This window comes from Campylobacter sp. US50a (genome assembly GCF_004379015.1).
GTDB classification, from domain to species: Bacteria; Campylobacterota; Campylobacteria; order Campylobacterales; family Campylobacteraceae; genus Campylobacter_D; species Campylobacter_D jejuni.
The window spans coordinates 115,344-172,347 of record NZ_RYYJ01000002.1; the positions used below are offsets into that span (position 1 = coordinate 115,344).

The 57,004-nt window shown below is 29.8% G+C and carries 59 protein-coding genes, 1 tRNA gene and 2 pseudogenes (1 of these 62 running past the window's edge); 43 read left to right on the forward strand and 19 right to left on the reverse strand.

What is annotated here, in order from left to right:
- The 12 genes in view from ELQ11_RS01900 to ELQ11_RS01955 are tightly spaced (at most 51 nt apart) and all read left to right on the forward strand, a layout consistent with a single transcriptional unit that may run on beyond the window.
- Nucleotides 1-176, forward strand: the end of a protein-coding gene (locus ELQ11_RS01900; RefSeq protein WP_134225124.1) for an aspartate-semialdehyde dehydrogenase. The gene continues 856 nt to the left of window position 1, outside the view; only the last 176 of its 1,032 coding nucleotides appear in the window; its start codon lies beyond the left edge, outside the window; its stop codon occupies nt 174-176.
- An 8-nt stretch (nt 177-184) separates the two neighbouring features.
- Complete coding sequence (locus tag ELQ11_RS01905) at nt 185-691, forward strand: YqhA family protein (protein ID WP_002852919.1); 507 nt, start codon at nt 185-187, stop codon at nt 689-691.
- A 51-nt stretch (nt 692-742) separates the two neighbouring features.
- A complete protein-coding gene (locus ELQ11_RS01910) occupies nt 743-934 on the forward strand; it encodes a mini-MOMP protein (RefSeq protein WP_002861753.1) in 192 nt (63 codons plus the stop codon).
- Between the two features lie 8 nt (nt 935-942).
- Entirely contained in the window at nt 943-1,377 is a 435-nt protein-coding gene (locus ELQ11_RS01915; protein ID WP_002853959.1) for a c-type cytochrome, read from the forward strand.
- 30 nt (nt 1,378-1,407) lie between these two features.
- Nucleotides 1,408-2,523, forward strand: coding sequence for an ABC transporter substrate-binding protein (locus ELQ11_RS01920; RefSeq protein WP_052949350.1), 1,116 nt, complete (start codon nt 1,408-1,410; stop codon nt 2,521-2,523).
- Nucleotides 2,524-2,544: 21 nt separating this feature from the next.
- On the forward strand, nt 2,545-3,654 hold the full coding sequence (locus ELQ11_RS01925; protein WP_126214214.1) for an ABC transporter substrate-binding protein: 1,110 nt from the start codon (nt 2,545-2,547) through the stop codon (nt 3,652-3,654).
- Between the two features lie 18 nt (nt 3,655-3,672).
- A complete protein-coding gene (locus tag ELQ11_RS01930) occupies nt 3,673-4,569 on the forward strand; it encodes a branched-chain amino acid ABC transporter permease (RefSeq protein ID WP_126214212.1) in 897 nt (298 codons plus the stop codon).
- Nucleotides 4,569-5,621 (forward strand): branched-chain amino acid ABC transporter permease, encoded by a 1,053-nt coding sequence (locus tag ELQ11_RS01935; protein WP_126214209.1) that lies wholly within the window; start codon nt 4,569-4,571, stop codon nt 5,619-5,621. The genes ELQ11_RS01930 and ELQ11_RS01935 overlap by 1 nt, the downstream gene beginning before the upstream one ends.
- Nucleotides 5,618-6,388, forward strand: coding sequence for an ABC transporter ATP-binding protein (locus ELQ11_RS01940; RefSeq protein WP_126214207.1), 771 nt, complete (start codon nt 5,618-5,620; stop codon nt 6,386-6,388). Before ELQ11_RS01935 ends, ELQ11_RS01940 begins: the two co-directional genes overlap by 4 nt.
- Complete coding sequence (locus tag ELQ11_RS01945) at nt 6,375-7,070, forward strand: ABC transporter ATP-binding protein (protein ID WP_126219426.1); 696 nt, start codon at nt 6,375-6,377, stop codon at nt 7,068-7,070. The genes ELQ11_RS01940 and ELQ11_RS01945 overlap by 14 nt, the downstream gene beginning before the upstream one ends.
- Before the next feature lie 17 nt (nt 7,071-7,087).
- Nucleotides 7,088-10,333: a cytochrome c biogenesis protein CcsA gene (ccsA, locus tag ELQ11_RS01950; RefSeq protein ID WP_070252683.1), complete on the forward strand. Its 3,246-nt coding sequence runs from the start codon at nt 7,088-7,090 to the stop codon at nt 10,331-10,333.
- A 15-nt stretch (nt 10,334-10,348) separates the two neighbouring features.
- Entirely contained in the window at nt 10,349-10,798 is a 450-nt protein-coding gene (locus ELQ11_RS01955; RefSeq protein WP_072223893.1) for a hypothetical protein, read from the forward strand.
- Nucleotides 10,799-10,800: 2 nt separating this feature from the next.
- On the opposite strand, the gene ELQ11_RS01960 is transcribed toward ELQ11_RS01955, so the two are convergent.
- From ELQ11_RS01960 to tgt, 3 genes are all read right to left on the reverse strand, one after another.
- Nucleotides 10,801-10,877 (reverse strand) — tRNA-Arg (locus ELQ11_RS01960).
- Nucleotides 10,878-10,929: 52 nt separating this feature from the next.
- Entirely contained in the window at nt 10,930-11,697 is a 768-nt protein-coding gene (locus ELQ11_RS01965; RefSeq protein WP_052949354.1) for a magnesium transporter CorA family protein, read from the reverse strand.
- A 1-nt stretch (nt 11,698) separates the two neighbouring features.
- Nucleotides 11,699-12,820, reverse strand: a complete 1,122-nt coding sequence (gene tgt, locus ELQ11_RS01970; protein ID WP_002861746.1) for a tRNA guanosine(34) transglycosylase Tgt — start codon at nt 12,818-12,820, stop codon at nt 11,699-11,701.
- A 29-nt stretch (nt 12,821-12,849) separates the two neighbouring features.
- On the opposite strand from tgt, the gene ELQ11_RS01975 reads away from it, so the two are divergent.
- The 5 genes from ELQ11_RS01975 to ELQ11_RS01995 are packed head-to-tail and all read left to right on the forward strand — an operon-like array spanning nt 12,850 to nt 19,780.
- A complete protein-coding gene (locus ELQ11_RS01975) occupies nt 12,850-14,250 on the forward strand; it encodes a COG3400 family protein (protein WP_052949356.1) in 1,401 nt (466 codons plus the stop codon).
- Nucleotides 14,251-14,295: 45 nt separating this feature from the next.
- Nucleotides 14,296-15,351: a 3-dehydroquinate synthase gene (gene aroB / locus ELQ11_RS01980; RefSeq protein WP_052857660.1), complete on the forward strand. Its 1,056-nt coding sequence runs from the start codon at nt 14,296-14,298 to the stop codon at nt 15,349-15,351.
- Complete coding sequence (locus ELQ11_RS01985; protein ID WP_052949357.1) at nt 15,348-16,919, forward strand: mechanosensitive ion channel domain-containing protein; 1,572 nt, start codon at nt 15,348-15,350, stop codon at nt 16,917-16,919. Before aroB ends, ELQ11_RS01985 begins: the two co-directional genes overlap by 4 nt.
- Nucleotides 16,916-18,166, forward strand: coding sequence for a tRNA (N(6)-L-threonylcarbamoyladenosine(37)-C(2))-methylthiotransferase MtaB (gene mtaB, locus ELQ11_RS01990; RefSeq protein WP_002861742.1), 1,251 nt, complete (start codon nt 16,916-16,918; stop codon nt 18,164-18,166). The genes ELQ11_RS01985 and mtaB overlap by 4 nt, the downstream gene beginning before the upstream one ends.
- Before the next feature lie 3 nt (nt 18,167-18,169).
- A complete protein-coding gene (locus ELQ11_RS01995) occupies nt 18,170-19,780 on the forward strand; it encodes an ATP-dependent metallopeptidase FtsH/Yme1/Tma family protein (RefSeq protein ID WP_126222971.1) in 1,611 nt (536 codons plus the stop codon).
- Between the two features lie 7 nt (nt 19,781-19,787).
- On the opposite strand, the gene ELQ11_RS02000 is transcribed toward ELQ11_RS01995, so the two are convergent.
- Complete coding sequence (locus ELQ11_RS02000) at nt 19,788-20,204, reverse strand: PepSY-like domain-containing protein (RefSeq protein ID WP_004305692.1); 417 nt, start codon at nt 20,202-20,204, stop codon at nt 19,788-19,790.
- Between the two features lie 98 nt (nt 20,205-20,302).
- Here ELQ11_RS02000 and ELQ11_RS02005 point away from each other — a divergent pair, with 98 nt between their 5' ends.
- Entirely contained in the window at nt 20,303-20,821 is a 519-nt protein-coding gene (locus ELQ11_RS02005) for a rhomboid family intramembrane serine protease (RefSeq protein ID WP_052949359.1), read from the forward strand.
- Entirely contained in the window at nt 20,818-21,330 is a 513-nt protein-coding gene (locus ELQ11_RS02010; RefSeq protein ID WP_002861738.1) for a histidine phosphatase family protein, read from the forward strand. The genes ELQ11_RS02005 and ELQ11_RS02010 overlap by 4 nt, the downstream gene beginning before the upstream one ends.
- Before the next feature lie 14 nt (nt 21,331-21,344).
- Here the strand turns inward: ELQ11_RS02010 and rpoD are convergent, their stop codons facing one another.
- Together rpoD and ELQ11_RS02020 are read right to left on the reverse strand one after the other, a co-directional pair.
- The gene (gene rpoD / locus ELQ11_RS02015; RefSeq protein ID WP_070252677.1) at nt 21,345-23,213 is read right to left on the reverse strand and encodes an RNA polymerase sigma factor RpoD; all 1,869 of its coding nucleotides are present in this window, start codon (nt 23,211-23,213) and stop codon (nt 21,345-21,347) included.
- Nucleotides 23,214-23,292: 79 nt separating this feature from the next.
- Complete coding sequence (locus tag ELQ11_RS02020; protein WP_126219422.1) at nt 23,293-24,174, reverse strand: LysR family transcriptional regulator; 882 nt, start codon at nt 24,172-24,174, stop codon at nt 23,293-23,295.
- 112 nt (nt 24,175-24,286) lie between these two features.
- On the opposite strand from ELQ11_RS02020, the gene ELQ11_RS02025 reads away from it, so the two are divergent.
- Complete coding sequence (locus ELQ11_RS02025; RefSeq protein WP_126211336.1) at nt 24,287-25,384, forward strand: YeiH family protein; 1,098 nt, start codon at nt 24,287-24,289, stop codon at nt 25,382-25,384.
- Nucleotides 25,385-25,475: 91 nt separating this feature from the next.
- Nucleotides 25,476-26,048: a hypothetical protein gene (locus ELQ11_RS02030; RefSeq protein WP_126211335.1), complete on the forward strand. Its 573-nt coding sequence runs from the start codon at nt 25,476-25,478 to the stop codon at nt 26,046-26,048.
- Between the two features lie 15 nt (nt 26,049-26,063).
- Here the strand turns inward: ELQ11_RS02030 and rsmG are convergent, their stop codons facing one another.
- Both rsmG and ribA read right to left on the reverse strand, forming a co-directional pair.
- A complete protein-coding gene (gene rsmG / locus ELQ11_RS02035) occupies nt 26,064-26,630 on the reverse strand; it encodes a 16S rRNA (guanine(527)-N(7))-methyltransferase RsmG (RefSeq protein WP_052949364.1) in 567 nt (188 codons plus the stop codon).
- On the reverse strand, nt 26,631-27,191 hold the full coding sequence (gene ribA, locus ELQ11_RS02040; RefSeq protein WP_052949365.1) for a GTP cyclohydrolase II: 561 nt from the start codon (nt 27,189-27,191) through the stop codon (nt 26,631-26,633).
- A gap of 57 nt (nt 27,192-27,248) precedes the next feature.
- Between ribA and hemB the strand changes: the two genes are divergently transcribed.
- The 6 genes from hemB to ELQ11_RS02070 are packed head-to-tail and all read left to right on the forward strand — an operon-like array spanning nt 27,249 to nt 33,004.
- The gene (hemB, locus tag ELQ11_RS02045; RefSeq protein ID WP_126231553.1) at nt 27,249-28,232 is read left to right on the forward strand and encodes a porphobilinogen synthase; all 984 of its coding nucleotides are present in this window, start codon (nt 27,249-27,251) and stop codon (nt 28,230-28,232) included.
- Nucleotides 28,229-29,149, forward strand: a complete 921-nt coding sequence (gene argF / locus ELQ11_RS02050) for an ornithine carbamoyltransferase (RefSeq protein ID WP_126262334.1) — start codon at nt 28,229-28,231, stop codon at nt 29,147-29,149. Before hemB ends, argF begins: the two co-directional genes overlap by 4 nt.
- On the forward strand, nt 29,146-29,637 hold the full coding sequence (locus ELQ11_RS02055) for a DUF2603 domain-containing protein (protein ID WP_038401374.1): 492 nt from the start codon (nt 29,146-29,148) through the stop codon (nt 29,635-29,637). Before argF ends, ELQ11_RS02055 begins: the two co-directional genes overlap by 4 nt.
- The gene (gene hemN, locus ELQ11_RS02060) at nt 29,624-30,979 is read left to right on the forward strand and encodes an oxygen-independent coproporphyrinogen III oxidase (RefSeq protein ID WP_126231551.1); all 1,356 of its coding nucleotides are present in this window, start codon (nt 29,624-29,626) and stop codon (nt 30,977-30,979) included. The genes ELQ11_RS02055 and hemN overlap by 14 nt, the downstream gene beginning before the upstream one ends.
- Before the next feature lies 1 nt (nt 30,980).
- Nucleotides 30,981-32,246, forward strand: coding sequence for a (Fe-S)-binding protein (locus ELQ11_RS02065; protein ID WP_053872888.1), 1,266 nt, complete (start codon nt 30,981-30,983; stop codon nt 32,244-32,246).
- The gene (locus tag ELQ11_RS02070) at nt 32,243-33,004 is read left to right on the forward strand and encodes a DUF5416 family protein (protein ID WP_072223883.1); all 762 of its coding nucleotides are present in this window, start codon (nt 32,243-32,245) and stop codon (nt 33,002-33,004) included. Before ELQ11_RS02065 ends, ELQ11_RS02070 begins: the two co-directional genes overlap by 4 nt.
- A 2-nt stretch (nt 33,005-33,006) precedes the next feature.
- Here the strand turns inward: ELQ11_RS02070 and ELQ11_RS02075 are convergent, their stop codons facing one another.
- Nucleotides 33,007-33,213, reverse strand: coding sequence for a membrane protein (locus tag ELQ11_RS02075; protein WP_002853356.1), 207 nt, complete (start codon nt 33,211-33,213; stop codon nt 33,007-33,009).
- 231 nt (nt 33,214-33,444) lie between these two features.
- On the opposite strand from ELQ11_RS02075, the gene ELQ11_RS02085 reads away from it, so the two are divergent.
- Together ELQ11_RS02085 and ELQ11_RS02090 are read left to right on the forward strand one after the other, a co-directional pair.
- Nucleotides 33,445-34,665: an MFS transporter gene (locus ELQ11_RS02085; RefSeq protein ID WP_002861726.1), complete on the forward strand. Its 1,221-nt coding sequence runs from the start codon at nt 33,445-33,447 to the stop codon at nt 34,663-34,665.
- 1 nt (nt 34,666) lies between these two features.
- On the forward strand, nt 34,667-35,818 hold the full coding sequence (locus ELQ11_RS02090; RefSeq protein WP_052949369.1) for a M20 aminoacylase family protein: 1,152 nt from the start codon (nt 34,667-34,669) through the stop codon (nt 35,816-35,818).
- A 3-nt stretch (nt 35,819-35,821) separates the two neighbouring features.
- On the opposite strand, the gene ELQ11_RS02095 is transcribed toward ELQ11_RS02090, so the two are convergent.
- Together ELQ11_RS02095 and jlpA are read right to left on the reverse strand one after the other, a co-directional pair.
- On the reverse strand, nt 35,822-36,562 hold the full coding sequence (locus ELQ11_RS02095; RefSeq protein ID WP_052857692.1) for a YaaA family protein: 741 nt from the start codon (nt 36,560-36,562) through the stop codon (nt 35,822-35,824).
- Between the two features lie 91 nt (nt 36,563-36,653).
- Nucleotides 36,654-37,772, reverse strand: a complete 1,119-nt coding sequence (gene jlpA, locus ELQ11_RS02100; RefSeq protein WP_126263960.1) for a lipoprotein adhesin JlpA — start codon at nt 37,770-37,772, stop codon at nt 36,654-36,656.
- A 218-nt stretch (nt 37,773-37,990) separates the two neighbouring features.
- On the opposite strand from jlpA, the gene ELQ11_RS02105 reads away from it, so the two are divergent.
- Nucleotides 37,991-38,830, forward strand: coding sequence for a cysteine ABC transporter substrate-binding protein (locus ELQ11_RS02105; protein WP_002861720.1), 840 nt, complete (start codon nt 37,991-37,993; stop codon nt 38,828-38,830).
- Between the two features lie 40 nt (nt 38,831-38,870).
- Nucleotides 38,871-40,118, forward strand: a complete 1,248-nt coding sequence (locus ELQ11_RS02110) for an MFS transporter (RefSeq protein WP_002861719.1) — start codon at nt 38,871-38,873, stop codon at nt 40,116-40,118.
- Here the strand turns inward: ELQ11_RS02110 and ELQ11_RS02115 are convergent.
- Complete coding sequence (locus tag ELQ11_RS02115; protein ID WP_002861718.1) at nt 40,101-41,369, reverse strand: M20/M25/M40 family metallo-hydrolase; 1,269 nt, start codon at nt 41,367-41,369, stop codon at nt 40,101-40,103. The two genes, ELQ11_RS02110 and ELQ11_RS02115, sit on opposite strands and share 18 nt — an antisense overlap.
- Nucleotides 41,370-41,436: 67 nt before the next feature.
- On the opposite strand from ELQ11_RS02115, the gene ELQ11_RS02120 reads away from it, so the two are divergent.
- Both ELQ11_RS02120 and ELQ11_RS02125 read left to right on the forward strand, forming a co-directional pair.
- Nucleotides 41,437-41,964 carry a thermonuclease family protein gene (locus ELQ11_RS02120; protein ID WP_052949371.1) on the forward strand — a complete coding sequence of 176 codons (528 nt, stop codon included), beginning with the start codon at nt 41,437-41,439 and terminating at the stop codon, nt 41,962-41,964.
- Between the two features lie 8 nt (nt 41,965-41,972).
- Nucleotides 41,973-42,146, forward strand: coding sequence for a hypothetical protein (locus ELQ11_RS02125; protein ID WP_002861716.1), 174 nt, complete (start codon nt 41,973-41,975; stop codon nt 42,144-42,146).
- Here the strand turns inward: ELQ11_RS02125 and ELQ11_RS02130 are convergent, their stop codons facing one another.
- The 4 genes and pseudogenes from ELQ11_RS02130 to ELQ11_RS10250 all read right to left on the reverse strand — a co-directional run.
- Nucleotides 42,147-42,725, reverse strand: a complete 579-nt coding sequence (locus ELQ11_RS02130) for a hypothetical protein (RefSeq protein ID WP_002861715.1) — start codon at nt 42,723-42,725, stop codon at nt 42,147-42,149.
- A gap of 71 nt (nt 42,726-42,796) precedes the next feature.
- Complete coding sequence (gene cmoB, locus ELQ11_RS02135; protein WP_072223887.1) at nt 42,797-43,687, reverse strand: tRNA 5-methoxyuridine(34)/uridine 5-oxyacetic acid(34) synthase CmoB; 891 nt, start codon at nt 43,685-43,687, stop codon at nt 42,797-42,799.
- A 149-nt stretch (nt 43,688-43,836) separates the two neighbouring features.
- A pseudogene (locus tag ELQ11_RS02140) lies at nt 43,837-44,230 on the reverse strand (ShlB/FhaC/HecB family hemolysin secretion/activation protein); the annotation flags it as partial.
- 39 nt (nt 44,231-44,269) lie between these two features.
- Nucleotides 44,270-44,799: pseudogene (locus tag ELQ11_RS10250) on the reverse strand (hypothetical protein); the annotation flags it as partial.
- Nucleotides 44,800-45,144: 345 nt separating this feature from the next.
- Between ELQ11_RS10250 and ELQ11_RS02150 the strand changes: the two are divergent.
- Nucleotides 45,145-45,519, forward strand: a complete 375-nt coding sequence (locus ELQ11_RS02150) for a thioesterase family protein (protein WP_002871461.1) — start codon at nt 45,145-45,147, stop codon at nt 45,517-45,519.
- Here the strand turns inward: ELQ11_RS02150 and ELQ11_RS02155 are convergent.
- Genes ELQ11_RS02155 through ELQ11_RS02160 form a run of 3 tightly spaced genes read right to left on the reverse strand, consistent with a single transcriptional unit; the run spans nt 45,511 to nt 47,782 of the window.
- Entirely contained in the window at nt 45,511-46,701 is a 1,191-nt protein-coding gene (locus ELQ11_RS02155) for a hypothetical protein (RefSeq protein ID WP_002871462.1), read from the reverse strand. The genes ELQ11_RS02150 and ELQ11_RS02155 overlap by 9 nt on opposite strands.
- Nucleotides 46,698-47,306 carry a uracil-DNA glycosylase family protein gene (locus ELQ11_RS10035; RefSeq protein WP_002881669.1) on the reverse strand — a complete coding sequence of 203 codons (609 nt, stop codon included), beginning with the start codon at nt 47,304-47,306 and terminating at the stop codon, nt 46,698-46,700. The genes ELQ11_RS02155 and ELQ11_RS10035 overlap by 4 nt, the downstream gene beginning before the upstream one ends.
- The gene (locus tag ELQ11_RS02160; protein ID WP_002853404.1) at nt 47,303-47,782 is read right to left on the reverse strand and encodes a GNAT family N-acetyltransferase; all 480 of its coding nucleotides are present in this window, start codon (nt 47,780-47,782) and stop codon (nt 47,303-47,305) included. Before ELQ11_RS02160 ends, ELQ11_RS10035 begins: the two co-directional genes overlap by 4 nt.
- A gap of 130 nt (nt 47,783-47,912) precedes the next feature.
- Here ELQ11_RS02160 and rpmH point away from each other — a divergent pair, with 130 nt between their 5' ends.
- From rpmH to purH, 9 genes are read left to right on the forward strand one after another with little or no spacing between them, the layout of a single operon-like run.
- Complete coding sequence (gene rpmH / locus ELQ11_RS02165; protein ID WP_002776864.1) at nt 47,913-48,047, forward strand: 50S ribosomal protein L34; 135 nt, start codon at nt 47,913-47,915, stop codon at nt 48,045-48,047.
- Nucleotides 48,044-48,370: a ribonuclease P protein component gene (rnpA, locus tag ELQ11_RS02170; protein ID WP_002853349.1), complete on the forward strand. Its 327-nt coding sequence runs from the start codon at nt 48,044-48,046 to the stop codon at nt 48,368-48,370. The genes rpmH and rnpA overlap by 4 nt, the downstream gene beginning before the upstream one ends.
- Nucleotides 48,367-48,708 carry a membrane protein insertion efficiency factor YidD gene (yidD, locus tag ELQ11_RS02175; RefSeq protein WP_002865962.1) on the forward strand — a complete coding sequence of 114 codons (342 nt, stop codon included), beginning with the start codon at nt 48,367-48,369 and terminating at the stop codon, nt 48,706-48,708. The genes rnpA and yidD overlap by 4 nt, the downstream gene beginning before the upstream one ends.
- Nucleotides 48,705-50,297, forward strand: a complete 1,593-nt coding sequence (gene yidC / locus ELQ11_RS02180) for a membrane protein insertase YidC (protein ID WP_052949376.1) — start codon at nt 48,705-48,707, stop codon at nt 50,295-50,297. The genes yidD and yidC overlap by 4 nt, the downstream gene beginning before the upstream one ends.
- Nucleotides 50,294-51,112 (forward strand): Jag N-terminal domain-containing protein, encoded by an 819-nt coding sequence (locus ELQ11_RS02185; protein WP_002871465.1) that lies wholly within the window; start codon nt 50,294-50,296, stop codon nt 51,110-51,112. The genes yidC and ELQ11_RS02185 overlap by 4 nt, the downstream gene beginning before the upstream one ends.
- Nucleotides 51,105-52,433 (forward strand): tRNA uridine-5-carboxymethylaminomethyl(34) synthesis GTPase MnmE, encoded by a 1,329-nt coding sequence (gene mnmE, locus ELQ11_RS02190; protein WP_044780272.1) that lies wholly within the window; start codon nt 51,105-51,107, stop codon nt 52,431-52,433. Before ELQ11_RS02185 ends, mnmE begins: the two co-directional genes overlap by 8 nt.
- Before the next feature lie 10 nt (nt 52,434-52,443).
- Nucleotides 52,444-54,630: a phosphoribosylformylglycinamidine synthase subunit PurL gene (gene purL, locus ELQ11_RS02195; protein WP_070298844.1), complete on the forward strand. Its 2,187-nt coding sequence runs from the start codon at nt 52,444-52,446 to the stop codon at nt 54,628-54,630.
- Entirely contained in the window at nt 54,627-55,397 is a 771-nt protein-coding gene (locus ELQ11_RS02200) for a DnaJ family molecular chaperone (protein WP_134225125.1), read from the forward strand. Before purL ends, ELQ11_RS02200 begins: the two co-directional genes overlap by 4 nt.
- 2 nt (nt 55,398-55,399) lie before the next feature.
- Nucleotides 55,400-56,932, forward strand: a complete 1,533-nt coding sequence (gene purH, locus ELQ11_RS02205) for a bifunctional phosphoribosylaminoimidazolecarboxamide formyltransferase/IMP cyclohydrolase (protein WP_134225126.1) — start codon at nt 55,400-55,402, stop codon at nt 56,930-56,932.
- Nucleotides 56,933-57,004 lie beyond the last annotated feature (72 nt).

The following is a 57,004-nucleotide window of genomic DNA, read 5'->3' on the forward strand; positions in this document are numbered from 1 at the left end:
ACCCTATGCCTTTAATGACTAGCGATACTAATGAAACTTATGTAGGAAGAATTCGTGCTGATGTGTATGATAAAAAAATACTCCATCTTTGGTGTGTGGCAGATCAAATTCGTGTAGGTGCTGCAACAAACGCTGTGCGTATTGCGCAAAAATGGTTAGAATTAAAAAATAAATAAGGAAAAAAATGTTAGAGAAAATATTTGAATCTTTACTTGTTAGAAGTCGTATTGTTACAATTTTACCCGTAATTTTTGGTTTAATTGGAGCTTTTGTATTGTTTTTTATTGCAAGTTATGATGTTTTAAAAGTTATATTTTATACTTATAATTATTTTTTTGATGCAGGTTCTAATGTGGATTTGCATGAGGATGTGGTGGCTTTGATTATAGGAGCTGTTGATCTTTATCTTATGGCTTTAGTTTTGTTTATTTTTTCTTTTGGAGTTTATGAGCTTTTTATCAGTGAAATAGAAGAATTTAAACAAACAAAACAAAGCAAGGTTTTAGAGGTGCATAGCTTAGATCAATTAAAAGACAAGCTTGCAAAAGTTATCATTATGGTCTTAGTGGTAAATTTCTTTCAAAGGGTTTTACAGATGAAATTTGCTACTCCTGTGGATATGGCTTTTCTTGCTGGATCGATTTTAGCTCTTTGTGTAGGACTTTATTTTTTACATAAAGGTGGTCATTAACAAGGATTATCTTTTTTTGATATAATCGTTTTTTGTGTTTAAAGAATAAAAATGAAAAAAATGTTTTTAATTGGTATGATTTTAAATCATTTTGTTTTTGCAGCTCCGTTAGATGAAGTCTTTAAAGATATAGAAGTTTCAGGGACTGTTCGTTATCGCTATGATATTAAAAAAGAAAAAAAATACAACAAAAAAACACATAGATATCAAAATAAAACACAAACGGAAATTACAATAAAATAAGGAAAATCATGATTATACGATGGTTGTTTATTAGTTCAATATTTGTTGTTGCGCTTTTTGGTATTAACTTGAAATCATTTTTTACTTATACCTTTGATGCAAATAAGCAATATGATATGGAAAAAGCGAAGGCTTTGTATTTTCAAAATAAATGCAATACTTGCCATGGAGATAATGCTGAAAAGAGTGTTATAGGATCTAGAATTTTAAAAGATATGTCTCCTGAGGATATTAAAGGAGCTTTGATAGGTTATACTCTTGATAGTAGCAGTTCTACAACAGCTTCTCAAATGGCTTTTTATGCTAGAAATTTAAGCCACGAGGATATAGATAATATTATTGCTTATATTAAAGGTGGAAATTTTGCGCTTGATTTGCAAGTAAAAGACCTTCTTGAAGAAGAACCTGCGCAAAAAACAAAACATAATATATTTCTAAAATAAAATGTAAAAACTATAATTAAAAGGAATGCTATGAAAAAACTAACTTTAACTTTAAGTGTTTTAACTATGGTAAATTGCTTATATGCTAAGGATATTAATATAGGAGTAGTTTTACCTTTAACTGGAACTGTGGCAGCTTATGGGCAAGATGTTTTTAACGGAATTGAACTGGCTAATAAGCTACAACCAAAACTTTCAAATGGAGATGTTATTAAACTTATCACAATAGATACAAAAGGAGATAAGCTTGAAACTTCAAACGGAGTTAATCGTTTAATAGCAACAGATAAAGTCCTTGGGATTATTGGTGAAGCTACAACTCCAAATACTATTCAAGCTATTTCTATAGCAGAAGAGAAAAAAATTCCCCTAATAGCTCCAGTGGCATCTGGAGATAAATTGCTAGATAAAAAGAAATATGCAAGTAGAGTTTGTTTTAAAGACAGTTTTCAAGGAGATAAATTTGCTACTTATGTATCTAAGGATTTAGGGCTTAAAAATGCTGTTATCATCATAGATCAAAGCAATGTTTATTCTTTAGGTTTGGCAAGAGCTTTTGAAAATTCTTTTAAGAATAATGGTGGGAAAATTATAAAAAAACTTGTTATTAATTCAGGAGATAAAGATTTTAGAGCTGTGGTTTCTCAACTTAAGAGTTTAAATCCTGATTTTGTTTATATGCCTATTTATCATCCTGAAGCTGCTTTAATTGCGAGACAAGCAAGACAAATTGGTTTTGATAAACTTTTAGCAGCAGGAGATGGTGTTAATAATCAAACTTTTATAGATCTTGGCGGGAGTGCTGTTAATGGAGTAATTTTCACTGATAGTTTTGATTATAACAATCCATTTACACAATTAGGAAAAGATTTTGTTGCAGCTTATGAGAAAGTTAAAGGAACAAAAGAACTTCCAGCATTTTCGGCTATGGGGGCTGATGCGTATTTTGTAATGTTGAATGCTATGAATGCTTGCGTTGATAATCTTAGCAGTGAATGTATTAATAGCAAAATTCATCAAACTAAAGATTTTCAAGCTGTTGGTGGTGTGATTAGCATAGATGAAAGCGGTAATGCTATTCGTTCTGTTGTGATTAAAGAAATTCAAAATCAAAAACAAAATTATAAAACAATTATAAATCCATAATTACTAAAATAAAGGTAGAGAATGAAAAAAAGTTTAATTTTAGCAAGTATTCTAGGTTTAAGTTTAAGTGCTGCGGAAGTCAAAATAGGAGTTGTTTTACCACTTAGCGGAGCTACTGCAGCATATGGACAAAGTGCACTAGAAGGGATTAAACTTGCAAATTCAATGCAATCAACTTTAAGTAATGGAGATAAGGTTTCTCTTGCTATTATTGATACTAAGGGTGATAAATTAGAATCTTCGAGTGGAGCAAATCGTTTAATTTCTCAAGATAAAGTTATAGGTCTTATAGGGGAAATGGTTACTGCTAATACATTGCAAGTTATGCGCGTAGCAGAAGATAATAAAATTCCATTGATCGCTCCTGCTGCAACTGGCGATAGATTGCTTGATAAAAAAATATATTCTTCTCGAGTATGTTTTATGGATAGTTTTCAAGGTTCATCTTTAGCAAAATATGTTTTTTCAAAACTTAATTACAAAAGTGCTGTTATTGTGGTAGATCAAAGCACTGACTATTCTTTAGGTTTAGCAAAAGCTTTTGAAAAACAGTACAAGTCTAATGGTGGTCAAATTCTTAGAATTTTAAGAGTTAATTCAGGTGATAAAGATTTTAGAGCTATTGTAGCTCAAGTTAAAAGTTTAAATCCAGAATTTATTTTTTTACCGCTTTATTATAGTGAAGCTTCTTTATTTGTAAGACAATCAAAACTCGCAGGTTTAAATATTCCTATGGGCTCTGCAGATGGAGTTGCTGATCAAACTTTTATTAGTTTAGCTGGAGATGCAAGCGAGGGTTATATTTTCACAGATAGTTTTGATGCTAATAATCCAACTACAAAATTAAGCAAAGAATTTATCAGTGTTTATGAAAAAGCTAAAGGAACAAAAGAAGTTCCAAATTTTTCGGCTATGGGTGCTGATGCGTATTTTGTAATGCTAAATGCTATGAATGCTTGCGTTGATAATCTTACTAGTAAGTGCGTCAATGAAAAAATTCACCAAACTAAAAATTATCAAGGTGTTTCTGGTGTTATTAGCATTGATCAAACAGGAAATGCAACTCGTTCTGTAGTGGTTAAAGAAATTAAAAATCAAAAGCAAAATTATAAAGATATTATCAATCCTTAAAGGAAAAATAGAAAGATTATGGATTCTACTTTATTTTTACAACAACTTGTTAATGGGCTTAGTTTGGGTAGTATGTATGCTCTTATTGCTGTTGGCTATACTATGGTTTATGGCGTGTTAAGACTTATTAATTTTGCTCACGGCGATATTATGATGGTTGGTGCTTATGCAGCTCTTTTTTGCATGACTAATCTAAATGTTCCTTTTCTAGGAGCTTTGTCTTTAGCAATGATTTTTGCTGCCTGTGTTGGAATAGCTACAGATAGAATTGCTTATAAACCTTTAAGACAGGCTCCTAGAATTTCATTGTTGATTACAGCAATTGGTATTAGTTTTTTCTTGCAAAATCTTTTTAATATGCTTTTTACTTCAACACCTAGAACTTTTACACCGCCAAGTTATTTTGAGGAAAGTGTTAATTTTGATGGAGTGATAACAACTTATGGTTCTTTAATGGTTCCTGCTCTTACATTTGTTATTTTAATAGCAGTGTTATGGATTTTATATAAAAGCAAATATGGTATAGCTATTCGTGCTTTGGCATTTGATATACAAACAGTAAATTTAATGGGTATAGATGCAAATCGTATTATTGCTATAGTTTTTGCCCTAGGTTCAGCTTTGGCAGCAGTTGGGGGTGTTTTTTGGGCCGCAAATTATTACTCTGTCGAACCTACTATGGGAACTTTAATAGGTTTGAAAGCTTTTGCTGCTGCAGTTTTAGGAGGTATAGGTTCTGTAGTAGGTGCAGTTTTAGGTGGACTTATTATAGGATTTACTGAAGTTGTTGTTGTGGCTTTTTTTCCAGATTTATCAGGTTTTAAAGATGCATTTGCTTTTATTTTTTTGGTGTTTATATTGTTATTTAGACCTACGGGAATTTTAGGTATAAATTTTGAAAAGAGTAGGTTTTAATGATGGTTAAAATTAAGGTTTCGCATTTAATCTTTTTGATTGCTTCAATTATTTTTATTTTCATTTCTCCTTATATTTTTGGGGACTATGGATTAAATATTGTTAATCAAATTGCTATTTTTATTATTTTGGCTGTGAGTTACAACCTTATTAATGGTGTAACTGGACAATTTTCACTAGAGCCCAATGGATTTGTTGCGATTGGAGCTTATGCGGCTGCTTTAGTTCTTTTAAGTGCTGATGCGAAAAATGATCAGTTTTTTTTAGATGGTCCTAGTTCTTTTATTTTAGCTATCCATTCAAATTCCTTTATTCTAGCTTTAATTGTAGCTGGAATTTGTTCATCTTTACTTGCCCTGATTTTGGCTTTTGCTGTATTTCGCGTGAGAGGGGATTATTTAGCTATTGTAACTTTAGGCTTTGGAATAATTATTAAAATAGCTGCTATTAATTTTCCTTCTATTACTAATGGCTCAAGAGGACTGGTAGACATTCCACAATTTTCCACGATCTATTGGACGGGTGGTATTGCTATTGTAGCGGTTATTTTAATTTTAAATATAGTTTATTCTAAATATGGTCGTGCAATGAAGGCTATAAGAGATGATGAAGATGCTGCAAGTGCTATGGGAATAAATACTTTTTGGATAAAAACTTTAGCTTTTAGCACTTCGGCATTTTTAGAAGGTGTAGGTGGAGGACTTTTAGCTTGTCTGTTGACTACTGTATCTCCAACTCAATTTGATTTTTTACTTACTTTTCAGCTTTTGATTATTATTGTTTTGGGTGGACTTGGTTCTACTACAGGTGCTATTATAGGTGCGATATTGGTTATTGGTGGAAGTGAGTGGCTTAGATTTTTAGATGAGTTAAATATAAAAATAGATTCTTTAAATCTTGATATCCAATCAACACCAGGACTTAGAATGGTTGTTTTTTCTATTGTTCTGATTTTAGTAATGCTTTTTGCAAGAAAAGGTATAATGGGTTATTATGAGTTGAGTGATGTGGTTAGAGGGATTAAAAAGCGTTTTAAAAGGAGTAAAAAATGATTTTGGAACTAAAACAAATTTCAAAAAGTTTTGGTAGTGTTAGGGCTATCAATGAAACTTCTTTTAAAATCAATGAGGGTGAAATTTTTGCTTTAATTGGACCTAACGGGGCTGGTAAAACAACTCTTTTTAATATTATAACAGGTAACTATAAACCTAGTTCAGGTTCGGTTGAATTTCTAGGAGAAAGAATTGATCACTTAAAACCTCATAAAATTGTGCATTTAGGAATAGCTAGAACATTTCAAAATATTAGACTTTTTTCAAGTATGAATGTGCTTGAAAATGTTCTTATTGGTTTTAATAAACAAATGAAATATAATATTTTTGAAGCCTTTTTGCATTTAGGACGTTTTGGAAAAATAGAACAAGTATTTAAAGAGAAGGCTTATGCAATATTAGAAGAACTTGGTATTGCAGAATTTGTTCATGAAAAGGCTACTAGCTTAAGTTATGGACAACAAAGAAAAGTTGAGATTGCAAGAGCAATGGCTACTCGGCCAAGATTATTATTGCTTGATGAGCCAGCCGCTGGGATGAATAGCTCTGAGAGCGATGAACTTGCTGAGCTCATTTTTAAATTACGAAAAGATTATAAAATTAGCGTTTTACTTATAGAGCATGATATGAAATTTGTAAATAAATTGTGTGATCGCGTATTGGTGCTTGATTATGGAAAAACAATTTTTGAAGGTAAACTTTGCGATGCTGTAAATCATAAAGAAGTAATTGCTGCGTATTTAGGGGATTTTGATGCTAATAGTTAAAGATTTGCATGTTTATTATGGATTAATTGAAGCTGTTAAAGGGATTGATTTTAAAGTGGAAACAGGTCATATTGTTTCTCTTATAGGTTCAAATGGAGCAGGTAAAACTTCAACTTTAAATGCGCTTTTAAACTCAGTTAAAAGAACTGGTGAGGTTAATTTCTTAGGTTATGATACTAAAAGGCATTTAACTCATACTTTAGTTCAAAAAGGTATAGCTTTAGTTCCTGAAGGAAGGCGTGTTTTTATCAATTTAAGCGTAGAGGAAAATTTAAAAATAGGTGCTTTTAATAATGCTGAAAATTATGAGCATTTAAGAGAGCAAATGTATAAACTTTTTCCAAGACTTGCAAGCAAAAAGCATGCTTTAGCTGGAACATTGAGTGGAGGGGAAGCGCAAATGCTTGCGATTTCAAGGGCTTTAATGAGTGAACCAAAACTTTTGATGTTGGATGAGCCTTCTTTGGGACTTGCTCCAAAGATTGTGGGTGAAGTTTTTGATATTATTGTGCGTTTAAAAGAAGAGGGTATAACTATTCTTTTGGTAGAGCAAAATGCTTATTCTGCATTAAAAATAAGTGATTATGCTTATGTTTTGGAAAATGGTTGCATTGTAATGGAAAACGAGGCTAAAAATTTAATAGGTGATGATGAGATTAGAAAGAAATATTTAGGGCTTTAAAATTTAAAGGAAAAAGAATGAAAAATATAATAAAAAGCATAGGGGATTTAAGAGTTTCGGTTGTATTGTTTTTGCTTTTTGCGCTTTTTTGTGCTTTGGCAACTTTTATTGAAAGTGCTTATGGAACTCCTACGGCTTGGGCAATGGTTTATGATACTTTTTGGTTTGAATATATACAACTTTTACTTGGTATTAATTTACTATGCGGGATGTTTCGTTATAAAATGTTTGGGCTTAAAAAATTGCCTTTAATGATTTTTCATATTTCTTTTTTATTTATTTTAGTGGGTTCTGCAATGACAAGATATGCTGGTTTTGAAGGTATTTTACCTATTAGAGAGCATACTCAAAATTCACTTATAGAAAGTTCTAAGACTTCTTTGCGTATTTCTGCTATAAAAGATGGAGAACGCTATAGTGCGGTTAATGATCGTTATATAGGAAATTTGCCTTTTGCTAATTCTTTTAAACTAAAACTTAATTTAGGTGATGATCAAGCTGTATTAAAATATAAAGATTTAATCTTAAATGCTCATTATACTTATAAAGAAAATAATAATTCTGATCCTTTATTGGTTTTAATGCTTTCTCAAAAAGGATCTCAAGGTGTTGATGTTAAATTTGAAAAAGGTGAAGTTAAGAATATAGAAGGGGTTAACTTTGCTTTTATGAATGATAATGTTAAAGCACCTTTTGTAAAAATTGACGAAAATTTAACTTTAAGTTCAAGTGAAAACTTACATTTTCTAAGTATGTTAGATGGACAAAATTTAGACCTTAAAATTGGAGAAAAGGCAAATGCTAAGGAAAGAAGGCTTTATGAAATTAATGATATTAGTTTTGTAGTTAAAGCTGCTTCTTTGCATGCGCAAGAAGCTTTAGAAGGCTCCAATAGACCTCAAGATGAAAGTTTTTGGTTATGGTTTAAATCTGCTTGGTTGGAAGTGGGTAGAACTATGTTGATTTCTACTTTTGGCGAGCCTCAAAATTGGAAAAATTCTTTATTGTTGCATTTTAAAGATTTTGCCTTAAGCAATGAGAATAAAAACTTAGAATTAACTGGCTCTAATGCTTTAAAATTAGAATTAAGCTATAAAAATGAAAGTAAAGAATTTTATATTTTTGAATATAATAAACCTATTATGATAGAACTTGCAGGTCAAAAATTCTTTATTTCTTGGGCGCTTTCTTATGAACAATTGCCTTTTGATATTTATTTAAGAGATTTTGTATTAGATCGTTATCCAGGTTCTATGTCTCCAGCTTCTTATGCAAGTGAAATTACTGTAAAAAATAATAATGAAAATTTTGATTATAGAATTTTTATGAATAATGTTTTAGATTATGATGGCTATAGATTTTATCAAAGTTCTTATGATCAAGATGAAAAAGGGACTGTTTTATCTGTAAATAAAGATCCAGGCAAAATACCAACTTATATAGGTTATTTTTTGCTTTGTCTTGGAATGTTTATGAATTTTTTAAATCCTCATTCTAGATTTAGAACTTTGGCAAGATTAATCAATAAAGACACTTTAAAACATACAAGTGTGATTATTTTTATTTTATTGCTATCTTTTGGTTCTGAAAAGACTTTTGCTCAAGATTTAAATTCAACCTTACCTGTGGTAAATACTAATCATGCTAAAGCTCTTGCTACTTTAATAGTTCAAAAATCAGCAGATGGAAGAATGGTGCCTTTTGATACGCTATCAAGAGAAATTTTAGAAAAAATTCATCAAAGCGATAGCTATAAGGGTCAAAATTCTAACGCTGTTATGCTTTCCATGCTTGTTGATGTAAATAAATGGCAAATGGAACCTTTTATTTTAATGCCACAAAATCAAGCAGTTCGTGATGCTATTGCAAATATTTTAGAAATTCCTAGCGCTAAATATATTTCTTATAAAGATTTCTTTGATGAGAATAATCGCTATAAACTTCAAAAATATGTTGAAAATGCAAATCGTAAAAACCCAAATGCAAGAGGAGTTTTTGATAAGGAAATTATAAAACTAGATGAAAGAGCTAATGTTGTAAATTTAGTTTTTAGTGGTGAATTATTTAAATTTATTCCTGTTCAAAATAATCCAAATAATGTTTGGCTTGCACCTTTTTCTGCTGTAACTACTCTTAAGGGGGATGAAGGGCATATCGTTTGGGCTTTAATACAGAATTATTTTAGTGCCGTGGAAAATGCTTTTAAAGATGGCAATTGGACTAGAGCTGATGAAGGCTTGAAATTTATCAAAGAATATCAAGAAAAAATAGGATATAAAGTCATGCCTAGTAAAACCAAGGTTGAAATGGAAATTTTTTCTAATAAGGCTGAAATTTTCGTTAAACTCGCTCCTGTATATTTAATTGCGGGTTTTTTACTTTTGATTCTTGTTTTTTCTAAAATGGTCATACCGAATTTAAAAATCTCTTTTATATTTAAAGTGGTATATGTTTTAAATGTTTTAGCTTTTGTAATTCATACATTAGGTCTTGGACTTCGTGCTTATTTATCAGGTCATGCTCCATGGAGTAATGGCTATGAAAGTATGGTGTATATAGCTTGGGCATTGTCTTTGTCGGGTATATTTTTCTCTAGAAAAAGTCCTATAGCCTTGTCATTAACTTCTATTTTATCCGGTGTTGTATTAATGGTTGCACATTTAAGCGAAATGAATCCGCAAATTACAAATCTTGTTCCAGTGCTCAATTCTTATTGGCTTAGTATTCATGTATCCGTTATTACTGCTAGTTATGGATTTTTAGGACTTTGTGCCTTACTTGGTATCTTTACACTGTTCTTAATGTGTTTTCTTAAGAAAGATGGAAAATATAATCTTAATATTTTGAGAAATATTACAGAGGCTACAAGAATTAATGAAATGGCAATGATTTTTGGACTTTGTTTGCTTACTGTAGGAAATTTTTTAGGTGCAATTTGGGCAAATGAAAGTTGGGGGAGATATTGGAGTTGGGATTCTAAGGAAACTTGGGCTTTGGTTAGTATTTTGGTTTATGCAGCAATTTTGCATCTTAGAATGATTCCAAAATATTGTAATCAATTTGTGTTTGCTTTATGGAGTATGTTTGCTTATTGGGTTATTATTATGACTTATTTTGGAGTAAATTACTTTTTAACAGGACTTCATTCTTACGCTGCAGGCGAAGCGGCTCAAATTCCTAATTATGTTTATTGGGGATTTGCGTTGATGGTGGTTTTAGCTCTTTTTGCAAGAAGGAATCGAAATTTTGTAGGCAAACTGTAAATGAGCCATATTTTTTTGGTTATTTTTTGTGCTGCTTTAGCGCTTTTATTGTTTTTAGGCATAATTGCTTATCTTATTACAAGTGATGGCAAAAAAACAGTTAAAAAGCAAAAAACTAGCCAAAAGCAGCATGTAGCTGAAAAGACTAAAAAAATTGATACAGACTTAGATAAAATGATAATTGCTGCTTCCGATGTTAAGCTAACAGATGTTGAATTAAAAGAACTTGCCAAACTTTATGTGCAGACACATAAACTTGGTTCAAAAACTTCTAAAGAATTAGATGAAGCAACAAAAAAGAAACTAGAATTTGTTTCTGCTTTGGCTACAAATATTAATGCAAGTGCACAAACAGTCAGTTACTTAAATAAAGAACTTAAGAAAATTTCTGGATCTTACAAAAAAGAAATTGATGCTTACGAGCATATGGGATTAGCTAAAAGAAAAATTAAAGAAGATAAATAATATGGTGCGCTCAAGAGGATTCGAACCTCTGGCCTTTTGAACCGCAATCAAATGCTCTATCCAGCTGAGCTATGAGCGCAAAAATAAGTTAAAATTATATATAAATATTCTTAAAATAAGCAAAATTTTGCTTATTTTGTTTGTTTTTTAGCTTTTTTACCTTCATCTAAATCAAATTCTTTAGTCTTTTTTGAATGATAAAATATAAAACCTACAATCAAAATACAGCAAATCAAAGAAAAAATATAAAGTGTGCCATAAGGGCTATCTTTGAAAAAAAGATTATTAGTATTCATTCCAAAAAATCCTACGATCAAATTTAAAGGCAAGAAAATAGAAGAAAGTATACTTAAAAGATAAATACTTTTATTCATTTTTTCATTTTTAATTGCACTTGTTAATGTATAAAGAGTATCAACTCTTGCTAGATGTTCTTTGGTGTTTTTACTTAAGATGCCGATGGATAAATTTAAAATTTTTAAATGTTTTTTGTATTGTGCTTGTTCACTAAGCAAAAGATTGAAAGCTTCGCTTAGAAGATTAATTTGCTTTAGATTTTTGTTGATTTTTTGTCTTAACACAAAGGATTTTTTGTAAAAATTTTTAACAAAACCACCTTTTAAGATAATACCTTCTTTGTGCTCTAAAAGGTTTTGAAAATGAGTATTTTGTACTTTAAAATCTTCTAAAATGGATTTAATAAAATTTGAAAATTCTTCTATGCTAGAAAGCTTAAATTCTTCATCTTGAAGTTTATAAATTTTTTCATCGTTAAAAAGCCAAGTTTCCAAATTTAATCCCACGTAAACAAAAATTTTTTGTCCATAAATTTCGCTATAGAAAGTTTCTAAATTCTTTGCTTGCAGGATTTTTTTTAGATTTTCGTGTAGCTCTAGCATTTTATTTGCCTCTTAAGTGATAAAAATTTCTTTTAAATTGCGTAAAAGAATTGTTTAAAATTGCCTCACGCATCTTTCTTGCAAGTTCAAGATAATAATGTAGATTGTGTAAACTTGCCAAACGAAAAAAAGTAAGTTCTTTAGCTTTAAAAAGATGGTTTAAATAACCCCTTGAAAAATTACGACAAGTATAACATGAGCAAGTAGGATCTATGGCTTCATGATCGTTGATAAATTCTGCTTTTTTGATATTAAATTTTCCAAAACTTGTGAAAAATGTTCCATTTCTTGCATTTCTAGTTGGCATCACACAGTCAAACATATCTACTCCTCGCTCAACATTTTCCACCAAATCTTCAGGCGTTCCTACACCCATTAAATATCTTGGACGATTTTCATCTAGATAAGGGTTTAAGTTTTGTACTGTTTCATACATCAAGGCGTTTTCTTCGCCCACGCTAAGCCCACCTATAGCTAAACCATCAAATGGCATTTCGTTTAAACTTAAAGCACAACGCTTTCTTTCTTCATAATTTGTACCACCTTGGATAATACCAAAAATATTTTGCCCTATACCTATACCTTTATTTTGCATACTTTTATGATAAGCAATAGCCTCTTTTGCCCAAAATATAGTACGATCAACAGAAATTTTAACCCTTTCTTTGGTTGCGGGTAGAGCTACTAAATCATCTAAAATCATCATAATATCAGAGTTAAAATCATATTGAGTATCTAAAACACTTTTTGGAGTAAAAAGATGACGACTCCCATCGATGTGACTTTTAAATTCTATGCCTTCATTAAAATGTTTGGAATTTTTACTTAAAGAAAAAGCTTGAAAACCACCACTATCGGTTAAAAAACTTCTATCAAATTTCGTAAAACCATGCAAACCTCCAAAATCTTTTACCACTTTGGAAGTTGGACGCAAGTACATGTGGTAGGTATTTGCTAAAATAATTTTTGCATCAAGCTCGTTTTTTATATCATTAGCATCAAGACTTTTAACCGCTCCTACTGTGCCAACAGGCATAAAAACAGGGGTTAAAAAAGTGCTGTGCGCGGTAGTGATTTCACAAACCCTTGCCATTCCATCTTTATGCTTTAATTTAAATTCCATTTGTTATAATTTCCTTTTTGGAGTTTAAAATGAATAATATTTTAATTATAATAGACGGTATTTTAGCAAAGCATTTCTTAGAAAGGCTTTGTTTTGAAAAAGGCTTAGGTTACTTTTTTACAGTAGTGTGTCAAAATAGTGAAAAAAATAACTTAAATATTTCTAGTGAGTATATTGACTTGCATTATTTTGATCCTACAAGCACAGCGCGTCTTGAAAATATTATGAGTAAAGATTTTAAACAGGCTTTTATTTATATGCAAGATGAATTTGAAACTAAAAAAAGTTATGAGGCTTTGCGTTCTTTAAATCCAAATTTAGAAATAGAAATAATGGATTTTTGGGGGTTAAGTGTTAATGATACTCATGTAAATTTAGCTGATGCTAGAATGACTTTAAGCCGTAGATTTATGGATTTTTTACCAGATATTGCTTTAACAGCTCAGTATATAGGACTTGGGGTTGGAGAGATTATGGAAGTAAAAATTCCAGCAGGGTCTATTTTTGCTTATAGGCACATAAGTTCAATACAACAAAAAAGGTGGCGTATAGTCCTTGTTTATAGAAATTCTAAGATTTATTTTGTAAAACCATCTTTTGTTTTAGAGCCAAATGATAGCATTTTGATCGTTGGAGATCCTGTTGTTTTACAAAGTATTTTTCATAATATAAGAGGCAAAGCAGGGCAATTTCCTATGCCTTTTGGAAGTAATGTTTTTGCTTTAATTGATATGAAAAATATGAATCAAAATATGCAAGAAAGAGTGCTTGATACTACTTTAAAATTAATTCAAAAAAGCAATGCAAAAAGATTTTTTATACATGTTATCAATCCTAAATTAGGGGTAATGTATGAAAAATTAAAAAAACTTTCTGAGGATAAAGAAGGTGTGTTTTTTGATTATTTCAACACGGATTTTAAACAAATTTCCACATGGTTGCAAAATAATGATATAGGATTAGTTGTAACCGATATAAAAAATTTTGAGAAAGAAAAACAAGCTTTTTTTGATTTAAAAATTCCTATTATGAAGGTGGGTGAAGCTTCTTTTGATGAGCTTAAAGAAGCGATTATTTTAAGTGCCGATGAGAGTGAACTTGAAAACAATGCAAATGTCATTACTGATTTAAGTAAACAGCTTGATTTTGGAGTTATTTTATATTATTATAATCCAAATTCTCAAAATACTACAGATATGGAGGAGTATTTTAGAAGTTTATCTAAGCTTTATGATAAAAATATACAAATTATTAATAAAAATGATGAAAACCCTCTTTTAAATTTGCAATATCGCGAAGATTTGTTACAATTTGTGAGTTTTCAAAAAGAATTACTAAATAGAGATTTTGGCAGAAATTTAAGTACAAATTTAAATAGGCATTATTATAAAATGAGACAAAATTACCAACTTTTTATACCAGTAGAATAAATAATTAATTAAATGTGATAGAATAAACGCAAAAAGAGTAGTTCAATGCAAGTAGAAGTTAAGTTAAAAGAAAATGCTTATAAGGTTTATATTGATGAACTTGAAGAATTAGAATTTGATACTAAGGTTTTTATACTTTCAAATCCTAAGATTTCAGGTCTTCATTTGAAAACATTACTTTCTAAAATTAAGGCAAAAGAAATTTTTATTGCTACTGTAAAAGATGGTGAAGAATATAAAAATTTAAGCACCATAGAAGAAATTTTAAACCAAATGTTTAATTCTAAATTGGATAGAAAAAGCGTGCTTATAAGTTTTGGTGGTGGCGTGATTAGTGATATGGGCGGATTTGCTGCTAGTATTTATCAAAGAGGTATTGATTTTATAAATATTCCTACTACACTTTTAGCTTGCGTTGATGCAGCAGTAGGTGGAAAAACAGGTGTTAATAATAATTTTGGTAAAAATCTTATTGGCACTTTTTATCAACCTAAAGCTGTATATTGCGAGAGTTCTTTTTTAAAGACTTTGAGTTCTAGAGAACTTGCTGCAGGCATGGCTGAATTTATTAAAATGGCAACAATGTTTGATGATAGTATACTTGATTTTATAGAAAAAATTGATGAAAAAAGTTTCTTAAATGCTACTTGTGAGAATGAAATTTTTACTCAAATTATAGCAAGAAGCATAGAACTTAAATCAAGGGTTGTTGAACAAGATGAAAAAGAATCAGGGCTTAGAATGCTTTTAAATTATGGTCATACTTTTGCTCATGTTATAGAAAATTTTACAGATTATAAGCTTTATTTACACGGAGAAGCGGTGGCTATAGGTATGGTTATGGCAAATCAATTGGCTTTAAATTTAGGGCTTTTGGATAAAATGCAAAGTCAAAAAATAAAAGATATTTTACTTAAATTCAGTTTGCCAATATCATATAAAATCAACAATGTAGATGAATTTTATGAAGCTTTTTTCATGGATAAAAAAAGCTCTAATAAAAAAATCAATTTTGTCCTTGCTAGTCCTTTGGGTAAGGGTTTGATAAAAGGTGATATTTCTAAAGAAGATATAATTGCAACTTTAAGAGAATTCCAATGAAAAAAATTATTATTTTAACCTTTTTTGTTGTTTTTGCTTTTGGTGATGTAAATCGGACTATTATTAATAATATAAATGAGAAAATTAATACTTTAAATACTGTAATCAGTGCTAGTATTTGGAATATACGTTATGAAAATTTTATAAAATATCAAGATATAAATGATGAATTAATCATTTTAAATCTTAATTTAAAAAAGACTTCTGATATTCACCAACAAGAAGAACTTAAACGCAAGATAGCAAATTTAGAAGAGCAATTGAGCTTGCTTAAAGAATACAAAGATTTAAATTTTGCACAAAGTCTTAGCGCCCCTGATAATATAGAAACTTTATCTAAGCTTACTAATCCTTTGGCTATTATAGGAGCTTTTTCTCATATTAAGAAATTAAAAGGAGAAAAGGAAGAATATATATTTAAATTTAATGATTTTAAAAATTTAGTAGATAAAATTAGAGAAAAAAACTCAGAACTTAAAGAATTGGTTGAGCTTAAACCAAGTGTTGAGAATATAGAAGCTTTAAAAGCTTCGGATAAAAAATTAGAAGAATTTGAGCAAGCTTTAAATTTTGCTAGTGTTTCTTATTCTGTTTATGAGAAAAAAATTGATGAAGAGCTTTCTCGAGTAAGTGCTGAGATTAAAATTCAAAGCTTAAGGGCTGTAAATATACTTGTTGCTATTGTTATTGTTATAGCTATAGCTTTTATGTTGAAATTTATTGCTAAAAAATATATTAAAGATAGTGAAAGATATTATACCGCTACGAAGATTATTAATTTTATTAATATAAATATTATTTTTCTTATTTTGCTCTTTGCTTATATAGAAAATATTACTTATCTTGTAACTATACTTGGTTTTGCTTCTGCAGGCTTAGCTATTGCTATGAAAGATATGTTTATGTCTATGCTTGGATGGTGTGTGATTATTTTTGGTGGAAGTTTTAGAGTAGGGGATCGTGTAAAAGTTTTTCAAAATGATACTACCTATATTGGAGATATTATAGATATTTCTTTTTTACGCATTACTCTTTATGAAGAGCTTACGCTTGAAACTTATAGTAAAAATCGTCGTAGTGGGCGTATTATATTTATTCCTAATAACTATGTTTTTACAAATTTGCTTGCTAATTATACTCATCATGGTATGAAAACCGTGCTTGATGGCATTGATATAAGTGTTACTTTTGATAGTAATCTTGATAAGGCGCAAGAAATTGTGGAAAATATTGTTACACGCCATGCCAAAGGTTATACTGAGCTTGCTAGAAAAAATATAGCTCGTTTGCAACATGAATATAGTATTAAAAATCCTAAAGTGGAGCCAAGGTTTTTTATGTTTTTTGAACATTGGGGAATGCGAATTTCTGCATGGTATATGACTAATGCTTATGCGGCTTTGGTATTAAGAAGTACGATTAGCAAAGAGATTATAAAAGAATTTAATAAGCATAAAGATATAAAAATTGCTTATCCATCGCAAAATTTATATTTGGGAAATTTAAATCAAAATCATTTTGAACAACATCATGAAAATATGCATTTTCATACAAGGAATAAAGATTGAAAGAAAAAGTTTTTTTTAAAACCTTTGGGTGTCGCACAAATATTTATGATACAGAGCTTTTAAAAAGTTATGTAAAAGATTATGAGATTATAAATGATGAGAATAAAGCACAAATTATCGTTGTAAATTCTTGCACGGTTACAAATGGAGCTGATAGCGGGATAAAGTCTTATGTAAATACCATGCAAAAAAAAGGCATTAAAGTTATACTTACAGGTTGTGGTGCTGTAAGCAAAGGTAAGGAGCTTTTAGATAAAAAGCAAGTTTTTGGAGTGCTTGGAGCGTCAAATAAAGATAAAATCAATGAATTTTTAGGAGCAAAGACAAGTTTTTATGAACTTGGAAATTTAAATTTTATTGATAAAGATATAGTTTGTGAATATGAAAATCATACCAAAGCTTTTGTGAAAATTCAAGAAGGTTGTGATTTTGCTTGTTCTTATTGTATTATCCCTAGCGTGAGGGGAAAATCAAGAAGTGTGGATGAAAAAGCTCTTTTAAAACAGGTTGAAATTTTGGGAGCTAATGGTTATAGTGAAATTGTTTTAACAGGGACTAATATAGGTTCATATGGGCTTAAAAATGGCACAAGTTTAGGCAAGCTTTTGCGGAAAATGGGACAAATTTCAGGTATAAAACGCATAAGGTTAGGTAGTTTAGAACCCGCACAAATTGATGAGAGTTTTTTAGAAATTTTAGATGAAACTTGGCTTGAAAGGCATTTACATATTGCATTGCAGCATACAAGTGAAAAAATGCTTCGTATAATGCGAAGAAGATCGCATACGGATAATGATTTAAAGCTTTTTAATACTATAGCAAGCAAAGGATATGCTTTAGGGACGGATTTTATAGTAGCTCATCCAGGTGAGAGTGAAGAGCTATGGCAAGAAGCTTTGAAAAAATTTAAAGAATTTCCACTCACTCATATTCATGCTTTTATTTTTAGTCCTAGAAACAACACGCATTCTGCTACCATGAAGGATGTGATAAATGGAACTTTAGCTAAAGAAAGGCTAAACACTTTAAAATCCATAGTAGAAAAAAATAATTATGAATTTAGGAAAAAAAATCAAGTTTCACTTGAAGTTTTGATAGAAAATCAAAAAGATGGTTTTTTTGAGGGTTATGATCAGTTTTTTAACAAGATCAAAATTAAAAGTGATAAAGATATAGCTAAAGAATGGATTGTTATATCTGAATATGAAGTGCAAGAAAAGTCTAACTTTGCAATTTTAAAAGGCTAGATAATGAAAAATAAAAAGATAATTTTAGCATCTTTTATGGTTTTATGTATGCTTTTGGGAATTTTATATTTTAAAAATGAACCTAAATATATAGATGAAAATCTTTATCAAAGTCTATTAAGCCAAAATTTAATCCAAAAAGCTGTGATTGATAAAGACGAAATTTGGCTTAAGGCAGAAGGTGAAAATTACGTAATTATAAAAGATGGCATAGATATAAAAACACTTTTAGCAAAAGTTCCTATAGAGGTTAAAAAAGATAACACGCTTTGGGTGTTTTTTATTTTACTTGTTTTTATTATCGCACTTTTTATAAGTCTTGGTTATTTTGCCCGTAAAAAAGAATTGGCTAAATATCCTATATCAAATAAGAATCACATTCAAGCTCAAAATTCAAATATTAATTTAGAAAGTTCTCATATAAAACCTGTGATTTCAAATATTACTTTTAATGATGTAGCAGGTGTTGATGAAGTTAAAATGGAACTAAGCGAGCTTGTAGATTTTTTACAAAATCCTAAAAAATATAAAGAATTTGGTGTAAAAATGCCAAAAGGTGTTTTAATGGTAGGCCCACCAGGTGTAGGAAAAACATTGATAGCAAAAGCAGTTGCAGGAGAAGCAGGGGTGCCATTTTTTTATCAAAGTGGTTCAAGTTTTGTTGAAATTTATGTAGGTATGGGTGCAAAAAGAGTTAGAGAGCTTTTTTCAAAAGCTAAAATGATGGCTCCTAGTATAGTTTTTATCGATGAAATAGATGCTGTAGGTAAAGCAAGAGGAGAAATGTCAAATGTTGAAAGAGATAGTACTTTAAATCAACTTTTAACCCAAATGGATGGTTTTGAGGACAATAGCGGGGTTATAGTTATAGCTGCAACAAATAAAATCGAACTTATGGATTCTGCTTTATTGCGTTCAGGGCGTTTTGATAGGAGAATTTTTTTATCTTTACCTGATTTTAAGGATAGACTTAAAATTTTAGAAATTTATATGAAGGATAAAAATAATAATATCAATTTAAATAAAATCGCCAAAGCAAGCGTAGGTTTTAGTGGAGCAGGACTTGAAACTTTGGTCAATGAAGCGGCAATTAATGCTTTAAGAAGAAATAGTGCTTTAGTTGAGGAAAGTGATTTTTATGCTGTATTAAATAAAGTTCTTTTAGGCAAGAAAAAGATTTTAAGTTTTAATGATGAAGAGAAAAAAATTCAAGCCACTTATCAAGCTGCAAAAGCTTTGAGTGCATATTATTTTGACATAGGATTTGATAAAATAACTCTCATTGAAGATCGTTTTAAAGAATATGAGCATAATATAAGATCAAAATCAGAGCTTATCAATCGTATAAAAGTTTATTTGGCTGGTTCTAGAGCTATGAAATTAATTTACAATGAAAGTTATACCAACTCGCAAGATGATTTTTTAAAGATTAAAGAATTGCTTGATTATATGTTGAGTTTTGATATGTTAGAAGAGTCAAATTTAAATGAACAAAAAAAAGAAATGGATGAATTTTTAAATTCTATGAAGGATAAAATTTTAAAATTATCAGAGCTTTTGCTTGAAAAAGAAAAGATAGAACATGATGATGTTAAAAATATAATGCAGATTTGATTATATTTTAATCATCAATTTCTTTGTGCAAGATAGTTCCATTAAAATCTATAAGAATTTTTACATCGTTATCAAATTTAATCTTGTAATGGTTGATTTTTCTTTCGATTTCTCTAGCTTTTGTATTTGGAAATTCGTTTTTAATGATATTAGCTAAATTTTGAGGTAAAAAATCTAGTTCAAAAGGAAAGGCTTTATTTTCAATTTCTTTCCAAGCTCCATCTATGTCAAATTCAAGTTCTGTCCCATCGCTAAGATAGACTTCATAGGAATTTTTGTCTTTTTGCACGATCCCTATAGGTGCTTTGAAATTATGTTGTAAAAATTCTTTAGAAACACTTGGCAAATTATCAGCAGAAATTATTATATCAGCGTTTAAAGATAAACTTAAAATAGTAATAATACTTAAAAATTTAATTTTCAATATTTTTCCTAATTATTTTTTAGTAAAATTGTAAAGAATTTTATGTGAATTTTATGTGAATTTTAAGACAATATTATAAAAAATAAAGGTTTAATACTTTGCTTACAATTTTTTTAATTTTTTTAAATGTTTTATGTTATTTTTTGATTTCTTATGATTATTGCAATATCCTTGGTTTGAATATTTTATTTTTTAATGGAGCTTATTGGCAACTTTTAAGTTCAATGTTTTTACATGGAAATTTAACTCATCTTATATTAAATATGATAGTTTTATTTCAATTTGGGCGTATATTAGAAACTTATTTGGGTGCTTTGCGTTTTATTTTTATTTATTTTATTGGCGGGTTGTTATGTTCACTTTTAAGTGTTTTTTATGTGTATTTTGATTTTAAATATTTTGGAGAAAATATAAATGTCATAGGTGCTAGTGGTGCAATTTGTGTTTTAATGGGTTTTTATGCTGTTCTTGATAAAAATAGCACAAAAGGACTTATAGTGGCAATTTTACTTATGAGTTTTGCGCCATTACTTATGGGGGTAAATGTTGCTTGGTATGGTCATATTTTCGGGTTTATATGTGGTTATATTTTAGCTAAAATAAAAGAGGTAAAATGAAAAAAATTTATATTATAAGACATGCAAAAGCAAGTAAGAGAGGAGATATCGATGATTTTGAAAGAAAGCTTACTAAGAGTGGAAAGGAAGATTTAAAAAAACTTTTTAAGAATCTTGCCTTGCATGAAATTCATCCTGATTTAGTGTTATCAAGTCCTGCTGTTAGAACCGCTAAAACAGCGAAAAAAATAGCCAAATTTTATAATTTTGATAAAAATAAAATTTGTTTTGATGAAAGATTGTATCTTTGCAATGTTGAGAATTTGCTAAAAATTTTGCAAGATATTGATGATGAGTTTAATGAAGTGTTTTTAGTGGGCCATAATCCTGGTTTAATGGAGCTTGGAGAGTTGTTAAGCTCGCTGTGTTTAGCTTCTTTTCCAACTTCTTCTATCTTGTGTTTAGAATTTGATATTAAGGAATTTAAAAATTTAAAAAAACATAGCGGAAAATTAGTTTTTTTTGAACATGTACGCAAGTTAAAAGAAGAAAAAGATTTAGGTTTTTAGTGAGAGATTGACTCTTACTTCCAACCTTCTATATAATTTTTTAGTTTTCTTCCTACTTTAGGGTGTTTGAGTTTTTTTATAGCTGAGCTTTCTATTTGTCTCACTCTTTCTCGAGTGACATTAAGCTCTTTCCCAATTTCTTCTAAGGTTCTATCGCTTTCATCATCCATTAAGCCAAAGCGCATTCGAATTACCGCTTTTTCCCTATCGTTTAATTGGTCTAAAACTTCATCAATTTGTTCTTTTAAATCATCCTTTAAGATATGATCCATTGGAGAAAGTGAATTTCTATCTTCAACAAAATCTCCAAATTTACCATCATCTTCATTTCCTATTGGAGCTTCAAGAGAAATTGGTTCTTTTGTAATTTTAATAACTTGTTTAACCTTATCTACGCTTAAACCTACTTCTTTAGCTATAACGCTGACATCAGGTTCTTTTCCATCTTTTTGTAGATGTTCGCGGATAATTTTGTTAATTTGATTGATGGTTTCTATCATGTGGATTGGAATTCTTATGGTTCTTGCTTGATCAGCTATAGCCCTTGAAATAGCTTGCCTGATCCACCAGGTTGCATAAGTGGAAAATTTATAACCCCTTTTGTATTCAAACTTATCCACAGCTTTCATCAAGCCTATATTCCCTTCTTGAATAAGATCTAAGAAAGGTAGACCACGATTTGTGTAGCGTTTAGCTATGCTTACAACAAGACGCAAGTTTGATTTTGCCATTCTTCCTTTTGCTTCATCAGAGATTTTTTTACCACGTTTAATTTGCTCTAAAATTTCTTTTAAACGTGATTTTTCAAGATCAAAGCTTTTTTCACTGGCTTCTTTAGTTTGAAATAGTTTTTTAATTTCCATATAAGTGCTTACCATGGTTGTTTCTAAAGCTCGCTCTGTGATTTCTTCTTTGCTCAATTTTGTAATATCTTTTAAAATATCTGCATGGCGTTTTTTAAGTTCATCAGAAAACATAGGTAAGCGGTATTCTAAACGCTTAAGTTCTTTGTCAAATTCTTCATCACTTTTTAGTGCAGTTTCCATTGATTTTACGATTTCACTAATAAGTTTTGAAGTAGGGCCTAGATCCATTAATTTTTCTTTTAAAATATTTTTTTTGAATGCAATGCTTAATTTATCTAAAAGCTCATCTCCACTTTCCTTGTCTTTGGATGTTTTTAGCCAATCTTTTTTAGCTTTTTCTAGAGCTTTAAATTTTTCTATAACTTTTAAAGTTCTTTCATCTTCTTTTTTGCTGTTTTTTTTAGTATTTTCTTCATCTGTTTCTAATTCTGTTTCGTTTTCTTCATCTTCGTCTATATCAAGTTCATCAAGTTTATCATCATTTTTTTCTTCATCGTCAAAGCTTTTAAATAATTCTTTTACTCTTCTTTCTCTGTTTATTAAAGGTTCTTTATAATCTAAAATAAAATCTATCAAATAAGGTACAGAACAAAAAGCATCAATGATAATATCTTCACCAAGTTCTATTTTTTTAGAAATTTCAATTTCTTCATCTTTGTTTAATAAAGCAATTTGTCCCATTTCTCTTAAATACATACGAACAGGAGAGTCTGATCTGCTCCATTCTAATAAATCGTTTTCATTGGCTAAATCAAATTCGTTCTCAAGGCTTGTATCTTGGAGTTTTTGTTTTTCTTCTTGAAGTCTTTTAGCATCTTCTATGTTTTTCATTTGTGCAATTTCAGCTGCTGAAAAAAGTTGCACTTTGTGTTTTTTCATTAATGCTTGCACTTTTTTAGCGGTTGATGCACTTGGTTGTTTTGTAAGATATTTTACCAATTTTTCATATGTGATATAATCTTTTGCATTTTCTTGAAATAATTCTTCTAATTCGGCTTCTTGAGTTTTGGCGTTCATTGATTATCCTTGAAATTTATATAAGCTTTGGATTTTATCTAAAAATTGCTTAACTTTTTATATAAATCGGTTATTATGCTTATGATTTGAATATTTTTTCAAATTTTTCTAAAGCTCTGTTAAAATTATAATTTTTTCTTTTTAAGGTGTAAAATTTACGCTTTAGGTTGATATTTTTTAATTTAATTTCATAGAGTGTTGAATTTTTTAATTCTTTTTCTATGCTTTTTTTGGAAAAAATAGAGATTGCTTTTTTTTGTAAGACAAGTTCTTTAATCGTAGCTATTCTATCAAGCTCAAGAAAAATATTAAGTTTTTTTGAGCTTGCACCAATTTCGTTTAAAAATTTATCCCTTAAGCCTGAGCCTACTTCTCTTAAAATCCACTTTTGTTCTAAAAGTTCATCGATATAAAATTCTTTTTCATTGAGTTTTTTATCACTTGTGGCTACTATAAGTTCATCATCTTGCCAAAAATTTATTTCTAAATTTTCATACTCCACTAAAGCTGGATCAAGTTCTGCTTCAATGATTGCAAATTCTATATTTCCGTTTTTTAGCAAATTTAAACATTCTTTTGAATTCTGCGTTTGAGAGCGAATTTCTATGTTTTTAAATTCTGCTTTAAAATCAAATAAAATAGGAGCTAAAAAATGTTCAGAAATGCTTTGAGTTGAGGCTATTTTTATTTCCCCTAAGAGCATACTTTCGTCGTTTAATTTTTCTAAGCTTTGGTAGTAGGCTTGTATAATTTTTAACCAATTTTTTCCTAGTTCTAAAGCTTTTGGTGTAGGCAAGAGTTTTTTTCCAAGTCTTTCAAATAAAATGCCATCAAATTTATTTTCTAAATTTTTAATTACTATTGAAACATTGGGTTGAGTTATGGAAAAATTGTTGGCTGTATGAGTTGGACTTTGAGTGTTTAAAAGATCTAAAAATATTTCCATATCTTTGATTTTCATGAGTGATTCCTTTATTTAATAAAAAAAAATTATTATAAAAATTAAAATAATATATTTTTATAATTTTAATAAAAAAAATATAATAACACAAAATTTACAAAAAGGAAAATAAATGAAAACAAGTTTTTTAGCACATAGCGTGGCTATAGTGCGTTCAAATTTTAAGGGTTTGCTTTTTACTGCTTGTATAGTGATTTTTGCTATGTATCTCTCTAGTGTTCAAAGTATCAAAGATACTACTCATTTGGCAGCAACTGCCTTTGCTATCATCATAGGAGTATTGCTTTCTCCTTGGTTTTTTAAATACCAACATCATTTTCAAGCTGGAGTGCATTTTAGTGCAAAAAAGCTTTTAAGACTCGGTATTGTTTTATATGGTTTTAATATCACTTTAACTGAGCTTTTAAGTGTAGGGTTGAAAGGATTTTTGCTTTCTGTTATAGTGATATTTTTTGTTTTTATTATTGCTTTATTTGTAGGAATGAAAATTTTTAAACTCGATAAAGAAACTTCTATGCTTGTTGGAGCCGGAAGTGCGATTTGCGGTGCGGCAGCAGTTTTAGCGTTAGAGTCAAGTTTAAAAAGTGATCCTTTTAAGGGAATTTTAGCTGTAGGTACGGTGGTGATTTTTGGACTTGTGTTTATGTTTTTGTATCCTATAGCTTTTTCTTTAAATCTTTTTCCTTTTTTTGATCAAAATGCTATGGGGGTTTTTATGGGGGCTACTTTGCATGAAGTGGCAAATGTTGCAGGTGCCGCTGAAATGGCAAAAGATATGGCAGGATTTGAGCAAGGTGCTTCTAATGTTGCAGTGATTATAAAAATGATGAGAGTGATTTTACTTGTGCCTTTTTTGCTTATAGTGACTTATTTTTTTGCTAAAAATCAGCATTCAAGCAGTGGAAAAACTGCAAAAAGTATCACTATCCCTTATTTTGCTTTTGCATTTTTGGGTATGATAGTTTTAAATACTTATCTAGCAAGTAAAGAAAATATTTTGGGTATTGCTACAAGTGATATTATTTCTTTAGGTAAAACACTTTGTACTTTATGTATTGTTTTTGCTATGGCAGCTTTAGGTTTGCAAATTGACTTTAAAAAATTTTTAAAGAGTGGCTCTAGAGTATTTGGTTTGGCTTTTGTTTTAGGCCTTGTTTTGATTTTTGGAGGATATTTTTTAACCTTAGCTTTTAAAGGTATGCTTTGGTAATAAAAATTACTTTTTAGAAAATTTTATTTTATTAACTAACTAAGAATATAATTTAACTCATTAATTAAATTTATTAAAAAAAGGAATAAAGATGAAAAAAATTCTTGTAAGTGTTTTAAGTTCTTGCTTGTTGGCTTCTGCTTTAAGTGCCGTATCTTTTAAAGAAGATAGTTTAAAAATATCTTTTGAAGGGTATAAAACTAAGGATATGGTAGGAGTAGAAGGTGAATTTAAAAATGTAGAATATAAATTTTCTAAAAATGCAAAGGATTTTGCAAGTTATCTTAAAGGAGCTAAAGCTACTATAAAGCCAAGTAATGCTTTTATGGGTGAAGGCAATGATGTTATAACTAATAATATCACAAAAGTGTTTTTTCCTGCTTTATTGGGAAATGCAGACATTAAAGTTGTTTTTCAAGATGTGATTGTAGGTGAAAACAAAGGCGTTATTTCAGCAAAAATTACCATGGATAAAAAAAGTACTATTGTACCTTTAACTTATACTATCAAAGATAATAAATTTGAAGCTAAAGGGCAGCTTGATTTGCATACTTTTAAAAATGGTTCTAAAGCATTAAAAGCATTAAGTGATGCTGCTCCAGGACATGGTGGAATCTCTTGGCCTTTGGTTGATATCAGTTTTAATGCTGATTTAGCAGAATAAAAAGTAGCCTTAGGGCTACTTTAAAATACAGTATTTTCTTAAATTATTTTCAAAAATTTCATAATTTTTTATATTTTTAAGCTCTTGATAAATTTCACTGCCTTTCCATAAAATAAAAATTGTATTTTCATCTTTTAGATTTTTGCAAATTTCAAGCAAAGGCTTGACATCCATTAAGGCTCTTGAAGTGATGATATCGGCTTTAAAGGTATTTTTACATTCTTGAACTTTTTCTTTGTAAATATGTAAATTTGAAACTTCGCATTCTATTTTTAGTGTCCGTAAAAAGGCAGCTTTTTTGGGATTGGGTTCGAAAAGGTGAAAATTGCTTTGCAGCAAAAAGGCTAAAAATACAGCTGGAAATCCTGCGCCACTTCCTATATCGGCAATATTTTTTGCTTTAGAAAAATCATAAAAATCTAAAATTTTAATACTATCAAAGATATTTTCATCTATATTTTTTAAATGAGTAAGATTGTGAATGCGGTTAAATTTAGATAATAATTCTTTATAAATTTTTATTTTTTCTTCAAAGTTTTTTAAATCATAGTTTTGTAAAAAATCATAATCTTTAAAAATCATTTATTTAAGATGTCCCATTTGAGTTTGTTTTATGTTTAAATACTCTGCATTAAAACGATTAGGTTCTATTAAAATCGGTATGCGTGTGATGATTTTTTTTTTAATAGAATCTAGCTTTTCAGGGTTATTTGTAAGTAAATTAACCTTAGAAATTTCATAGTATTTGAGTATAAATTCTACAATTTCATAAGTTCTCTCATCGGCTTTAAAGCCAAGCTGATGATTTGCTTTAATCGTATCAAAACCTTTATCTTGTAAAGCATAAGCATTAACCTTGTTAAAAAGTCCTATACCTCTTCCTTCTTGTCTAAGATAAATCACCATTCCGCCGTTTTTTTCTATATATTTGAGTGAAAATTCAAGCTGTTCTCCGCAGTCACATTTTAAACTTCCTAAAGCATCTCCTGTTAAGCACTCTGAATGAATTCTTAGATTGAGTGTGTCTTTTGGAGTATTTTTAAATATACATAAATGTTCTTTATCATTTTCTTTAAAACTTTGTATTTGGAAATTTCCCCATTTGCTAGGTAAATTCGCAATTTCTGAAATTTTTATTTTCATTTACTACTCTCTATAATCAAATTTATGTTAAGATTTTAGCAAAAAAAGGACAAAAAAATGTTTAAAAGATTTAGAAGATTAAGGTTTAATGAAAACTTAAGATCTATGGTAAGGGAAAATTCTTTAAGTGTAAATGATTTGATTTATCCGCTTTTTGTGGTTAATGGAACGGGGATAAAAAAAGAAATTTCTTCTATGCCCGATGTGTTTCAAATGAGTTTAGATGAAATTTTAAAAGAGTGTCAAAATGTAGTTAATTTAGGCATTAAAGCCATTATACTTTTTGGCGTTTTGGAAAATGAGAAAAAAGACAGTTGTGGAAGCGATGCTTTAGATGATGAAGGGCTTGTTGCAAGAAGCATAAGAGAGATTAAAAAAAATTTTCCAGATCTTTTTGTAATTAGCGATCTTTGTTTTTGCGAATACACAGATCACGGGCATTGTGGGTTTATCGATCCAAAAACAAAAAGCGTAGATAATGATGCCACTTTAGAAATTTCAGCCAAACAAGCCTTAGTTCACGCAAGAGCAGGGGTAGATATGATAGCACCTAGTGGGATGATGGATGGTATTATCACTACTTTGCGTGAAGCTTTAGATAAAGAAGGTTTTGAAAATTTGCCTATAATGGCGTATTCTACTAAATTTGCATCAAGTTATTATGGGCCATTTCGAGATGTAGCAGAGTCAGCTCCAAGTTATGGAGATAGAAAAAACTATCAAATGGATTTTGCTAATGGTAAAGAAGCTTTAGAAGAAAGTTTGGAAGATGAAACGCAAGGAGCTGATATTTTGATGGTAAAACCTGCTCTTGCTTATCTTGATGTGGTTAAGGAAATATCTCTTCATTCTAACTTGCCTTTGTGTGTTTATAATGTAAGCGGAGAATATGCTATGCTAAAGGCAGCTAAAAATGCGGGAGTGATTGATTATGAAAAAATCTTATATGAAACTATGATAGCTTTTAAAAGAGCAGGGGCAAAGCTTATCATCACTTATCATGCCAAAGAATTAGCTAAAATGTTAAAAGGAGAAAAATGAAACATTTTTTAACTTTAAGAGATTTTTCTAAGGAGGAAATTTTAAGCCTTGTAAATCATGCTAGCGAGCTTAAAAAAGAGCCTAAAAAACTTTTACAAGATAAAACTTTAGCAATGATTTTTGAGAAAAATTCTACAAGAACAAGAATGGCTTTTGAATTAGCTATAACAGAGCTTGGTGGAAAGGCTTTGTTTTTAAGCAGCAATGATTTACAACTTAGTCGTGGCGAGCCTGTAAAGGATACAGCTAGGGTGATAGGAGCGATGGTTGATTTTGTAATGATGAGAGTCAATAAGCATGAAACTTTACTCGAATTTGCAAGATATTCTAAAGCTCCTGTGATCAATGCTTTAAGCGAGCTTTATCACCCTACTCAGGTTTTAGGAGATTTGCTTACTATCAAAGAATGGAATAAGATGCAAAATGGTATAGCAAAAGTTGCTTTTATCGGAGATAGTAACAATATGTGCAATTCTTGGCTTATTGCGGCTGCGATTTTGGGCTTTGAATTTAGTATAGCTATACCAAAAAACTATAAAATTAGCCCTGAAATTTGGGAATTTGCTATGAAGCAGGCTTTGATTTCAGGAGCTAAAATTTCCTTAAGTCATGATAAATTTGAAGCCTTAAAGGATAAAGATGTAGTAATTACCGATACTTGGGTTTCTATGGGTGAAGAGAATGAAAAAGAACGCAAGATTAAAGAATTTGAAGGATTTATAATCGATGAGAAGGCTATGAGCGTTGCCAATAAAGACGCGATATTGCTTCATTGTTTGCCTGCTTATAGGGGTTATGAAGTGAGTGAAGAAATTTTTGAAAAACATGCAGATGTGATTTTTGAAGAAGCAAGAAATCGCCTTTATGTGGTAAAAGCCTTGCTTTGCTTTTTGGATAATCAGAGAGGAAGAGAATGAAAGAGCTAGAAAAGTATAGCATTTGCTTAAAACGCATTGATGAATTTAGTCAAAATCTAGGAATAAAGAAAAAAGATAGAACGATTTTTAAAATGAAGCAAAGCGAGAATGAAAACGAAAAATGTTTAGTTCTTGAAAATGGAAGTTTTGATTCTCCTGAGCCTTGGTTTGTGATTGATGAAAACGATGAAATTCACACTTTGCTTTCTTTACAAAGTCTTAAGAATATACTTGAAAGTTTAAAACAAAGTCAAAAAGAGAATTTTGAATTGCGTTTAGAAAAGGCGATTTATCAACAAATTCCTGTAGATTTTAACGATGTTTGGACGGTTGCTATGGATGAGATCAAGCAAAAGGCGCAAAATGGCACCATGGAAGTTAGTATTGATCTTGAAAAATTAATTTCTAAAATCAAACAAGAGCATCCAAATTTATTTGTAGATATGCAAGCGATGATAGAAAGGGTAAACCAAAATGAGAGATTATAAAGCTTTTGTAAAATACTCTAAAGCAGGACCACGCTACACTTCTTATCCTACAGCAGTAGAGTTTAATGCAAATTTCAAATACGAAGAATATATAGAAATTTTAAAAAAGCAAGATAGATCTTTATCGCTTTATTTTCATTTACCATTTTGTAGGAGTGCCTGTTATTTTTGTGGTTGCAATGTTATTTATACAGCCAAAGAAGAGAGTAAAGAAAGGTATTTAACTTATATTTTTAAAGAGCTTGATATTTTAAGTACTATTTTAGATACTAAAAGAGAAGTGGTGCAAATCCACTTTGGGGGCGGAACTCCAACTTTTTTTAGTGCTAAACAACTTCAAAATTTGATTTTAAAAATCAGATCTATTTTTAGAAATTTTTCTAAAGATGCAGAGATTAGCTGTGAGATCGATCCGCGTTTTTTAAATGACGAACAAGCCACAGTTTTAACACAAAATGGCTTTAATCGTATCAGCTTTGGAGTGCAGGATTTTGATGAAAAAGTTCAAAAAGAAATTCATCGCATCCAGCCTTTTGAATTAACACAAAATGCTTTAAATCTTGTAAGAAGTAAAGGCATAAAGTCTGTAAATATGGATTTAATTTATGGTTTGCCTTATCAAAATTTACAAAGCTTTACACAAACTTTAGAAAAAGTTATGCTTTTAAATCCTGATCGTTTGGCGATTTTTAATTACGCTCATGTGCCTTGGCTTAAGAAAAATATGAGAAAATTTGATGAAAATACCTTGCCAAGTCCTGATGTTAAACTTGAAATTTTAGAATTTTGTGAGAATTTTTTGAGTAAAAACGGCTATAAAATGATAGGTATGGATCATTTTGCAAAAGAAAATGATGAGCTTTTTAAAGCTTTAGAAAATGGAACTTTACATAGAAATTTCCAAGGTTATACTACTAAAGGTGGTGCTGATTTAGTCGGTGTTGGGCTTACAAGTATAGGCGAAGGACAAAGACATTATGCGCAAAATTTTAAAGATATGTCAAGTTATGAGGCTGCATTAGATAGAGGAGTTTTGCCTTTTGAAAGAGGCGTAGCTTTAAGCGATGATGATGAGCTTAGAAAAGCAGTGATTATGGAGTTAATGGCAAATTTTAAGCTTGATATCAAGTCAATAGAAAAAGAATTTTGCATTGATTTTCAGGAGTATTTTAAAGAGGATTTAAAAGCTTTAGAAGAATACAAAGATTTTATTAATTTTGATGAAAATTTTATCAAAGTCAATGAAACAGGTGTTTTGCTTATAAGAAATATTGCTATGTGTTTTGATGCTTATATGAAAAACATTAGTGAAGATAAAAAAGTATTCTCAAAAACGGTGTAAGATGAAATTTAGTCAAATAAGTGATGCTTGTGTTAAATGTGGCAAATGTATACCTGTTTGTACTATACATGAAGAAAATCGCGATGAAATTACCAGTCCAAGAGGATTTTTAGATCTTTTATCTGCTTATAAAGAGGGAATTCTAGAGCTTGATAAAGAAGCTAAGAAAGTTTTTGAATCTTGTTTTTTATGTACCAATTGTGTTGAAGTATGTCCAAGTAAATTAAGAGTAGATAATGCCATAGAAGAAGTTCGTTATGACATAGCTAAAAAATTTGGTATAGCTTGGTATAAAAAACTTATTTTTTTCTTTTTAAGAAGACGCACAATTTTAGATTTGGTAGCTAAGCTTGGCTATGTGTTTCAAAGTTGTGCGTTTAAAATTCAAAATGAGAATGAAAATACAGGTATGAAGGCAAGATTTTCCATGCCTTTTGTTAAAAAGGGAAGATTACTTACAAGTTTTAATAAAAAAAGTTTCTTAAATTCTAATCCAAAATTTATCAATAATGATGGAGAAAAAACAATAGGTTTTTTTGTAGGTTGTTTGGCGAATTATTTTTACATAGATACGGCTAATGCAGTGCTTAAAATCACTAGGGAATTAAAAATCAATGTGGATTTGATGAAAGAACAAGTGTGTTGTGGAGCGCCGCAATTTTTTACGGGTGATTTTAAAAGTGTTGAAGTTTTGGCTAAAAAAAATATTGAGTATTTTGAAAAAAAATTAGAAAAATTAGATGCTATTATAGTTCCTGAGGCCACTTGTTCGGCTATGTTAAAGATAGATTATGAACATTTTTTTATAATGCAAAATGATTTAGACTGGGCAAAACGCGCAAAATGTGTGTCATCTAAGATATATATGGCTAGCGAGTATTTTTATAAATTTACTTCTTTGGAAGAAATTTTAAAAACAAAAAATAAATTTAATTATAGCATTACTTATCACGATCCTTGCCATGCAAGAAAAATGCAAGGGGTTTTTAAAGAGCCAAGAGAACTTTTAAAAACAAATTATCATTTTGTAGAAATGAGTAATTCTAATACTTGTTGCGGTTTTGGCGGGGTGAGTATGCAAACGGATTATTATGATAAAGCCTTAAGTGTAGGGCTTAAAAAAGCACAAATGATCGATGAAAGTAAGGCTAGTGTGGTAAGCGCCGAGTGTTCAGCTTGTAGAATGCAAATTTCAAATGCATTAGAACAAAATTCAAGCAAGGTTGTTTTTGCCAGTCCTTTAGAACTTATAGCAAAAGCTTTGTGATGATGAAGATAGTATTTAAAGGCAAAAGTTCCGAATATGAAATTCAAAGATCGTGCTTTTGTGTTGATGCTTTTGTGATTAAAGATAAGATCGAAGAACGAGATGGTGTTGATTTTATCACTTCAAATATAGAGCTTTTGGAATTTAGTGATGACAGTTTTACTTTTGAAGAAATTGTAAAACATTTTAATATTTGTAATAGTGAAGATATGATTATCGTTGAAGATTTTGACATGAAATCAAACAAAGATAATCAAAACCAAGAAGATAATATAGAACATGACATCTTAAAATCCGAAAAAATAATACATGAAAACACAAAACAAATAAGTATGCAATTTAAAAATTTAAAATTTTTTTCAAGAATTTTTAAAAATGAAAATTTTCTTTCTGATTTTAAAGAAAGCAAGCAAGAAGTTGTTGCTATCAAAAAACATGAAAAACTTGAAATTTTTAAAAATTTATCTCAAGAAGATCAAGAAATTAGTTTTGTTAAAATTGAAATTTTAAATTATGATAGTAATGAAGATAGTTTAAGTTTTAATCTTGATATATTTCCAAGCGGTATGAGCTATAAGTATGGAATTTTAAAAGGTTCTATGCATATTATTTTACAAGGTAAAACTTCTAGTACGATGCTTTTTCCGTTTTTAAAAAGCATGATTTATAAAAATAAAAGCGAAAATTCAAGTGAAAAAATTTTTACTTTAATGATAAATCAGAAAAAGCACTATAAACTTATCGCAAATCTTTCTTAGTTTTATTTTATTATATTTTCTATATTAGAGCGATTTTTTTCAATTAAAGAGCGATTTTTTTGAGTTGTTTCTTTAAGATCGGCTATATCTTCTTTCATATTTTGTATATTTTGGTTGAGTAATTTTATCTTTTTTTCATAGCGAGTAACGATGATAAAGACTACAAATAAAAATATAATAATCAAAAAAATAAATGCTAAAAATTCCATATTTTTCCTTTTTAAAACTAGATTTTGAAATATATCATTTAAATACTTCAAAAAACTTTTATGGGTTTTTATTTTGTATTTTAGTTTTTTTATCTTTAAACTTATATATAAATTTTCAAAAAGTAACAAAAAAATATATAAAAAAATAATTAAATTAAAAAATAATCAAAGATAATAAATATCTCATTTTTTTATGTTATATTTTAATAAATATCCAAAAAGGATTTTAATATGGAAAAATCACTTTTATTTCATTTTAGACGTATTGGAGTTGAATTTATCATTTTTAGTGTTTATGCTGTTTTTAGTATCTCTTGGGCAGCAACAGGGTCTTTAATGCCCTTGATTTCAAATGATCTTGCCCTAAATACTCAGCAAGCTACTTTAATCACTAGCATGATAGTAGTTGCGAAAATTTTTGGTGCTTCATTTACTGCTTTTTTGGTTTATAAATTCGGATTAAAAAAGGGATATTTTTTAGGCTGTATTTTAATGAGTTCGGGTATCTTTTTAAGTTTTGTAGATAGTTATAGCGGTATTTTGATTATAAGATTTTTAACAGGGCTTGGTTCAGCTTGTGCTTTAGTTTGCTTAGTGCCTATTGCACAACAATGGTTTGAAAAAAAAGCTTTACATTTTGTAATTAGTTTTAATATGACTTCAAATTTGGTAGGCATTACCCTAGGACTTGTTTTAGCTGAAAGTATCTCAAATTATTTTGGAAATTGGAGAGATTCTTTATCATTTTATGCTTGGATTAATTTGATTTTATTGATTTTGTGGCTTTTTGTAGGTAAAGATGAGAATAAAAAAGAAGAAAAAAAGAATAATGCAAAAGATCTTATTTATGCTCTAAAATCTCGTGTTACTTGGGGTATGATTATTTTTTACATAGGGCCTATTTTATTTTTAAATTCTCTTTTTACTTTTTTACCAACTTTTTATGCGCAATATGCGGGTTTTAGTAAAGAATTAGCTGATTTTGCTAAAAAAGAAATTCCAGCCTTGGCTAATTTTGCTATTATTTTTGGTCCTTATCTTGGATTATTTTTTAAAAGAAAAAATATTTCTTTTAAAATAATGTTATTGTCTGGAGGAGCGTGTATTTTTATATGCGGATTTTGTATGTTGTTTTTACAAAATTTAGTATTGATACAGATTTTTGCTGTGTTATCAGGCATTTTTTATTCTATGTGGTTTCCATTTTTCTTTAATCTACCTTCAGAATTAAAAAATTCCAATCCAAATCAAACTGCTTATATTATGAGTGCTTTTTGGAGTATTACCTTTGTTATACTATCATTTAACCTATGGGTAGTATCTTGGAGTGTTGATAAAACCCATAGTTTTACTTTGGGTTTTGTTTATATTTTTGCTTTGATTTTTATTTCAGCGATCTTAGCACAATTTGTTTTACCTAGAAGAGAAAATTTTATACAAGGAGAAAAATAGAATGAATTTAATTCCAGAAATACTAGACTTACAAGGCGAATTTGAAAAAATTCGTCATCAAATTCATGAAAATCCTGAGCTTGGTTTTGATGAATTATGTACTGCAAAATTAGTGGCACAAAAATTAAAAGAATTTGGTTATGAGGTTTATGAAGAAATAGGAAAAACAGGCGTTGTTGGGGTTTTAAAAAAGGGAAATAGCGATAAAAAAATAGGACTTCGTGCAGATATGGATGCTTTGCCTTTACAAGAATGCACAAATTTGCCTTATAAAAGCAAAAAAGAAAATGTAATGCATGCTTGCGGTCATGATGGACATACTACTTCTTTATTGCTTGCTGCAAAATATTTAGCAAGTCAGAATTTTAATGGCACTCTAAATCTTTATTTTCAACCTGCTGAAGAGGGTTTGGGTGGTGCTAAGGCAATGATAGAAGATGGATTGTTTGAAAAATTTGATAGTGATTATGTTTTTGGATGGCACAATATGCCTTTTGGTAGCGATAAGAAATTTTATCTTAAAAAAGGTGCGATGATGGCTTCTTCGGATAGTTATAGTATTGAAGTTATTGGAAGAGGTGGTCATGGAAGTGCTCCAGAAAAGGCAAAAGATCCTATTTATGCTGCTTCTTTACTTGTGGTGGCTTTACAAAGCATAGTATCTCGCAATGTTGATCCCCAAAATTCAGCAGTTATAAGCATAGGAGCTTTTAATGCAGGGCATGCTTTTAATATCATTCCAGATATTGCAACGATTAAAATGAGTGTTAGAGCATTAGATAATGAAACTAGAAAGCTAACTGAAGAAAAAATTTATAAAATTTGTAAAGGTATTGCACAGGCTAATGATATAGAGATTAAAATCAATAAAAATGTTGTTGCACCAGTGACTATGAACAATGATGAAGCTGTGGATTTTGCTAGTGAGGTTGCAAAAGAATTATTTGGCGAAAAAAATTGTGAATTTAATCATCGTCCTTTAATGGCAAGTGAGGATTTTGGATTTTTTTGCGAAATGAAAAAATGTGCCTATGCTTTTTTAGAAAATGAAAACGACATTTATTTACATAATTCTAGTTATGTTTTTAATGATAAGCTTTTAGCTAGGGCTGCAAGTTATTATGCGAAGCTAGCTTTAAAATACTTAAAATAAAAACTAATCTAGAATTTCAAGCACAATTTCTTCCTTTAAACCTTTGATTTGAATTTCTTTGAGTTTTAGGTTTGAAGGAAGGTTTGCTAAAAGCTCTTTATTGTTTTTTACTTGGTTTTTTGCACTTATGGAGAGTAAAATTCCCCTATAAGCTTTAGCAAAATGACTGATGACTTTACCATTTTTTACAAATTTATAAGTATAAAATTTCTTTTTTGGGGTGTAGAATTTATCATAAAATCCCGCTCTAAGATCAAGTATTTCTTCATTTTCTAAGTACTCATCTAAGGCTTTACTAAAATGTTCTTTATAAAATTTCTCTATGGTAAAATTTCCTATTTTAGCCCCTTGCTTGAATTTATAAAAGGGTAGGGTATCATTAGCTCTTACAACGCCAAAAAGATTAGAAAATATAAGAGTATTTTCTAAAATATAAGCTTGGCTTTTTTTATCTAAGGCTTTAAAATTAAGATATTCATAACTTACCCCAGTGTAAAGCATTATAGCTTCTTGGGTGGGAGCTTGTTTTAAGTCGTGTTTAAATTTATCAATTTCATTTTCGTTTTTAATGCCAAAAAGTTCTTGTAAATTCTGTAAACTTGCGTTTTTGATAAATTCTTCATAATGCTTTAAAGCTTCCATTCTATAAGGAAATAATTCTTTAAATATAAATGAGTTTTCATTGATGGGATTTTTTACGCAATTTGCATTTTTGCTTTCACTAGGGGAGAATAAAATTTTCATTTTAGCCTTTTTTGTTAATATTATGAAAACATTAAGAGCAAAGAATTTAATCTTGCTTTTAATGTTTTTGAAGTTTTTATCATTTTAAAATTTAAAACGACGCTCCGCCCATTAACATAGAAAACATGATAAATGGAAGTATAATTTTTAACGCTTCTGTGGCGTCTTGATTGTTGATGCTTAGTTTTTCTATGCTGTCGATTCCTTGTGTGCTATAGTCACTAACAGGGATGTTTTTAAATTTTAAATCAAGATTGAGTTTATAATCATCGTTTTGAGTGATATTGTTTAAAATAGCTAAAGCTTTATCAAAGATTAATGCTTGTTCTTCATTTTGACTTTGAGCTTTTAAGGTTTGTAAATTTTCCTTAGCAGTTGCTATATAGCTACTAAATACGCCTTCGGTTTTAAGAGTTGAATCAATTTTAAAATTATTTAAGATGATGTATTTTTGGATTGTATTGCTAAAATCTGAAGCTTGTTCGTAGTTTGCTATATTAAGAAGTTCATTGATAGCTTGTTCATCCATAGCTAAAGTTTGAGTGTTAAATTTTATACCCTTAGAATCAAGGTAATTAAGTAAATCTTCTTTTAGATTTATATTTAGATTTGTATTGAAATTTAATTTTGCGTTATAAAATTTTATATCAAGATTATCTAGATAATTGTTTTCTTGTTTGTTGATAGAGTTATCAAATGATAAAGTATAAGAATCCGAGCTTAATTTATTGATAAAAGAGCTGATTTTTGGTTCTTGTTGAAATAAGCTTGCATTGATGTCGCTAACAACTTTTTCTCCAAGTTTAAAATTTTCAAAAACCAAATTTGATTGTATGCTTTTTTGGTTTTTAAAAAGATCGTTGTAATATTCTTTAATGCTAATTGATGCATTTGCTTCGCCTTTGTAAATTTCATTTGAGCGAATTTTGATATTTTTTGCTTGAAATAGTTCTTGATACTCATCGTTGTTATCTTTTGCAAGAGTTTTGAAATTTGAACTTAAACACGCTATAAAATCACCATCTGCATTGCATTTAAAATCAGAAAATTCAATCTTTATTCCAGAATCCTGAGAAAGGTTTACAATTTCTTGTTTAACTGTTTGATTTAGTTGATTTTCATATTTTTTAACTGTTTTTTCATCTATGGAATTTCCGCAAGCTGAAAACAAAACAGCTATTCCAATAGAGAGAAAAATACCTTTTTTCATAGTTTTCTCCTTAAAAATTTTAAAAAAAAGATTATATCTTTTTTTACTTAAAATTTAAACAATGCTAAAAGAGAGTGTGAGATTAATTACATTTTTACACATAGGAAAATCTTTTTAGTTTGTTTCAAATGCATTATTTATAATTTTAAGTATAATTAACTTTGCAATTATTATATATTTTGCAATAGCTTTAAGCTTATTTTAAAGAAAGGAAATGTATGAAAAAAATACTTCTAAGTGTTTTAACGGCCTTTGTTGTAGTAGTATTGGCTGCTTGTGGAGGAAATTCTGACTCTAAAACTTTAAATTCTCTTGATAAGATCAAGCAAAATGGAGTTATTAGGATTGGGGTATTTGGCGATAAACCACCTTTTGGTTATGTGGATGAAAAAGGAAACAATCAAGGCTATGATATAGCTTTAGCTAAACGCATAGCAAAAGAACTTTTTGGCGATGAAAATAAGGTGCAATTTGTTCTTGTTGAAGCTGCAAATAGGGTTGAGTTTTTAAAATCAAATAAAGTAGATATTATTTTGGCTAATTTTACTCAAACTCCGCAAAGAGCCGAGCAGGTTGATTTTTGCTTGCCTTATATGAAGGTAGCTTTAGGCGTAGCTGTACCAAAGGATAGTAATATAACTAGCGTAGAAGATTTAAAAGATAAAACCTTGCTTTTAAACAAAGGCACAACAGCAGATGCGTATTTTACGCAAAATTATCCTGATATTAAAACTTTAAAATACGATCAAAATACCGAAACTTTTGCCGCTTTGATGGATAAAAGAGGCGATGCTTTAAGTCATGATAATACCTTGCTTTTTGCTTGGGTGAAAGATCATCCTGATTTTAAAATGGCTATCAAAGAGTTAGGCAATAAAGATGTTATCGCACCAGCAGTTAAAAAAGGCGATAAAGAACTTAAAGAATTTATCGATAATTTGATCATTAAACTAGGCCAAGAGCAGTTTTTTCACAAGGCTTATGATGAAACTTTAAAAGCTCATTTTGGAGATGATGTTAAGGCTGATGATGTAGTGATTGAAGGTGGAAAAATTTAACAAAGGGCTTTTTGCCCTTTATATTGATTTAGGATAAAATATGCAAAAAAAATACAAAAATATTATTTATGCTTCTTTGGGTGGAATTTTGGAATTTTATGATTTTGTGCTTTTTGCCTTTTTTTTGGATATTTTTGCTAAGGTATTCTTTCCGCAAAATGATGCTTTTTGGATGCAGATAAATGCTTATATAGCCTTTGGTGCTGCTTATTTAGCGCGTCCTTTTGGTTCTATTGTGATGGCACATTTTGCTGATAGATATGGAAGAAAGAATATTTTTTATATTTCTATGCTTTTGATGGTTTTGCCTAGTTTTGCTTTAGCTTTTTTGCCAAGTTATGAAAGTATAGGTATATTTGCTACTTTGATTTTATTTACTATTCGTATTTTGCAAGGTTTAGCCGTTGGAACTGAGGTGAGCGGAGCTTGGATTTATGTGAGCGAATTTGTCAAAGGGCGTCAAATTCCTTTAGCTCTTGGTTTTATTTCAGCGACTTTAACCATAGGCTTATTACTAGGAAATATTGCCACTTTAGGCATAAGATCTTATTTTACCCCAGAAGAAGTTCAAAGCTATGCTTGGAGAATTCCTTTTATCATAGGAGGATTTTTTGGAATTTTAGCTTTGTTTTTAAGAAATAAACTCAGCGAAACTCCAGAATTTGTAAAAGTTCAAAATGAAAAGAAAATTTTAAGTTTTCCATTGTTTGAAGCTTTAAAAACTCATAAAATGAGCATGCTTGTTTGTTTTTTAATGACCATGGTTTTAACAAGCGGTGTGGCAACTTTGATGATTTTGCCTAAGTATTTTGAAAGTCTTTTAGCTATGAGTAAAACTTCTGCTTTATGGGTACAAAATTTTGCTATTTTAGCGGTGATTTTTGGAGCTTTATTTCAAGGTTTTTTAGCAAGCAAATGGGGGAGCTATAGGATTTGTTCTATTTTTAGTATAGCTTTTATTATCTTTGGTATGCTTTTTAGTTTTTATGATGAGAAATTTTTATTTTATTTTTTACTGGCTTGTTTTACACAAGGTATTATCACTTTCGCACCTGTTTTTATGACACAAATTTTTAAAAGCGAACTTAAATTTAGTGGGCTTAGTTTTGCTTATAATATTTCTTATGCGATTTTAGGTTTTTTAACCCCTTTTGTAGTTAATGCTTTTTATAAAGAGTATTTAGGTATTTATCTTGCTATAGTGGGATCTTGCTCCTTATTTTGCGTGTTTTTGTTAAAACGCGTTTTTGCAAGAAGCAAGATTAAAGAATTAAGCATTGTCTTTTAAAACTTCAAAAACAACCTTAGATATTTTTTCAACTGAAGCGATTTCGCAATGCTCATCAGTTGAATGAGGATTATGGATATTTGGACCTATAGAAGCGCATAAAAGCTCTTGTTTTTTCTCTATAATGCCACACTCAAGCCCTGCATGGATAGCTGAAACTTTGGCATTAGGCGATACTTTTTTAAGCGCTTTAAAAACCATGTCGCTAAGTGCGTTTGGTTTGCCTTCCCAAGGTGGATAGAAATTAAAACTTCTTACTTTAAAATCAAAAGCCTTGAAAAATTCTAAAGTTTCAAATTCTACTTGCTTAAGTCCATCAAGTATATTAGATCTTGCAAAAAGTGCGAATTTGATTTGTTTATCTTGCATTCTTAAAGTAGCTAGGTTAATGCTTGTTTGAACTATACCTAGATTTTCATCATAAGCTCTAACTCCATGAGTAAAAGAATTTATAAGGCTTAAAAGTTTGTTACTTTGATCGCAAATTTCAAATTCACCTTCTTCTTTAAAATCGCATTTTATCCAGTTATTGCTCTTTACTTCATTTTTAAAATGCACTAAAGCTTTGGCGTGTTTAGGTATAGAATTGATTCTTTCTCCACCTTCAAAAGAAATGATTTCTCCTTTATTTTCTTGTATGAATTTAGCCATTTCTTTGATGGAGCTTTTTTCGTTGCGTACGATATTTATACCTGAGTGTCCACCTTTAAAATTTTGTGCGCAAAGCTCATAAATTTTACCCTTTTTTCTAAGGGTATTAAAAGGCAAGCTAGCTTCTATATCTACTCCACCTGCACAGCCTATCATGATCTCATCATCGCTTTCATGATCTAAATTTAAAAGCATTTTAGATTCTAAAGTGTGCTCGAGTGAATTCACTCCCATGAGTCCTACTTCTTCATCGTTTGTAAAAAGACACTCTAAATTTTCAAATTCAGCCATAGCGCTCATCATGATGGCTATACCTATACCATTATCCGCGCCAAGACTTGAATTTTTGGCTCTTAAAAAGCCATTTTCTTCATAAACTTCTAAGTTTGGTGCATCGCCCATACAGACCATATCATAATGGCTTTGTAAGCAAATTTTTGGTTTGCCTTTTATGGCATGGATATTTCCTGCCTTATCTACACTCACCTTAAAGCCTTTATCTTTGGCGTAAGAGCTTAAAAATTCTTTCATTTGTTCTGTTTCATAACTGCAATGAGGAATTTTACATAATTGCTTAAAATTTTCTATAACATTTTGCATTTTATCTCCTTTGTTTTGATAAAATTATGGCATATTTTTTAAAATTTAAAGGCAAAATGATTAAAAAATGAGAATAAATTATAAAAAATTATTTAATTTAAGAAAATTACTAAGTGATCCAAAAAAACTTTTTTCTGTATTAATTTTTACTCTTGTAGTTGTTTTTATCCAGAATTATATTGCCCAAAATTCTAGTTTTGAAGGAAAAGTAGTTAGAATTATTGATGGAGATACTATAGAAGTTAATCATGAAGACAAACTCGCTAGAATAAGATTTTTTGGTATAGATGCACCAGAACTTAAACAAAGTTTTGGAAAGCAATCAAAAGAAGCTTTAAGTAGAATTTTAAGCGGTAAACAAGTTGAAATTATTTATAAAAATAAAGATACTTATGGTAGAATTGTTGCTATTGTAAAGCTTAATAATGTTGATATTAATCGATTTTTAGTAAGCAAAGGCTATGCTTGGGCTGATACTTACTATAGTAACGCTTATATTAAAGAACAAGAAAATGCTAAGAAAAATCATTTAGGTCTTTGGAAAGAGGGTAATCCTATAGAGCCTTATAAATGGAGAAAACACAATAAATTCTAAGGAAAAACATGAAAAAATATATTTTAATGATACTATTAGTTTTAGGAATTTCTGGATGTTTTGTAAATGAAAGAGGAATTTCAAATCGTTTTTATGATGATTGCAAAGAATATTATGATGGAAGTGGAACTTATCATAAGGATTGCCCAAAGAATTGGGTGGATATTAAAATGACTCCTTGATTATTTTCCACCCACAGAGGTCATTAATGCAGCTGCTACGGCTTCTGGATTGTTGATTTTGGCACCTTGTTCTTGATTTTCTGTAGGTTTAACAGTATTAAGTGGCGGACGCTTGAGTTTAAATATATGCTCATCAGTGCTAACAACTTGTATCGTTCCTTCAAACATTTTAATTTCTTTAACATGCCCGACCACTTTTACATCTCTTTTTTTGGAGGTTTCGTCAAAAAGTGCATGAGCTTCAAGTTCTAAAACATCGCCTAATTTAAGCGGAGCATAAAAAAAACATTTTGATCCAATAATCACTGAAAATTCTTTATTGATAGAGGCTTGTGCTACATAGTTTGCCGCAGCGAAAATAAAGGCATCAAAAATCAATCCTTGATCATCTGCTACCATTTCGCTTGTGGTTATTAAAATTGATTTGGCATAGTTTTTATCAATTTCTATAATGGTTCCAGCAAGCGAAGTGTTTAATTCAGGACAAGTGAGTAATTCTGCTCTAACACGAGATATATCTTCTGCAGATGCGTATTCTTCAAGTTGTGCATATTCTTCAAAATTATCTTTTTTTGCCATATCTAACCTTTAAATTCTACTTATCTACTTCAAAATATCTAAAGCCTAGATCGACAAAAAGCAAAAAGAATTTATATCCCAATACGCACATAAACTCTTTTGGGTGCTTCATAGCCTTCAATGGTAAGATTTTTATCCTTTGGATCTAAGAAATTTTCCAGCGAAAAAGAGTCTATCCATTCTGTTTTTCTTTGTTCGTTTTCATCGGTTTTTTTTGTAGCCAAAACTTCAAATTCTTTAAATCCTGCTCTTTCACACCAGTTTTTTAATGCACTAATGCTTGGTATAAAATAAATATTTGGAATTTTAGAATAAGTTTTATTAGGCACAAGAGCGATTTCTCTCTCATCTTCTATATACATGGTATCTAAAAAAACAACTCCATTTTTATTAAGTCCTGCTTTTAAATCTTTTAGCATTTTTATAGGATCACTTCTATGATAAATCACCCCAAGACAGAAAATCACATCAAATTTCAAGCCATAGCTTGGAAGATCTTCTACGCCTAAAAGTTCGTATTCTATAGGAGTTTTAGCTAAAGCGTTAATGAGTTCAAATTGCAAACGGTATTTGATAGAAGGATCAAAACCTATGAGTTTTGCAGGATTAAATTCAAGCATTTTAAACATATAATAACCATTATTACAGCCTATATCAGCAACGCATTTTTGAGAAATTTCGTTCATAAAAGGCTTTAAAATATTAAATTTAATAAAACTTTGCCATTCTGTATTGATGAAAAGATCGTCTATTTTAAAAGGACCTTTTCTCCATGGTTTAAGTTCTTTTGTTATAGCTAGGATTTCATCTTTGGCTTGAGAATTTGTAGATAAATTTACACTATCATCTAAAGAAAAATTACAAGCAAGATTGAGAGCTTTAAGTTCTTGAATTTTAGCGTATAAAGGGTGATTTAGAAATTGTTTTTCGAGTAAATTTTCTTGCATTTTTATCCTTGATATTTGCTTTTAATGCTAAATTATAACATTAAAAGCTTTTATGGCAATATAAATCTCATATGTATTAAATATTTGATCAAAAATAAATTTTTAAAAACTCAAAATACTTCCCAAAACTCACATAAGCTTTAGAACTATAATCATCATTTTTATAAAGCTTTAGCTAAATCAAGCTTAACATAAAAATTTCCTGTTTTATTATAAAGCAGTTGCAAATCATAGGCATTCATATAGTTTGTTTCACTTGCTCTATATAGTTTAGAAACATTCTCACACCAAGAATAACCTATATCATAAAAAGGAGTGATATAAAAATCTTTCAAAGGAGTAGCCATTCTAAGTCCAAAGCTAGCCACTACAGCATTATCTCTATCTTCATTATTATAAACCCTTACTCCATAAGGACCTACTAAAGATATAGTTTTACTATTATCTAGTATAAATAGATTCATTAATAACTTGTTGATAATTTAAGCTAAAAAGATGAGTAAAGGTATCATTAAAGAAATAAGCATTGTTAAGATTGACATTAAGTTTAGCAAATTTTCAAATTCTACTCCATCTACTTTGCTTGTTTCTATACCTCATTAAGAAATTCATGCGTTGATTGCTTTTAGAACTGCTAAGATTTTTATATGAGTATCTTTAGGTTTAAGATAAAAAACTGAACTAAGTTCTCCTTGTTCTAATATAAGTTTATTATAACTTGCATTAGCATAATCGGTTTTTGCTATGATTAAAAAAGGAAGTGCTCTAACTGTTTTTATTACTATGATTAGCTGTATTGACACTATTAAAAGAAAGAACTTTATCTTCTCTCATATCAGAAGCAAGTAAATAATGTTTAAAATTTAAATCGTTTATATTTATAATATTTACTTTAGTATTGTTATAAATTAAAGTAATATTGTTAATATCATGTTTAGAACTCTTAGAATAATAATTTATACCTTGGGGTTTTATAAGTAGAATTGGTTTTATCATAAAGTTTGTTATCATTAAAATAATACTCTGGAATATTGAAATTTCGATTGTCTGTAGTATTTGCTTGAGTGACTAAAAGCATTGATGCTTAAGAAGGTAACAATAGAAAGTTTAAAACAAAATTTCTCTATACCCCTCCCCGTGAAGTTAAAAAGCTTAATGGCTGGCATAGATATCCTTAAATATTGATTATTATATTTTAACTATTTAACAATATCTGTAAATATTATTAAAAGGAAGCGTAATTATAATATTCTTAAGTATATTAATTATAAATAAAATATTTAAATAATATTAATAATAAAAAAGTTATTTTTTAATTTTATTTTTTATAATATATATTTAATATTATTAAAAAGCTTTATTAAATTAATATTGGACGGAATTTTTTAATATAAGCTAAAAAGCGATATCAAAGAATTTCCATTGTATAATCTAATGTTTTTTAAATGTAAAATATTTTTTAAGGTAAAGCGATGAAAATGCGTGTGTATTATGAAGATACTGATGCGGGTGGAGTGGTGTATCATAGTAATTATTTAAAATTTTGCGAGAGAGCAAGAAGTGAAATTTTTTTCAATAAAAAAGTAGATATTTTTGATGCGTCTAAGGGACATTTTTTGCTTGCAAAAGCAAATTGCAATTTCTTAAAACCTGCAAAACTTGGAGATATAATAGAGATTAAAACAAAAATTTTAGAAGTCAAAAATGCTTCTGTGGAAATTTCACAAGAAATTTATAAAGATGAAATTTTGCTTTTTAAAATGGAATTAACTTTAGCTTTTATTAAAAACGAAAAACCAGCTAGAATGGATATGCAGTTAAAAAAGCTCTTTGAAGAATTATTTTAATTCTTCAAAGCTTGCTTGTTTGCCTTGCATAAGACGCACTTTGTAATCAACTTGAGAATTTTTGATTTTCTCATCAAATAAACTTTCACTTTTTTTATTTAAGAATTCGGTATAAAAGTAATCAACTCCTATACTAGTGGCATAAGCAATCCAGTTATAATCTATACTTTGATTAAAAATTTCATTAAGATAGACTAAGTTATCATCGTGGTTATTGATAGAATTAGCAATGATGAAATTTTCTCTATCTCCTTGTTGTGTTAAACTTAAAAATGTTGGATTATAGTTGATTTGAGTGGATAAAAGCACATAAGGATGAATGTTATAAATTCTTAGTTGAGAACTTGCTAGAGCTGTTTTGATCAATGGAGTGTTAAAAAATATTGAGGCATTATTAACTCCGCCTTGTGATCTTAAAAGTCTGCTAAAATCAAGCTTCTCGCCTTCTATGGTATATATTCTAGCATTATTATTTTGAGCAAGAATTCTTGAATTTAGATTGCTTGATAAGGCAGAGCCATCGCTAAATATTGCGATATTAGCATTTGATTTGCTTAAAAGTGTGGCAATTTGAGCATCATAGTCAATACTTCCAAAAATAATATTTTGATTTGAAAATTGTATGTTGTTTTTATGGATGGTCGGTATAAAAATTTTCATATTTCCTGAGTAATTTTTCAACTCATTGGCACCTTTTAGAGTAAATCCAGCTATGGCATACTGATATCCTTGAGCTTGTGCTGCATCAAGCGCGGCTCGAATTTTATCACTATCTTCTGTGCCAGTTAAAAAAACTTTTACTTTGATTTCAGCTCTTTGTCTTAAAAGATAGGCTATGCTTGAATTTATTATAGTATTTGAGTAGCTTTTTATGGTTTTTTCTGGGATAATTATCGCAAGTTTAACAGAAGTAATTTTTTGAACATTTTTTTCAAAATCAGTAATGGAATTTAATAATTTTGCATAAACATTAGATAAAAATTGATCGTTTTGGTCTGCAAATTCACTTAAAAAACTGAGATACAATCTTGATTCTAAAAGATCAAAAAGACAATTTGTGTTGCATTCTTGAACGCTTAATTTAGGATAAAAATTTTCAACAGGTTTTACATCGACTAATTTTTGCTCTTTTGCATTAAGCAAAAAGCAAGATAAGAAAAATATTAAAAATATTTTTTTCATAAAAATCCTTTAATTTTTTTTAAATCTTGTATGAAATTTTTTTCATAACTTGGATTTTTTTCTATAAAATCTAAATCATAACTTGGCATTATGAAAAAATTTTTATAAGCAAAAACTTCACCTTTTAAAATGTGATAATCTTTAAATCCCAAGCTTTTAAATGTGTATTCTCCTAGACAAAGCAAAAAAGCAGGTTGAATCAGTTTTAGTTCGTTCCAGAAAAATGGTAAGCAAGATTGTAGCGAAAAATCATCAAATTTTCCATTACAAAAACATTTAAATAAATAAGAAAAATAAAAATCTTCATCGCAAAGCCCTAAAATTTGATAAATATAGTGTTTTAATTTTTTACCTTTTTTTGAATTAAGTAAAATTCCGCTTTCATTTTCACTCTTTTGCCCAAAAACATCAAGAATTAGCAATTTGGCATTTTTTATCTTAGGCTCCATAAGACTAAATTTTCTTGTTTTGGAAAATTGGCATAAGGTGCAAGATGAAACAAGTTGTTTTAATTCTTGAAAATTTTGTACTTGTTCAAAGTGGTTTGTATGTGTATCAACAAAGTTAAATCCCATAGCTTTTAAATAATAAAGACTTCTTATCATAAATCACACAATTTTTCTAAATTTTCTCCACTTAGACGATAATTTCTCCATTGTTTAAGATGTTTAGCGTTTAAACTTTCATAAAAATTAATACCTAAAATATTATCATTTAAGCAAACCCAGTCGAGTCTTTTTAAATTTTCTTTTTTGCAAATTTCTCCTAAAAATTTAAAAACAGCTTTTCCATAACCTTTTTTACGAAAATCTTCTCGTATATAAATATCTTCAAGATAAATTCCACCACTACCCCAAAAAGATGAAAAAGTATAAAAATAAATCATATAGCCTATAGTTTTTTCATTTTCTTTTAACAAAAAAGCACGAGCAAATTTATTTTTTAGTAAAGAATGTTCTAGTTTTTCTTTCGTGCATTGAAGAAAATCTAACATATCTTCGTATTTTGCAAATTCTATGATCATTTCTTGTAAAATATCTAAATCTTCTTGTCTTAAATCAATAATTTTAAATTCTGACATTTTTAACCTTTTAAAAATAATTTCAAAATTTATCAAAAGAATTTAAAAATTACTCTTAATCAAAAGCAATTTATAAGTAAGATTAAGATAAAATACAAGTTTATTTTATAATTTTTTAAGGAAAAATCAAATGAAAAGAACTTATCAGCCGCATGGCACTCCAAGAAAACGCACCCATGGTTTCCGTGTTCGTATGAAAACTAAAAATGGTCGCAAGGTGATCAATGCAAGACGCGCTAAAGGTAGAAAAAGACTTGCTGTGTGAAAAATTTTGATAAATTTAGCACAAACGAGGAATTTTCATCTGTATATAAAGTAGGTAAAAAATGGCATTGCGAAGGTGTGATCATTTTTTATCTGAATAGTTATGAAAAAAAAATAGCAGTTGTTGCTAGTAAAAAAGTTGGAAAAGCAGTGGTTAGAAATCGTTCAAAACGAATTTTAAGGGCTTTGTTTGCTAAGTTTGAAAGATATCTTCAAGATGGCAAATATATTTTTGTAGCTAAAAATGAAATCACTGAACTTTCTTTTTCTAGGTTAGAAAAAAATCTAAAATGGGGATTGAAAAAACTAGAATGTTTCAAATGATATGCCTAAAAATACTCCGTTTTTATCAGAAATTCTTAAGCCCTTTAAAACCCGCTGCTTGTAGGTATTATCCTAGTTGTTCTGAGTATGCACTTTGGCAGTTTCAAAAAAAGAATTTTTTTCTAGCTTTTTTTTCTACTTTTTTTAGAATTTTAAGATGTAACCCTTTTTTTAAAGGGGGATTTGATTATCCTAGAGTTTCTAAAAATTTTTATCCTATGAATTTATGTTTTAAGCCTATATTTTTAGCAAAAAAACAACTTTGTTTTTTATACATACCTTATAAAAATAAAAGTTTTTATCTTATAAAAATCATCTTTAAAAGGACAAATCAGTGAATAATTCAAATAATATTTTTCAGCAAAAGCGTATACTTTTGGCTGTTGTGATTTCTTTTTTATTTTTTGTTGTTTATGATTATTTTTTCATTCCAAAGCAACCTTTAAAAATAGAACAAAACATTACACAACAAAATCAACAAAACACAAGCATAAATAACACTCCTAATATACAAAATACCACCACAAATACTCCAAGTGTGGCTTTAGTTTCGCAAGATAGTGTGATATCTAAGGTTCAAAGCAAACATTTTGAAGCACAAATTGACTCTTTTGGTAGAATTTCTGCTTTTTATTTAAAAGATAAAAAATACCAAAATGAGAAAGGGGAATTTATAAATCTTGTTAGCAAGGAAAATAGTCCTTATCCTTTAGAAATGCGTTTTAGTGATCCAAGTATTAACTCAGAGGCTTTTAAATTTCCTTATATTGCTAACTCTAGCAATCTTTTTGTTGATGAAAATGGAAGTCAAGTTTTAAAACTCACTCAAAATCTTTCCGGATTGAAAATCGAAAAAGATATTACTTTTTATTCAAAAGGAAATTATGAGATAGAAGTTAAACTCAGCAAAAATGCAAATTATTTTATAAGTCCAGGATATCGTCCAAATATTGCCGTAGATAGTTATACAGTTCATGGTGCTTTGGTAATGGATAATAAAGAAACCATCGAAACTTATAAAGATGGAGATGTAGAGAAGGATGAAAGTGCTAATAATGTCGTAATGACTTCGGCTTTTGATAGATACTATGCAACTTTCTTTTATAATTTTGATAAACCTTTAAATGTGGCAATCAGCAAGGATGCTAATAAAAACCCTATAGTTTTTGCTTATAGTGATAATGAATTTAAAGCAGGGGGTTATATAGGTTCTAAAGAACATGTGATTTTAAGAAGTATAGATCCACGCCTTGAAGCAGTTGTTGAATATGGTTGGTTTACTTTTATTGCTAAGCCTATGTTTGAGTTTTTGAATTTCTTGCATCAGTATATAGGAAATTGGGGTTGGGCTATCGTTGTGATGACTTTAATTGTGCGTATTATTTTATTCCCACTAACTTATAAGTCTATGATTTCTATGAATAAACTTAAAGATCTTGCTCCTAAAATGAAAGATATTAGAGAGCGTTATAAAGGCGATCCACAAAAAATGAATATGCATATGATGGAGCTTTATAAAAAACATGGTGCAAATCCTATGAGTGGTTGTTTGCCTATACTTTTACAAATTCCTATTTTCTTTGCTATTTATCGCGTTTTGCTTAATGCTATTGAGCTAAAAGCAGCTCCTTGGGCGTTTTGGATACATGATTTATCGGTAATGGATCCTTATTTTATTTTGCCTATTTTAATGGGTGCAACGATGTTTTTACAACAGCTTATTACACCTATGACTATACAAGATCCTATGCAAGCTAAGATTATGAAATTTTTACCAGTGATTTTTACTTTTTTCTTTATCACTTTCCCAGCAGGACTTACGCTTTATTGGTTTGTAAATAACCTTTGTTCTTTGGTTCAACAATGGGTTATCAATAAAATATTTGCCAAAGAACATCACAAAAAACAAGCGGAGCATGAAAAATGAAAATCGAAGCCATTGATCTTCAAAGTGCCTTAACAGAAGCTTCAAGAAGTTTAGAATGTTCTGTTATGGACTTAGAATATGAGATTATTCAGCATCCAAGAAAAGGTTTTTTTGGATTTGGAAGAAAAAAGGCAATTATAGAGGCTAAAGCAAAAAAAAGGATTTTGAAAAAAAATCCTAAAAAAGAATTTACAAGTTCAAAAAATCACAAACTAGAAACACATGAGCCAAAACGAGAAAACAAGATTGAAATAAAAAATGAAAAAAATAAAAGTCAAAAAGAAAAATACACAGTAAAAAGTGATGAAATTTTTGATAGTTTTCATCGAGAAAGCAAAGGAGTGCGTAATACTCAGGATATTTTAGATGAGATTCGTATTCAGCTTGTAAAACTTTTAGAAAGCTCCCAGTTTAAAATAGAGCTTAGTGAACTTAGAATGTATGATGAAGATTGTGTTTTGATTCGATTGGATGGAGAAGATGCTGCTTTGATGATAGGCAAAGAAGCGCATCGTTACAAGGCTATTTCTTATCTTTTGCATAATTGGATCAATTTAAAATATAATCTTTTAGTACGCCTTGAGATCGCTCAATTTTTAGAAAATCAAATTCAAGGTATGCAGCTTTATTTACAAAGCGTGATTGAAAAAATTAAAATTCATGGACGCGGACAAACCAAACCTTTAGATGGGGTTTTGATAAAAATTGCTTTAGAGCAGTTAAGAGCTGAATTTCCAGATAAGTATGTAGGAATTAAGCAAAATAATGATCAAAGATTTGTTGTAATAAACGACTTTTTCAAAAAAGATGAGTGATACTATAGCGGCTATTGCCACAGCTCATGGTGTGGGTTCGATTTCTATTGTAAGATTAAGCGGTGAAAGGGCTTTAGAATTTGCCTTAAAGCTTAGCCACAAAACCAAACTCACCCCCCGCCATGCTACTTTTACAAAACTTTTTAATCAAAATAATGAAATTATCGATGAAGCTATAATGATATATTTTAAAGCCCCTTATAGTTTTACAGGGGAAGATATAGTAGAGTTTCAAACTCATGGAGGATTTAGTGTGAGTGAAGTTTTACTCGAAGAACTTGTGAGTTTAGGAGCAAGACTTGCTTTAGCAGGGGAATTTAGCAAAAGAGCGTGTTTAAATGGTAAAATGACTCCTTTAAAAGCTTTAAATATACAAGATCTCATACTTTCAAAATCTGCACTTGCAGCTAAAATTATAGCACGCAACATGCAAGGAAACTTAGGAGAACTTTTAGAAAAAATTCGCACAGATTTGGTTAAAACCTTGGCTTTTGTAGAAACTAGCATTGATTATGCTGATGATGATTTACCTTCTGATTTATTAGAACAAATTTCTACTATGTGTGAAGAAAATTCTAAAATTTTAAAAGAAATTTATACACTTTCTCAAAGCAGAAAAGGACTTATAGAAGGTTTTAAAATCGCTATTGTAGGTAAGCCAAATGTAGGCAAATCCTCGCTTTTAAATGCCTTGCTTTCTTATGAAAGAGCTATTGTTTCAGATATAGCAGGCACCACTCGTGATACTATAGAAGAGAGCTTTAAATTAGGAACACATTTATTACGCATTATAGATACAGCGGGTATTAGGGAAAGTAAAGATGTTATAGAACAAATCGGCGTAGCTTTAAGTAAAAAAAGTTTAGAAGATGCAGATATTATTTTGGCAGTCTTTGATGCTTCAAGAGTGCAAGATAAAGAAGATGAGAAAATTTTTGACTTATTAGCAAATACTGATAAAAAAATCTTTTGGATTTTAAATAAAAGTGATTTAGAAAATGTTTTCAAAAATACTCAAAATAAAAATTTTATCAAGCTTAGTGCTCAAAAAGATATCACTTTATTAAAAGAAGAATTGCAAAATTATCTTAATTCTTTTGATAGCGAAGGTATTATGGTAAGTTCTTTAGATCTTATTAATGCTTGTAAAATTTCAAGTGAAGCGATTTTTAGAGCTAAAGGACTTTTAGAGGAAAGTTCTTTAGAACTTTTTGCTTTTGAACTTAATTTAGCTATTAATGAACTTGCAAGATTTACTAAAGATTTTCAAAGAGATGAAATTTTAGACGAAATGTTTGGTAATTTTTGTTTAGGAAAATGAAAGGATAAAAATGGATAAAGAAACCATAAAAGCACATAAAATCAGCGATGAAGAATATGCACAAATTTTAGAAATTTTAGGACGAGAACCAAATTTATTAGAACTTGGGGTTATTTCTGCGATGTGGAGTGAGCATTGCTCTTATAAATCCAGTAAAAAATATCTTAATGGTTTTCCAACTAAAGCACCTTGGGTGATTCAAGGTCCAGGAGAAAACGCAGGGGTTATTGATATCGGGCAAGGTATGGCAGCAGTTTTTAAGGTAGAAAGTCACAATCACCCTAGCTTTATCGAACCTTTTGCAGGTGCGGCTACAGGAGTAGGGGGAATTTTGCGTGATGTTTTTACTATGGGTGCAAGAGTGGTTGCAGGGCTAAATTCTTTAAAATTTGGCAATATTCATGATGAAAAATGCGGCAAACATCAAAAATACCTTGTTAAAGGTGTGGTAAATGGAATTTCTCATTATGGAAATTGCATGGGTGTGCCAACTATAGGTGGAGAATGTGCTTTTGATGAGTGTTTTAATGGAAATATCTTAGTAAATGCCTTTGCTTTAGGGGTTTGTAAAAGTGAAGATATCTTTTATGCTAAGGCTGAAGGTGTAGGAAATCCTGTGATTTATGTGGGTTCAAAAACAGGGCGTGATGGACTTGGTGGAGCGGTTATGGCAAGTGATAGCTTCAATGAAGAAAGCAAATCTTTGCGTCCTACAGTGCAAATTGGCGATCCTTTCAGTGAAAAACTTCTTATGGAGGCTTGTTTAGAGCTTTTTAAAACCGATTATATTGTGGGTATTCAAGATATGGGTGCTGCAGGGCTTACTTCAAGTTCTTTTGAAATGGCAGGAAGAAGTGGCAGTGGCATGAAACTTTACTTAGATAAAACTCCTATGCGTGAAAGCGGTATGACTCCTTATGAGTTAATGCTTAGCGAATCTCAAGAAAGAATGCTTATTTGTGCGAAAAAAGGCTATGAAGATAAGGTTATAGAAATTTTCAAAAAATGGGATTTAGATGCTGTGGTTATGGGTGAGGTTACCAATACAGGAAAAATGGAACTTTTTTGGCATGATGAGCTTGTAGGGCTTATTCCTATCGAGCCTTTAAGTGAAAAATCGCCGATTTTAAGTCGCCCTACAAGTGAGCCAAAATATTTAAGTGAAATTAAAGACTATAAATTTGAGCTAAAATCAAGTATTCAAGAGCTTTTTATACAAATGCTTCAAAATGAAAATATAAATAACAAAGCTTTTATTTATGATCAATTTGATTCAAGCGTGCAAACCAATACCATAAAAGCCGATGGAAAATTAGGTGCTAGTGTTATTCGTATTAAAGAAAATGGCGCAAGTGTGGCTATGGCTGTAGAATGTAACTCACGCTTAAATTATGTAAATCCTAAAATAGGAGCAGCTTTAGCAGTAGCTTCTGCAGGAAGAAAGGTTGCTTGCACAGGAGCTAAGCCTTTGGCAATAAGCGATTGTTTAAATTATGGAAATCCGCAAAATCCTGAAGTGATGTGGCAATTCGCACAAGGTTGCGAAGGTATTAAAGAAGCTTGTAAAGAGTTAAATACCCCAGTAGTAAGCGGCAATGTTTCACTTTATAATGAAACTGAAGGCGTAAGTATTTATCCAAGTCCTACTATAGTAAGCGTAGGGGTTTTAGAAGATGCAAATAAAACCTTAAAAGCTAGTTTTGAAAAAGAAAATTTAAGCGTTTATCTTTTGGGTGAAAGTTTAGGAGAATTTGGTGGATCTATGATAATGAAAATCCAAGATAAAAAAGTATCAGGAAGTCTTAAAGAGCTTGATTATAAAGCTGAACTTGCACTTTGGGATTTGCTTTATAAAGCCAATCAAAATTCTTTACTTGAGTGTGCCAATAGCGTAGGAATAGGGGGTATTGCTATGACTTTGGCAAAAATGTTTGCTATTTCTAGTGTAGGTGCAAATTTAACAAGTGGTTTTGATGATGAAAAATTGATTTTTGATGAGAGTGCAAGTCGTGCTATAGTAGGGCTTAGTAAAGAAAATGAAGAAGCTTTTTTAAATTTAGCTAAAGAATTTGGAGTAAAAGCTTATAAATTAGGTGTGAGTACAAGCCAAAAACATTTTAAACTTGATAGCATTGAGTTAAGCAAGGCTGAACTTGATAAGCTTTATTTTGAAAGTTTTAAAGAGCAAATCCAATGACTCTAGTTTTAATTATACTCGTTGTTTTGGTGTTTTACTGGTATTATAAAACTTGGGGAAAACAGGATTTTTTAAACTCAGCTACAAGAGGAGCTAAAGGCTTTGCTAAGGGTTTTGCTCGTGGGGTTATGGAAGAAAGAATGGATGAGTTTAAAAGGCGTATGAATTACTATGTTATCGCACTTTTGGCAAAAATTGCAAAAAGCGATGGCAGAGTAAGTGAAAATGAAGCTGAAATGATCAAAGATCTTTTAGATGCAAATGCCAAAGATGAAAAAGAAAGAGCTTTTTTAAAAGCAAGTTTTAACGAACATAAAGAAAATTTAAGCGATGCTTTTTATGTGGCAAAAGATTTTTTAAAAGAAGTGCCTTTACCTAAAAATGAGCGTTTTAATGTCTTGCGTGTGCTTGTTTTTATGGCTTTAATCGATGCAAATTTTAATGCTAAAAAGCGTGAAATTTTAGAGCAAATCGCTAAAGCCTTTGATATAGCAAAAAGCGAATTAGATGCTTTTATTGCAAGTCTTTCAAATTTAAAAAGTTCTAAAAAAGAATTAAGTCTTGATGAAGCTTTTACTATTTTAGAACTTCCAAATAATGCAGATTTAAATGCGGTAAAAAAACAATACCGCAATTTAGCAAAAAAATACCATCCTGATATTTTAAACGCAAACAATGTCAGCGAAGAAGAGCTTAAAATCGGCGTAGAGAAATTTCAAAAAATCAACGAAGCTTATGAAAAAGTTAAAAAACATTTAGAAAGGTAAAAATGAGAGCATTACTTAGTGTGAGTGATAAAGAAGGCATAGTAAAATTTGGCAAAGAGCTTGAAAATTTAGGTTTTGAGATTCTTTCAACTGGGGGGACTTTTAAGCTTTTAAAAGAAAATGGAATAAAAGTTATAGAAGTGAGTGATTTTACAAAGAGTCCTGAGCTTTTTGAAGGGCGTGTGAAGACTTTGCACCCTAAGATTCACGGTGGGATTTTGCATAAAAGAAGCGATGAAAATCATATCAAACAAGCAAAAGAAAATGAAATTTTAGGCATTGATCTAGTTTGTGTAAATTTATATCCTTTTAAAAAAACTACCATTATGAGCGATGATTTTGATGAAATTATAGAAAATATTGACATAGGCGGACCTGCGATGATAAGAAGTGCAGCGAAGAACTATAAAGATGTGATGGTACTTTGCGATCCGCTTGATTATGAAAAAGTGATTGAGACTTTAAAAAAAGGTCAAAATGATGAGAATTTTCGTTTAAATTTGATGATAAAAGCTTATGAGCATACAGCAAATTACGATGCTTATATTGCAAATTATATGAATGAACGCTTTAATGGAGGTTTTGGAGCGAGTAAATTTATAGTAGGACAAAAAGTATTTGATACAAAATATGGAGAAAATCCACATCAAAAAGGGGCTTTATACGAGTTTGATGCCTTTTTTAGCGCAAATTTCAAAGCCCTTAAAGGCGAAGCAAGTTTTAACAATCTAACCGATATTAACGCAGCTTTAAATTTAGCTAGTAGTTTCGATAAAGCTCCAGCTATTGCTATAGTAAAACATGGAAATCCTTGCGGTTTTGCTATAAAAGAAAATTTAGTACAAAGCTATATGCATGCTTTAAAATGCGATAGCGTCAGTGCTTATGGAGGAGTGGTTGCAATCAATGGAACTCTTGATGAGGCTTTAGCAAATAAAATCAATGAAATTTATGTAGAAGTAATCATTGCAGCCAATGTAGATGAAAAAGCTTTAGCCGTGTTTGAAGGTAAAAAACGCATTAAAATTTTCACTCAAGAAAGTCCGTTTTTAATCCGCAGTTTTGATAAATATGATTTTAAACATATTGATGGGGGTTTTGTATATCAAAACAGCGATGAAGTAGGCGAAGATGAGCTTAAAAATGCAAAGCTTATGAGTCAAAGAGAGGCAAGTAAGGAAGAATTAAAAGATCTTGAAATCGCTATGAAAATAGCAGCATTTACCAAATCAAACAATGTTGTTTATGTAAAAAATGGTGCTATGGTGGCTATAGGTATGGGTATGACAAGTAGAATCGATGCAGCAAAGGCAGCAATCGCTAAAGCTAAAGAAATGGGACTTGATTTGCAAGGTTGCGTTTTAGCAAGTGAAGCCTTTTTTCCTTTTAGAGATAGCATAGATGAAGCAAGTAAAGTAGGGGTTAAGGCTATAGTAGAACCAGGCGGAAGTATAAGAGATGATGAAGTGGTAAAGGCGGCTGATGAGTATGGTATGGCGCTTTATTTTACAGGAGTAAGACATTTTTTACATTAAGTTTAATGGAATGTTATGTTTTTTACACATAATTCAATAAAAATTAAATAAATTATGTGTAAAATATTTCCG

Coding starts and splice junctions, on each gene's coding strand:
- ELQ11_RS01905 (WP_002852919.1), top strand. CDS start 185: ATGTTAGAGAAAATATTTGAATCTTTACTTGTTAGAAGTCGTATTGTT.
- ELQ11_RS01910 (WP_002861753.1), top strand. CDS start 743: ATGAAAAAAATGTTTTTAATTGGTATGATTTTAAATCATTTTGTTTTT.
- ELQ11_RS01915 (WP_002853959.1), top strand. CDS start 943: ATGATTATACGATGGTTGTTTATTAGTTCAATATTTGTTGTTGCGCTT.
- ELQ11_RS01920 (WP_052949350.1), top strand. CDS start 1,408: ATGAAAAAACTAACTTTAACTTTAAGTGTTTTAACTATGGTAAATTGC.
- ELQ11_RS01925 (WP_126214214.1), top strand. CDS start 2,545: ATGAAAAAAAGTTTAATTTTAGCAAGTATTCTAGGTTTAAGTTTAAGT.
- ELQ11_RS01930 (WP_126214212.1), top strand. CDS start 3,673: ATGGATTCTACTTTATTTTTACAACAACTTGTTAATGGGCTTAGTTTG.
- ELQ11_RS01935 (WP_126214209.1), top strand. CDS start 4,569: ATGATGGTTAAAATTAAGGTTTCGCATTTAATCTTTTTGATTGCTTCA.
- ELQ11_RS01940 (WP_126214207.1), top strand. CDS start 5,618: ATGATTTTGGAACTAAAACAAATTTCAAAAAGTTTTGGTAGTGTTAGG.
- ELQ11_RS01945 (WP_126219426.1), top strand. CDS start 6,375: ATGCTAATAGTTAAAGATTTGCATGTTTATTATGGATTAATTGAAGCT.
- ccsA (WP_070252683.1), top strand. CDS start 7,088: ATGAAAAATATAATAAAAAGCATAGGGGATTTAAGAGTTTCGGTTGTA.
- ELQ11_RS01965 (WP_052949354.1), bottom strand. CDS start 11,697: ATGCTAGAGCTACACGAAAATCTAAAAAAAATCCTGCAAGCAAAGAAT.
- tgt (WP_002861746.1), bottom strand. CDS start 12,820: ATGGAATTTAAATTAAAGCATAAAGATGGAATGGCAAGGGTTTGTGAA.
- ELQ11_RS01975 (WP_052949356.1), top strand. CDS start 12,850: ATGAATAATATTTTAATTATAATAGACGGTATTTTAGCAAAGCATTTC.
- aroB (WP_052857660.1), top strand. CDS start 14,296: ATGCAAGTAGAAGTTAAGTTAAAAGAAAATGCTTATAAGGTTTATATT.
- ELQ11_RS01985 (WP_052949357.1), top strand. CDS start 15,348: ATGAAAAAAATTATTATTTTAACCTTTTTTGTTGTTTTTGCTTTTGGT.
- ELQ11_RS01995 (WP_126222971.1), top strand. CDS start 18,170: ATGAAAAATAAAAAGATAATTTTAGCATCTTTTATGGTTTTATGTATG.
- ELQ11_RS02010 (WP_002861738.1), top strand. CDS start 20,818: ATGAAAAAAATTTATATTATAAGACATGCAAAAGCAAGTAAGAGAGGA.
- rpoD (WP_070252677.1), bottom strand. CDS start 23,213: ATGAACGCCAAAACTCAAGAAGCCGAATTAGAAGAATTATTTCAAGAA.
- ELQ11_RS02020 (WP_126219422.1), bottom strand. CDS start 24,174: ATGAAAATCAAAGATATGGAAATATTTTTAGATCTTTTAAACACTCAA.
- ELQ11_RS02025 (WP_126211336.1), top strand. CDS start 24,287: ATGAAAACAAGTTTTTTAGCACATAGCGTGGCTATAGTGCGTTCAAAT.
- ELQ11_RS02030 (WP_126211335.1), top strand. CDS start 25,476: ATGAAAAAAATTCTTGTAAGTGTTTTAAGTTCTTGCTTGTTGGCTTCT.
- rsmG (WP_052949364.1), bottom strand. CDS start 26,630: ATGATTTTTAAAGATTATGATTTTTTACAAAACTATGATTTAAAAAAC.
- ribA (WP_052949365.1), bottom strand. CDS start 27,191: ATGAAAATAAAAATTTCAGAAATTGCGAATTTACCTAGCAAATGGGGA.
- hemB (WP_126231553.1), top strand. CDS start 27,249: ATGTTTAAAAGATTTAGAAGATTAAGGTTTAATGAAAACTTAAGATCT.
- argF (WP_126262334.1), top strand. CDS start 28,229: ATGAAACATTTTTTAACTTTAAGAGATTTTTCTAAGGAGGAAATTTTA.
- ELQ11_RS02055 (WP_038401374.1), top strand. CDS start 29,146: ATGAAAGAGCTAGAAAAGTATAGCATTTGCTTAAAACGCATTGATGAA.
- hemN (WP_126231551.1), top strand. CDS start 29,624: ATGAGAGATTATAAAGCTTTTGTAAAATACTCTAAAGCAGGACCACGC.
- ELQ11_RS02065 (WP_053872888.1), top strand. CDS start 30,981: ATGAAATTTAGTCAAATAAGTGATGCTTGTGTTAAATGTGGCAAATGT.
- ELQ11_RS02075 (WP_002853356.1), bottom strand. CDS start 33,213: ATGGAATTTTTAGCATTTATTTTTTTGATTATTATATTTTTATTTGTA.
- ELQ11_RS02085 (WP_002861726.1), top strand. CDS start 33,445: ATGGAAAAATCACTTTTATTTCATTTTAGACGTATTGGAGTTGAATTT.
- ELQ11_RS02090 (WP_052949369.1), top strand. CDS start 34,667: ATGAATTTAATTCCAGAAATACTAGACTTACAAGGCGAATTTGAAAAA.
- ELQ11_RS02095 (WP_052857692.1), bottom strand. CDS start 36,562: ATGAAAATTTTATTCTCCCCTAGTGAAAGCAAAAATGCAAATTGCGTA.
- jlpA (WP_126263960.1), bottom strand. CDS start 37,772: ATGAAAAAAGGTATTTTTCTCTCTATTGGAATAGCTGTTTTGTTTTCA.
- ELQ11_RS02105 (WP_002861720.1), top strand. CDS start 37,991: ATGAAAAAAATACTTCTAAGTGTTTTAACGGCCTTTGTTGTAGTAGTA.
- ELQ11_RS02110 (WP_002861719.1), top strand. CDS start 38,871: ATGCAAAAAAAATACAAAAATATTATTTATGCTTCTTTGGGTGGAATT.
- ELQ11_RS02115 (WP_002861718.1), bottom strand. CDS start 41,369: ATGCAAAATGTTATAGAAAATTTTAAGCAATTATGTAAAATTCCTCAT.
- ELQ11_RS02120 (WP_052949371.1), top strand. CDS start 41,437: ATGAGAATAAATTATAAAAAATTATTTAATTTAAGAAAATTACTAAGT.
- ELQ11_RS02125 (WP_002861716.1), top strand. CDS start 41,973: ATGAAAAAATATATTTTAATGATACTATTAGTTTTAGGAATTTCTGGA.
- ELQ11_RS02130 (WP_002861715.1), bottom strand. CDS start 42,725: ATGGCAAAAAAAGATAATTTTGAAGAATATGCACAACTTGAAGAATAC.
- ELQ11_RS02150 (WP_002871461.1), top strand. CDS start 45,145: ATGAAAATGCGTGTGTATTATGAAGATACTGATGCGGGTGGAGTGGTG.
- ELQ11_RS02155 (WP_002871462.1), bottom strand. CDS start 46,701: ATGAAAAAAATATTTTTAATATTTTTCTTATCTTGCTTTTTGCTTAAT.
- ELQ11_RS10035 (WP_002881669.1), bottom strand. CDS start 47,306: ATGATAAGAAGTCTTTATTATTTAAAAGCTATGGGATTTAACTTTGTT.
- ELQ11_RS02160 (WP_002853404.1), bottom strand. CDS start 47,782: ATGTCAGAATTTAAAATTATTGATTTAAGACAAGAAGATTTAGATATT.
- rpmH (WP_002776864.1), top strand. CDS start 47,913: ATGAAAAGAACTTATCAGCCGCATGGCACTCCAAGAAAACGCACCCAT.
- yidD (WP_002865962.1), top strand. CDS start 48,367: ATGATATGCCTAAAAATACTCCGTTTTTATCAGAAATTCTTAAGCCCT.
- ELQ11_RS02185 (WP_002871465.1), top strand. CDS start 50,294: ATGAAAATCGAAGCCATTGATCTTCAAAGTGCCTTAACAGAAGCTTCA.
- mnmE (WP_044780272.1), top strand. CDS start 51,105: ATGAGTGATACTATAGCGGCTATTGCCACAGCTCATGGTGTGGGTTCG.
- purL (WP_070298844.1), top strand. CDS start 52,444: ATGGATAAAGAAACCATAAAAGCACATAAAATCAGCGATGAAGAATAT.
- ELQ11_RS02200 (WP_134225125.1), top strand. CDS start 54,627: ATGACTCTAGTTTTAATTATACTCGTTGTTTTGGTGTTTTACTGGTAT.
- purH (WP_134225126.1), top strand. CDS start 55,400: ATGAGAGCATTACTTAGTGTGAGTGATAAAGAAGGCATAGTAAAATTT.